This is a genomic window from Microcoleus sp. T2B6 (assembly GCF_036700475.1).
In the GTDB taxonomy this organism is placed as follows: domain Bacteria; phylum Cyanobacteriota; class Cyanobacteriia; order Cyanobacteriales; family Microcoleaceae; genus Microcoleus.
This window is the reverse complement of sequence record NZ_JAUBOZ010000016.1, coordinates 28,880-86,550: the sequence shown is the minus strand read 5'-3', so window position 1 is coordinate 86,550 and position 57,671 is coordinate 28,880. Positions and strand designations below refer to the sequence as shown.

Below are 57,671 nucleotides of genomic sequence, written 5' to 3'. Positions count from 1 at the left end.
TTAGGCCCTATCAATTTCTTAACTGCCTTTGGGCCCCTAGAAATTGTAGTTTCTGCCAGTCTGCACCGGCTAAAATTGTAATCTAAGTTACTAAACTCTGACTTGGAGTACGATGGAAGCCTCAACCTGGTACCACGGCGCGAAAAATCGCTCTGAGGGGCTGCAAGTCGCAAACCCTTGCATAGTCAGTTGTTGGCAATTCTTAAATCTTAAATTTCCAATCTAAGATCTAAATAGTATCACCTATTCTTTTTATGATCTTGACTCCTACGCTCCTTTGGCTGATAGCTGGGTCTTTGCTCTGTTTGGCAGAGATATTTCTCCCCACTGCTTTTGTCGCTTTTATGATGGGACTGAGCGCCTTCGCCGTAGCTGGATGCTCTCTAGTTCTACCTTACGTTAATTTACAAATATTCCTCTGGATGGTATTTTCGACAGTTTTTGTGCTGCTGTCTCGGCGGTTGATACCAAAAGGCACGGCAAGGGCGATCGCAGATTCTCAGGAAGCAAAAACTTTAACAGAAATTCCCCCCGGAGAAGCCGGCCGAGTCATTTATGAGGGGAATTCTTGGCAAGCTCGCTGCGAAGACACGAAGGCCACTATCCCCCCCAACCAAAACGTAATTGTCGTCGGGCGTAAAGGCACTACTCTGATAGTTTTGCCAGAAAATCTCTTGCATTCTTAAACAAAATGTGGAATTGGGAATTGGAAATTGGTAGTTGGGCATTGGGCATTGGGCATTGGGCATTGGGCATTGGCAATAACCAATAACCAATAACCAATAACCAACAGTTAACAATCAACAATTATTAGGAGTCAGTTGTGGAACAAATTTTTTTACTTGTATTTTTAGCACTCGGCGGCTCAGCCCTCGCAGGTTCCGTCAAGATTATCAATCAGGGAAATGAAGCGCTGGTGGAAACTTTAGGTAAATACAGCGGCAAGAAACTGGAACCCGGTTTAAATTTTGTCACGCCGTTTCTCGATCGCGTCGTGTACGAGCAAACAATTCGGGAAAAAGTCTTAGATATTCCTCCGCAAGCTTGTATTACCCGCGATAACGTTTCCTTCACCGTTGATGCTGTGGTTTACTGGCGCATTGTAGACTTGGAAAAAGCCTGTTACAAAGTAGAAAATCTCCAGTCAGCAATGGTAAATATGGTGCTGACTCAAATTCGCGCCGAAATGGGTCAACTGGATCTCGAACAAACCTTTACTGCTCGTTCTCAAATTAATGAAATCTTGCTCAGAGACTTAGATATTGTTACAGATCCTTGGGGAGTGAAAGTAACGCGGGTAGAATTGCGCGATATTATCCCTTCTAAAACTGTACAGGAATCGATGGAATTGCAGATGGCAGCCGATCGACGGAAGCGGGCGGCAATTCTGACATCCGAGGGCGAACGCGAGTCAGCAGTTAACAGCGCCAAAGGTAAAGCAGAAGCGCAAGTTCTGGATGCAGAAGCGCGCCAAAAAGCGACTATTTTGGAGGCGGAAGCTCAACAAAAGGCGATCGTCCTGAAAGCTCAAGCAGAACGCCAAAGTCAGGTTTTGAAAGCTCAAGCTACTTCTGAGGCCTTGCAAATTATCGGCAAAACTCTGCAAAATGACCCCAATGCTCGCGAAGCTTTACAATTTTTGTTAGCTCAAAACTATCTGGATATGGGTCTAAAAATTGGCACCAGCGACAGCAGCAAGGTGATGTTTATGGACCCGCGCAGCATTCCCGCTACGCTCGAAGGAATGCGATCGATCGTTGGGGAAGGTAATAATAATGAGGTGAAAAAATAGGGGAGCATCTCATATTTGTAAAAACAGTTCTTCTGGCTCATTTCTTCTTCGTCTTTCCTCGCAGCAAGAGAGCCTCCTGCCTCAAAACTCAAATTTCTAGCTTGGCTGCTTTCATTGAGATGCTCCCAAAAGTAGGGGAGCATCTCATATTTGTAAAAACACTTCTTCTGGCCAATACGGTTCAGTTAAGCTCGATCCCCCCTAGCCTAGGGCGGGCACGGGGGCACCGCCCCTACAAAGGGGGGGACAAGAAATTACTCTTGCGTCTCCCAACAATCAGGGGGAGTAGGGGGTATGCGAGGGGGATCTCGCCCGGAATAAATAGTTTTAACCCAAGCGTATTGTTCTTCTGGCTCCTTCCTTCTGACTCTTTCCTCCTGCCTCGCAGCAAGAGAGCCTCCTGCCTCAAAACTCCAATTTCTAGCTTGGCTGCTTTCATTGAGATGCTCCCCTTGGTATCTATTTAAACATCGATATTCAGGCAACTTCTCTTCGCCCTCAACCTAATAACTCGACACAGTTAAAACGATCGCCTCCCTATCTCCCAACACCAAACCATACTCCAAACCCTCAACAACCGCTTGATAAGAAGCATCCAAAATATTACCAGAAACCCCCACAGTCGTCCAGCGGTCTTGACCGTTGCTAAACTCAACCAACACGCGAGTTTTAGCAGAAGTTCCCGCACCGGAGTCGAGAATCCGCACCTTATAATCGGTTAAGTTAAAATCAGTAATTGCCGGATAAAAATTCCGCAAAGCCTTCCGCAAAGCCGCATCAAGTGCCGAAACAGGCCCGTTTCCTTCCGCGCATTCCAGAATATCTTGACCGTTAACAGTCACTTTCACTGTTGCTAAAGAATTAACTGTTTCCTCCTTACCTTTATCGCAGTGAACTTGAAAACCTTTGATTTCAAATAAACGCTTGCGCTTTCCCAATGCCTCCCGCATTAACAATTCAAAAGAAGCCTCAGCACCCTCAAATTGATATCCCTGGCTTTCCAAATCTTTCAATTTTTCCAAAATTTGGCGGCAAGCAGGATTTTTGCGATCGAGATCCATTCCAAAAGTGCGGGCCTTCGCCAAAACATTGCTTAAACCCGCTTGATCGGAAATCACAATTCGCCGCCTATTGCCAATTTTTTCCGGTTCTAAATGTTCGTAAGTTAACGGATTTTTCTCAACAGCCGATACGTGAATTCCGCCTTTGTGAGCAAAAGCCGAAAGGCCTACAAAAGGAGCACGATCGTCGGGAGCAAGATTGACAATTTCACTAATCGAGCGGCTTACTTGAGTTAATCTAACTAATTGCTCGTCTTCAATGCAATTCTGACCCAACTTTAGCTGAAAATTAGGAATTAAGGAACATAAATCGGCATTGCCGCAGCGTTCGCCGTAACCGTTTATAGTTCCCTGTACCATCCTCACTCCTTCCCGCACAGCAGCCAAAGCATTAGCAACCGCAACTCCAGAGTCGTTGTGAGTGTGAATTCCTAATTGTAAAGATTTTTCGCGATTAGTTCCTAAAGCTTCTAAAACATCGCGAACAACCTGACTGACTTCGTGAGGCAAAGTACCGCCGTTAGTATCGCAAAGCACCAGCCATTCTGCACCGGCATCGGCGGCTACTTCTAAAGTTTTAATAGCATAATCTCGATTGTGTTTGTAGCCGTCAAACCAGTGTTCGGCATCGTAAATAACGCGCCTTCCCTGACTCCGCAAATATTCAATTGTATCTCGAATCATCGCCAGATTTTCTTCGAGCGAGGTCTTCAAACTTTCAATAACGTGCAAATCCCACGACTTGCCAAACAGCGTCACCCAGCGAGTACCTGCGGACAAAATAGCCTGCAACATTTCATCATTAGCTGCCGTAGTTCCCGGCCGCCTAGTCGAACAAAAAGCTACAACTTCTGCTTGAGTTAGGGGCTGTTCTTTGAGACGCCAAAAAAATTGTACGTCTTTAGGATTCGCCCCCGGCCAGCCGCCTTCAATAAAGGGAATTCCTAAACTGTCTAACTGTCGAGCAATTCGCAGTTTGTCTTCGAGAGATAAGGAGAGTCCCTCGCACTGAGCACCGTCTCGCAGCGTGGTATCGTAGATCCAGAGCCGATTTGTCATGGGAAATTGCGATCGAGAAATTGGTAATATATCACTTACCATATTAGATGAATTTATTTGAATTTAATGCGATAATATATAGGAAAATTAACATAAATCTAACTGGGGTAAATTGCTGTGGTCAAGGTACAAGCGCAAGGAAAAACATTTGAGTGCGATCGCGGAGCCAATCTCCGTGAAGTTTTGCTCAAAAACGGCATTGATGTCTACAACGGCAACGCCAAAGTCATCAACTGCCACGGCCTCGGCACTTGCGGCACCTGCGCCGTCACCGTCGAGGGCGAAGTTTCCGAGCCCCAGTGGCGCGAAAAAGCCCGACTTTCGGTTCCTCCCCATTCTCCCGCCTCCAATCGCCGTTTGTCCTGCCAAACCAAGGTTTTAGGCGATATTAAGGTGACAAAATATGACGGTTTCTGGGGCCAAGGTTCTGAAACTGTCTGGAAACCCCAACCATAGATTTTTTGTTAAGGAAGGTAGATAGGACGATCGCCTTGCCAGATAATCTGTAAGACTTGTGCAAAAATTCTAACTGTAAGGTGCACGCGGGGCACCTTACCATAAAGAAACCCGAGAGGTCAATCGATTTTAGATTTTAGATTTTAGATTTTAGATTGAAGCATTGACCCCACGGATAAATTCGGGGGGCAAGTTTCTCGGATACACGTTTTTTTTTATTTCTGGACGGATGAATCCGGGGGCTTGTATCCTAGATGCTTTCGGTCAAAAAGCTCAGACAGTCCATATAAAAGTTAATGAATTCATCTAAAGATATTCTGATTATTGGCGGCGGAATAATTGGTCTTTCGCTAGCAGTAGAACTGAAATTGCGAGGGGCATCTGTCGCGGTTCTCACCGCCGATTCTAAACCACCGACGGCCCGGGCTGCCGCTGGAATGCTTGCCCCGCAAGCCGAACGAATTCCCCCTAGTCCGATGTTGGATTTGTGCTTGCAAAGCCGCGCACTGTATCCCGCCTGGGTGGAACAGCTAGAAGATATTACCGGATTGAAAACGGGATATTGGCGATCGGGAATTCTCGCACCAGTTTGTCAAAATGAGCCTCAAGAAAAGCCACTTTTGTCAAACCTTAATTATCAATGGTTGGACAGAGATACTGTTCGCCAGCACCAGTTTGGATTAGGTCAAGAAGTAATGGGCGGTTGGTGGTATCCTGACGACGCTCAAGTTGACAACCGCGCTTTATTTCGGACGCTTCAGGCCGCAACTAAAGAATTGCAGATTGAGATTATTCAAGGCAATGCAGGGGAAATTATTCGGCAGGGAAACCGAGTTGTTGGCATTGAAACAACAGCAGGAAAATTGCAAGCAGACCGTTATGTTTTGGCTGCCGGTGCTTGGTCTGAGCAGTTATTGAATGTTCCTGTTTTTCCAAGAAAGGGACAAATGCTGTCAGTATGTGTACCAGAAGATTGTGGAGTTATCCAGCCCCTGCAAACAGTTCTATTCGGGACGGGCATTTATATTGTGCCGCGTCAAGATGGCAGAATTATTATTGGTGCAACTAGCGAAAATGTGGATTTTACACCTGGCAATACGCCTGCAGGAATGCACACTTTGCTAGCAGGAGCGATTAAGTTATATCCCGAATTACAAAATTATCCGATTCTGGAGTTTTGGTGGGGATTTCGGCCAGCTACGACCGATGAGTTGCCGATTTTGGGTGCTAGTGCTTGGGAGAATTTGACATGGGCTACGGGGCATTACCGCAATGGCATTTTGTTGGCTCCGGTGACGGCTAAATTGTTGGCGGATTTGATTGGGAATCAGAACTCAGATCCGTTATTGGCTGCTTTTCATTATTCGAGGTTTCCTGAATCTTGGAAGGTTGAACATGGTAAATAGTGAGATTTTTTGCTTTTTTTAAGACGAGGAAGAGCCTGGAAACGAGAAACGAAAGTCAACCAAAAGGATATTTTTTGCTATAATCAAATCAGCACAATAGGGTTTTGTAAGTTATGACTTTCAGTGATGTGGTCGAGACGATCAAGAATCTTTCTACTGACGAAAAACAAGAGCTTCAACTGTTGTTGAAGCAATATCTCCGGGAAGAACGTCGCGAAGAGATGTATCAAAACTTTAAGTCAGCGCAGATTGAACAACAAAAAGGTGAACTGAAATTTTTCGCTAACATCAATGAACTCAGAGTAATGATAGAGGAATAATCGTGGAAGTCAGTTTCAGTTCTTCATTCAAGCGTGCTTTCAAAAAGCGAATCAAAGGCGATGCTGATTTGGAGGCTAGGTTTTGGCAAAAGCTGGAGCAGTTTATCAGAGATCCGTTTGAACCAAGCTTAAAAACTCATAAATTGTCCGGTAGGCTCAAGGAGTTTTGGAGCTTTAGCGTAGATTACGACGAAAGGGTACTTTTCTACTTTACAGAAGACGGAAAAGCCGTCTTTGTAGATTTGGGAAGTCATGATGAAGTATATTAATCGACAGAACAGTTGCTACAGTAATCTGTATCTGTAGGGTGCATAGTTTACACCTTACCGCTGTAAGTAGCGCGCCAAACCATTTTTTGGTAAGTCTTGAATTAGTTCGCATCCTGTTTTTTGGGTTGGTTTAATTCCCTGCATTTAGCGGCAGCCAAATCGTAAGCATTTTGGTAATCGCTACCGCCTAACATCAAATCCCCGTAATATTCATAAGGTTGATTGCCATAAATCGGCAGCGGGTCGTCTTCAGGATAATCTTCTTTTGATTCTTCGAGGATTGCTTTGAGTTTCTTGACGCTGAAGCGCTGGACTGGGAAGTAATGAATGTCTTGAGCGATGAAACCGAGATGGGGAAAGGTTGGGTCAACAATTCGCTCGTCGAGTTCAATCCAGCTATACTCGATGGGTTTATATGGCACTCCGGGCACAGCTAAAAAGCCTTGAACATAAATCGCGCCCTCGGTGGCTAATGCTGCTTTACAAGCGTTGTCAAAGCAGTTTTTACGGTTGCTTTTGATGCGAGTCGCCATTTCAATAGAAAGCGTCTCATCTAATAGTTCGGTCATAACCCATTTCTAGTCGCGTGTGCGATTAGATTGTAGCAAATCCGAGCTATCTCCGAGCACAAAAAACGCAGGCAATTGCGATCGTCCTTCAAATTATATTCTCAAGGAGTTGATCCAAAATCCTCTGCGCTTCTGGATGTTGTGCCAGCTTTGGTTTCCGGGGCGGGCGGTTTGTCGATCGCCCCTATAGCCCGCCAATAAAAAGTTTTCGCCAGTATCCCAACTTTTGAGCGTGCGATCGAGTTGAGGGTAGATCCCGGTACGGTAAAGTGTGGCACAGACGATGCAAGCAAAAATAGCGGCATACTACATCACCAAAGGTCGATCGTGCAACCAATCAATCATATTAATGCCTTCCGGTGCAGCAATTTGTTCGGCTGCTAACAGGCTTCACAGTTTTTTTTGTAAACAAACCAGAGTTGTGATAACCTCATAAATGTGCAAAAATCGGTTCCCACAAAAAAACCTTTGGAAGAAACGGGGAAAGTCCGGGGTAAATCCGCCACTGTCCCGCAACTGTGATGCTAAGCTAAGCACTTATCCACACACCATAGATATACTGAATGAAAAGCGCGATCAAAAAGTCGGATTTTGTGCTGGCTCCTTATATGAATAGCAACAATGTGAAAGCTACTTGCCAAATACTCAATACAGTTATTCCTTATATATTCTTATGGTTTTTAGCATTTAAAGCTGCTGCTATTTCTGTATTCTTGCTGCCGCCGATAATGGTGTTAATGACACTTTTTTCAGGACGTTGTTTCTCTTTGATGCACGATTGCGGACACTATTCTCTTTTTAGTTCCAAAAAAGTCAATCGCCTTATGGGTTTTCTGCTAGGTATCATCAATGCGATTCCTCAGTACCCCTGGTCGAGGGGGCACGCTTATCACCACAAACATAATGGTAATTGGGATATGTACCGAGGCCCTTCGGCGTTGATATCCACCGAAAAATTTGCGGCGCTAAGTCCATTTAGTCAAAAGATGTATCAGTTACTCAGACACCCATTGATGCTGTTTCCCGGTGGTTTTTTCTATCTAATTATTAAGCCAAGACTCGCGCTGATATTGGGAATTACGGGTTTTATCCGACATATTTTTGCTTGTCTCAAGCAAGATTTTGGCATGGGTTTATCTGCAATTATTGCTTCTTATAAATCCAAACATTGGTATACGACGGCTGAGTTTTGGGATTTACTGTTCAACAATATTTGTGTTCTTGGTAGCTGGATTTATCTGAGCAACTTACTGGGGTTTGGCTTTTTCTGGAGTGTTTACTCAATTGTCATGACCTGTTCTGCAGCGATATTTATCTGTATTTTCTTTGTTCAGCATAATTTTGACGGTTCCTACGCTCATAAAGCAGAAAATTGGGACTATCTTCTGGGCGCAATTGAAGGCAGTAGTTACCTCAAATTACCGAGTATTCTCAATTGGTTTTCTGCTGATATTGCTTACCACAATATTCATCATCTCTCTGAGCGAATACCTAACTATAATCTTCAGGCTTGTCACAATGCTAATATTCACCTGCTGGCTAATTCAAAATCACTGACAATTCGCGATATTCCTGACTGCTTCCAATTCATTCTTTGGGATGCTGCTTCAGATAGTCTGCAATCGATTAAATTGTTTCAACAACAACAAGAAATCCCCTTCAGTAATGTAGCTAATTAAAATCGGTGGGCAATAAATTTGGTTGCTTTTTTATCACCAAAATCCTATGATTAGGGATGCAGCTAGTGGCATAAATTTTAACAGTAACTTTCCTAGTTAAGTAGGTGGTTACAAATAAACATTAGATGGGTCTGGCGGGTTTAACCGGGAGCTATGCTAGCAGCCTGTTATTCTGACAAAACCCGCCCTCCTCGTGACCAGTTTATTTGCACCAACAGGACTTACGCAATGACGCTATATATAGCGCATTAAGGATCTGGCGATCGCCAACAGTCTGACTCAGGCGATCGCTAGATAAAAAGAGAATCAATGTGTGTTTGAATTGAGGAGTCAACTAAATAAATTTCAGCTTAAGAGAGGCATGTTTAAGCTCTTGGCTGAGGTAATCTGCTAACAAACTAGCTTTTAACTGATACCAATTTTCAAAAATCATGCAACAGTAGCTAGGGCTGACAAAATGTAATCCCATCCAGTTATAGATGCTATTGTCTCTGTATAAAATTCTTTAAGATAAGCGCAAACTTTTTCTTTAATACCATATCAATCATCATAAATGTCCCAACTCAGTTCTTGTTTAATGTGCTGCTATACTCTTTCGATTGGATTCAATTCAGGGCCTCCGGGTGGTTGGAATATCAAGATAACATGAGCGGGTATTTTTAGCTTACTACCATGATGAAATCTCCCATTATCTAATTGGATAAGATTTAAATTATCCGGATATGGTTCTGCTAATTTAGCTAAAAATATTTGAAAGCAGAGACCCAGAAAAATGTGAGAACTCTAACCAAAAACTTTCTCCAGTTTTCGGGGCAACTGGCCCATATAAATAGAAGGCTTTAAAATTCCATTGAACTTTACCTTTTGGCTTAACTCCCAAAGCTGTAATTGTTTTTCTCTCAATCGTTTTTAAGCCAATTCTAGTTTCATCTTGAGACCAATCCTTGACCCCATTTTTTGCTGGATTAGGAGTCTTAGACTCCAACCATAAAGGCATTTTCAGCAATTTATTGAGTGTATTTTTGAAAGCGATAGCTGCTTGCTCATTTTTTTTATACTCTTTGCGTCTTGGTACTTTTAGTTTAGCTTTCATTCGATAGTGTAAGTGTTTGTATAATGTGTGATAATTGAGTGATATTTTATAGTTGTTTTCCACCCATTTCGCAATTTGCTTATAACTCTTGAATTCACAGGACTCATCACTTAACTTTTTTGACAATCCAGCTATTACGCCCTGCAAGAATTACTCGCGGTCTACCCGTTGATTGCCGTATTCCTAACAATCCTGATAGACCGCCAATACTATATTTTTTCAACCATCTATAGCGGTTCTCAAGCGTGGTGAGGTATGCCCTATGCCCACGGAGGCCACGGAGGCCTATGCCCATGAGTACCTCATCTTTCTGAGAAAGGCTATATGTACAGTAACTCTATGTACCCCTAAACGTTCAGCTACATCTGTCAGACTTAGACTATAGCCAGCTTTTAAGCAATAAAGTGCGTGGATTTTTTGTCGATTAATTACAGTTCGTTGTTGTGACAAAATTATTTTCAACTCCTTGACTGTTGCATCACTTCTTTCTTGATATAGCAATCCTAAATCATTTGTAAAAATATGTAGGGGTAGTGCTACCCCTACTCCCCGTGCCTACCCCAGTCAAGGCGGGGCAACCGGGCGTGGGGAGAGCCCCTACAAGAATTACACGAATCATTTAGGATTGCTATAGTTGACCTTCATAAAAAATCCCTGAATTTTCTGACATTGTTGCACTTATTTGGTTAAATTGTATCAATTCACTTGTGTCATGTGAATAGGGTATTGAGCCGAGATATGTGTAAAAAAGTGCAACATTAATCGCAATGCCTTATCAGGTAAAGGTTTGAAGTGCTACTTTGCGGTTGATGACAGCTTCGCTATTTTTAGGCCTTCTTGGCTCGCATTTTCAATCACCCAATCTGTACGGTAAGGAATAGCTGCCTCCATGACTTGATGAATGAGCCGAGAATGAAACAGCCCAGTCTCCCCGCCGAGGCTACTTCTGCTTAAGTATCACTAAGGTAATATCATCAAACACTTTTTGTGCGCCGATGTAATAGCGCAAGTCATCAATCGCAGCTTGGCGGATTTCTTCAGCAGTGCGATCGCGATTTCGGCAGATGGATTTTATCAGTGGTTCCATACCGTATAACAAGCCTTGTTCATTTCTCGCTTCTGTAATTCCGTCCGTGTAAAGCACCACCACATCTCCCGGATTTAAGTGGACTTCAGTTGATAGAATGAAATCGGCAATCTCTGAGTCTAAAGCGATCGGGAAACCTAAATCTATCGTATCGATTCGTTCCACTTCGCCACTACACCGCACCACAATCACCTCTTCGTGCTGTCCGCTCAAGCGCAGAGTCCCCTCCTCATAGTCTAGCAAACAAAGGCTGAGATTTTTCTCGCAATTCATGCGGTTTACATTGTCATAAAGAGTGCGATTGATGGCATTTAAAAATCGCACGGGGTCAGTTTCATTGTTCACCATTAGCGTTCGCACGGCAGTTTGCGCCATAATCATTAAAACGCCGCTTTCTAGTCCGTGTCCCGTTACGTCGCCGATGCCAATTTTGATGCGATCGCCGTATTGTAGTACATCGTAGTAATCGCCACCTACTTCGTCGGCGGGTTCCATAAAACCAGCAATATCAAGTCCGGGAATATTACTGAGTTCGCTCTCTTTCGGCAAAATCATTTGTTGCAGTCGGCGCGTTACGTCTAGCTCAGCACTCATTCGGATATTGTCAGCTTTCAGACGCTCGTTAAGCACCGTAATTTCTTGGTTGGCTGATGCTAATTGGGCAGTGCGTTCATCGACTTTTTGTTCTAAAGTGCGATACAGAATGGCATTTTCAAGGGAGATAGCTGCTTGAGAAGAAATGATTTTCACAACTTCCAGGCGTTCTGGTGTAAAAGCACCGCTCGCGATGTTATTTTCTAAGTAAAGAATGGCGGTGAGTTTGCCTTGATTAACGATGGCGCTACACAAGATTGATTTGGGTTGGTGGGCTATAATGTAAGGATCTGTGGTAAAAATCCCTTCGCGCGTGGCTTCGCTTAAAACCACATTTTCTTGAGTGCGAGCGACGTAATTGATTATCGCCAAGGGGAGATTTTCGCTGCTAGAAACTGGAAGAGATTGCAGCACTTGGGCTTCGCGCTCAATTTCTCCTTGTGCTTGAATTTTTAAAATTCCGTTGTCGGAGAGAATGAGGAAGCCTTTTTGTGCCCCGGCATTTTCGAGGACGAGGTTCGTCAATTTGGCGAGCAATTTATCTAAGACAATTTCCCCGGCAATAGCTTGAGCAGCTTTCACGACTGTGGCTAAATCTAGCCCTTCGCCGGAACTGCTGCCTGTAGTGGAAATGGTTGTTTGGGTGACTTTCGTAGAGCTAGTTGTTGAGGTGAGAAACTGAGGATATCGCGCTTCTAAGTCTTTGACTTTGGCAAGGGCACCCCAAGTCTGGTAAGCGTAGCGAGCATCTTGGAGATAGTGAGCAGCAACGTGGCTTTGGTTGCGCCAGAGGTAAAATCGTCCCGCGAGTTCGTAGGCGAGAGCTTCTTCGTTGAGATATTCATTTTCGCGGGCGCAGGAGATAGCAGAGTCATAATATTCTCTGGCATCTTTATAGTTGCCCAGAACTCTGGCGCGTTCCCCTTCGACGAGGTAATATTTGTGCAGGTAATTCATAGGAGCGTAACTCGCCCACATTTTCATTTTTTCCTGGTTGGCAGCAACCTTTTCCAGAAAATCCTCTTTTTCGGACTCGGGAGTATCAGCAAATACTGCCAGCAGTGCTAGAGAATGATAGAAATGGAAAATAGCGACAGATGACGTAGCTAACATAGCATCTAAATAATTTTCTGCAATGGCCGCATTTTCTAGGGCTTCGCCGTAGTTTCCAAATAAATAACAGAGGATAAGTTTGTGTAAATGCAAGTCACCAATTCCGTATCTGTCTTGGTTTTCCTGCATCCTTGGCAACATCTTTACTTCGTCATAACTTTCGCCAATTAATCGACAGGTGTTTTCTGATTTTCCACTCAAATTTAAGACGACTTGCCAATATCTGTTGAGATAAGTCAGAATTAGATTCTGATTGATATTGGATATTGCCTGACTGTATTTGCCCATTTCCCGTTCGACCTCGACCAGTTCCTTGCCCATCCAGTATAAATGACAAGAATAGCCGTAAGCATTAAAGGCAGCAAATAGCAAGTCTCCAGTTTCTAAGCCACTTTGGTATCCTTCTAAAAAAGGTTTAAGTATTTCTCTGAAGTGTTCTTTCCAAATTACCGAAAAATAATAAACTAAGAATATCACCGCCGATTTGATTTTTTTGCTATTGAATTTCTCTACCAACTTCAATGCAAGTTTCGCAAATTGATAGCCAGACTCTATATCGAAGACGACACCACACAGAACTATTCCGTAAGATCCATAACCTTGAGCGGATAGAGGCGTATTGCCATATTTGACCGATAAATTGACCATTTGCAGGGCACACAGTGTGAAGAGTCCGGAGTTCCCGTCATAGGCTGGATGTATGACATCAAACAGGATATCCATTGCTGCCCGCTTTTCAGGAGCGGTCATCTCTGGCAGGTCAATGAGATCCTCAATTTGCTTGCCTAGCCAAGCCGCTTTTGTTTCTTCTATAGCTTGTCCGATGTCTGCTAAACTTGGGTTTTCCGGTAGCGCGATCCCCAACTGAGCTAAAATTTCGAGTCCGCTACGCATTGCTTCTGGTAGTTGATGCTGGTTTGCATAACCCAGTACGGTTACTCTGTAGATTCTTACTTTGTCGAGTACAGTTTTGGCGCGATTTTTCACTACAGAAGCTAATCGCTCCATCTGCTGGAAGTTGTCGCTGAGATAAGCTGCTTCTGCGGCTTCTACGTGCAGCGCTAGAATCAATTCATACTGGCATTCCCAGCTATTTTCTTCTAATAAGCTCAAGCCAACTTGCAAGTAATTGAAGGCGGGTTGATAGGCTGCTGATGCCTTGGCTTTTTTGCCGGCTGTCAGGTTAAGCTGAGCTAGCTCGTCTTGCTCGGCTTGACAGGAAATGCGATCGCCCCCTTGATTTAGTTGGTTGACGATATCAAATATTTTTTGCTCTCGCTTCTGGGGCGGTGTATTCCGTAGCAGCAGTTGCCCCACTTGCCAATGCACAACTTTTTTGTCTGCTTCGGGAATGAGGGAATAGGTGGCTTGCTGAATGCGATCGTGGGCAAATTTATACTCAACTTCTATCTCTTCTGCTAACCCCTGCACGTCAAGTTCTATCAACTTGTAGGCATCGCTGATGGGTAATATCAGACCTTCTGCGATCGCTTCCCACAAATCAATCGCTATTTCTCGCGGCGATTTTTCAGAGACAATTGCCAACGTTTGGAGATCGAACTGGTTGCCAATACAGGCAGCTAGCTTCAAAGCTTGCTGCGTTGAAAGCGGTAACTTCTGCACCTTGCCCGCCATCAACTCTACGACATTATCGGTGATGTTCTGCGCTTGAATCTGCTGCAAGTCCCACTGCCAGCCCCCAAGCTGAAAATCAAACTTCAGCAGTCCTTCGCTGTACAGAGATTTCAAAAACTCATTAATGAAGAAGGGATTGCCATTGGTTTTGGTCTGCACCAATTCTGCCAAAGGCATAGCCGTTGCTAAGTCATAGTTGAAAGAGTCGGCAATCAACTGACTGACATCAGATAACTCCAATGGTTTTAAGGTTATTTGACTAACAATTCCCTCAGCTTGACGAATCTCATCCAGTGTCAGCATTAGGGGATGAGCATCGCTCACTTCGTTATCTCGATACGCGCCAATAACAAACAAATATTGACTTTCTGAGCCTGTCATCAGCCACTGAATTAATTTTAAAGAAGCGCCATCACTCCATTGCAAATCGTCCAGAAACATCACCATTGGATGTTCTGGTCGAGCCAACACCCGAATGAAGTTTTGAAACACTAAATTAAAGCGATTTTGGGCTTCTGCTGGAGCCAGTTCGGGGACTGCTGGTTGAGTGCCAATAATCAATTCCAATTCGGGAATAACCGCAACGATTAACTGACCGTTCTCACCAATAGCTGCTAACATTTTTTCGCGCCACGCTACTATCTGAGATTCGCTTTCGGTCAGCAATTGCGCCACTAAAGAGCGAAAGGCTTGTACCAGCGAGGCATAGGGAATATCTTTCTGATATTGGTCGAATTTTCCAGAGATAAAATACCCGCTTTGCCGCGTAATTGGCTTGTAAACTTCCTGTACCAAAGCCGACTTGCCCATACCAGAATATCCCGCTACCAGCATCATTTCAATTGGGGATTTGCGATTGGGGATTTGCGATTGGGGATTTTCATTTTTTTGTATGCCTGCGACTCGATCGAAGGCGGCGAGTAGCATTTCCACTTCTCGCTCTCGTCCGTACAACCTTTGCGAAATTTGGAATTTGCTGGAAAAATCCTGCTGACCTAGAGGGAAAGGCTCGATGCGCTGCGATCGCTCCCATTGCCTATAACATTCCTCTAAATCTGCCTTAACGCCATAGGCCGATTGATAGCGGTCTTCGGCATTTTTAGCCATTAGCTTGATGACAATTTCTGACAGAGGCTGGGGAATATCTGCGTTGAGTTGGTGAGGTGGGGTAGGGTGTTTAGCAATGTGCGAATGCACCAACTCCATCGCATCGTCAATCTGGAAAGGCAATTGCCCTGTTAGCAACTCGTAGAAAGTTGCTCCGAGCGAATAAAAATCTGTACGATAATCGAGCGCTCGGTTCATTCGCCCTGTTTGTTCAGGCGAGATATAGGCGAGCGTTCCTTCTAAAACATTCGGGTTTCGCAGCGTGGGATTTTCTCGCGAGAGAACTGTAGAAATACCAAAATCAATAATTTTTAATTGTCCAGTTTTGGGATTAAAGACAATGTTAGAAGGGTTAATATCTTTGTGTATAACTTGCTGCTGATGCACTTGAGCAAGGATGTCTGCAATCTGAAGGGCAAGAGACAAAAACTCGCTCAGCGTGAAGGGCTGACTCTTTCTTAACTGCTGGAGGGATTCGCCGCCAAAATCTTCCAGTACGATTACCCAGCGATTTTGGTAGCTTTCCAGGTTTAAGGGATTTACGACTCCCGCCAAATTCAATTTTTGGAGGATTTCATATTCCCGCTTGAACCAGGCTATTTTTTCCGGCGGCGCATAGGCTTGTTTGAGCACTTTGAGGATAACGGGCTGGTTATCTGTTGGGCTGCATCCGCGATAGATTAGTGAGTTGGCACTTTCGTAAATTTCTTGGGTAATTTGGTAGCCGGAAATTGTGAGCGTCATTGATTTGTTCCTTACTTCATTATCCCTATAGAGACATCTGTTTCATTCTCAGGAAAATGAGGATTTTGTATGGTTGTACCCCCGTGCCGACTCCGCTTGACTAACGGAGGAAATAGGCGTTTTCGGCATTGGGGCAACTACGGGGGGTTTGGCCCTACAAATTTTCACCCTCAAGTCCGTAAAAGCGAAAGGGGTTGTCCCAGAGGATTTTTTTTACGGTTTTTTCGGATATGCGATCGCTCAACGCTACAACTTCCCCGATAACGTCTGGGTGGTGATCGATGTGAGGGAAATCAGAACCGAAGATCAGATTATCCGTGCCGATGTAGTCAATTGTCTCAGCTAAATAAGGCTCAGAAGGTTCAAAGGAGATGAAGCACTGACGGCGAAAATATTCTGAGGGCTTCATTTTAACATGATCTTTGACTTCCCAGCCTAAGTCGCAATACTCGCGATCGAGCCGCCACAACCAGTAGGGCAGCCACCCGCAACCAGACTCCAGAAAGCCCACCCTGAGTTTGGGGTGACGTTCCAACACTCCTCCTTCGATGAGGGTCAACAGCGCCATCATCTGTTCCATTGGATGCGAACAGGCGTGCATGGCAAATCGGGTGTTAAACCGATCCGATCCGGTGGTTGGGAGTTGGGAATGAGTGCCTTCGTGGAGGCTGACGGCAATCCCCAACTGCTCGCATTCGCTCCAAAATGGCTCGTAAGCGGGGTCAGAAAGCAGCCGTCCCTTGACTGGGTTGGGGCGCAAAAACACGGCTTTCCATCCAAATTCTGCAATGCGGCGCAGTTCTGGCACCATTTCTTCGGGAGCGTGGAGATTAATCGCACCGACTCCTCTAAGAATCTGGGGGTCATAGCTGCAAAAGTCTCGCAGCCAATTGTTGTAGGCGCGGGTAAATGCACCTGCCAGTTGTGCATCCATTGTATCGACGGCAAGCAGCCACAGTCCCATTGTGGGATACAAAAATGCGATATCAGCTCCCATTTTCGCGATCGCCTTTACCTGAGAATAGGGATCGTAGCGATCGATTCCGTAGCTGGTGAAATCCCGGATTGCCACTTTCAGCCCTTCCTCTTGGTGTTGGCGGGTTATCTTCTGATAAATCGGTTGACCATCAACTTTTAGATCGAGCGATGGTGCCCGGTTTTTAAAGGCTGGTTCGAGGTAATTTTTCCACAGATCGATCGGCTCTAAAACGTGGCAATCTGCATCGATAATTTGATAGGGCTTCAACATAGATTATTGAGATTTTTGAAATGTGAAAACATTTATAGGGGCAATCCCCCCGTGTATTGGTGTCAACTTAAGCTGAAAGCCCGCCAGGGGTTTTAACCCCTGGCTAATAGCTTAAGTCCTCTGAAGAGGACTAATAAATTTGAGAGTTTTCTTCAGTCCTCTTTAGAGGACTTTAGCTATGAGACAGGGGTTTTAACCCCTGTCGGACTGCGGGTTTAACCTTAATGTTGACACCTATGGGGCAAGGGGCGTCGCCCCTACAATTTTACACAAATGATTTAAAATTGCATTAACCATAAGCCTAAACCTCTCAGAAAAAAGCTGGGAGGGGATTCAAATTTTCCTCAGTCAAAGCTTTAGCTAGCCAACCCATTTTAACGGGTACATCGTACAGCCGACCTGCACCCAATCTAGGCCAAAAATGCCGCAGTCCGGGTACAATTACTTTAACAACAGATAAGCCTAAATCAGGGCGGCTTTGGTCTAAAACAATTGTTTCTAATCCGTTCGCTCTGGCAATTTCTACGCAGTTCATTACGTCTGTATAAAGATCGTCGCTCCACTGTTTGAGATAGTCTGCGGGTGTTTTTGAGGGGGCTGTTTTGTCTGGCAACAAATAGGGGTGTTGAGCGACTGTTGCACTCTTCCACCATTCGATCGCTTCTCGGTCGCGATCGCGATCGGCACTCTTTGGATCGAGTATACCAAAAAACGCAGCAGGCAGCGATTGATTCAGTTCGGTTAAGGCCCGTAGCAGGGCTATTTGCGGGTCAAAATGTGCCCCGAAACCCATAATAATATTCTCTTCCTCGCGGTCATTGCGGCGCGAAATAGCGGCAAATACGGGAATGTTTAAATCGCTGGTAAGGTCGAGTACCCAGAGGTCGCGCTGAAGCGTTTTGTAATGCGCCTCTATTTCCTGAAAATACGGCTCGTCAAAGCTGGAAAGCTCCGCTGCAGGTTTTTTCAATCGGTTATACCACCACAGGGCAATACTGTCTCGTTCTACTAATTCCATGAAGCCTTGCAGGATTGCTTCTTCTAAGTAGTTTCCGGCGGCGCATCCATTGGAGTTGGCAACCGCAAAGGGGGCATGATATTTTTGGGAATAACCGCTGTAACAGTAGGCAGTGGGGATGTATCGAGGCGCGTTGTGAGTTAACGACCAAGCTGGACTCCACTCGATTTCCACCTCTTCGTTGAATGGTTCTGGAATCCAGTTAAATCTGATGCGATCGCTATTCAATTGCTCGCGATTTGAAAACTGCTTTTCGCTAAAAAGCATACAAGTATTTGGGTGAATTGCGACACTCCCCAAGTCTTTTAACTTCCCTCTAATTCTGGCTTCATCTCCTTGAAATGCGATGGAGTAGCGCTCGATTGCTTCGCTCAAGGCGCTGACTTTTGCCTGAGTGTCGCTTTTTCCCTTACCGTAAGATTCGCTACGCAGGCTTTCTTGCAATTCATTTAAGTCTGCGATCGCGCCGACTAAACTGTAACCGGCACGGTAGGAAGTTGTCAGTCCGTTTTCTTCCTCCCAGGTAGAAATTCGCTGAAGAATGCTGATAATGCCAGTAATTGGGCTGACGTGATGCTCTAAGTTTTTCAAGGTTTGTTGTGGCGAGATGCAGCGGTGTCCGCCATCGCGAGTAAAAGATTTCTTACGACTAGAAAGAGCGATGGGTGCTGATTGTTTGGCTGCGAAATCTTGGGGGTTTCCGCAGCACGGACAATGGGGACGCTGCACGAGAAAGTGATGGCGTTTTTCTAGAGAAAGCGCGTTTAAGGTGATGATATTGCTTTCGAGAGATTCGCTGCGATCGCAGGCGATCCATTTAGCAAGTTCGGTGGCGGCGATGCCGTAGGCTGTAGCTAGGGTTGATGGCAATACAGACAAAGAAGTGGGGAAGGATGCGGTGTTTTTTTGGTTTTGCAGGTAATTTTCTACTTTGCGGTGCGATCGCAGTCGGTGCGCTAGGCATTCCCAGCAGCCAGTTTTGCCGGGGATAAAAATCGGGCCGATCCAAATTTCTGTTCCTAATGGTTTGACGAGCATCCAGGGGCGATCGTTCTGCAAGGCTTTTTGATTAATTTCTTCTAAATCTTCTTGCAGGTAATCGTCGGTTAGCACCACCGAGCGATCGCTATTTTCGCCGAGTTTAACTCCCACAGATGCGATCATTTCTTTGAATGGTTCGGTGTCGATTTCACCCAAGGAAATTACAGAAACAATCGCTTCCTTGAGGCGTTTTTCAGCTATTTCTGGATCGACTTTTAGCATTTCCCAAAAAGCAGCTTTTTCGGCGGACACGGAGGGAGCGGCATCTGTAATATAGCCTTGACTTTGCAGGCGATCGAGCAGATAGAATATTTCGACAAAAGAGAGTCTATCTTGCAGAGTCTCTATAATTTCTTCTAAGGTGTGTTTACCGTCTAGAAGCGGTGCAAGCTGAATGTAGGCATCTCCCCGTAACAAAAAATGGTCTTTTTCGGCAAGTAAAAATACGCCTTCAGAAGGGACTATTTCGCAGCGAAAACAGGGCTTAAACCTCGGCAGACGCATCATTGTTTAAATAACTATTGTTTAAATAACTCATGTCAGAGATTAGTGCAAATTTTTTATATTTTATTTCCGCCAAAAAACTATCTCTTCTTTCGTGCTTTAGGCTCTAGGGGCGCATAGCCATGCGCCCCTATGGAGAAGGCATATCTGGTAGGAGTAAGTCAGGGCTAATTTTACGCGCGATCGCTAATTCAAAAAATATGTCTTGAGAATTAGCGTTTTAAAATACCAAATCCGATCTTCAACATACTCTGAGAATTCCGTACAATCCGTCTTGCTTGGCATAGCCATATAGCTGTTCCTCGCTTAAATCCCCCGTTGTTAAACTTTCTGGCAGGGGAGGAAGGGCTAAAAAACCCTCTTCCGAGTCAGGGGCATCTACATATTTGAGGATAGTCTGGCAAGCTTCTGCTAGCTTTTCAGGTGAGCGAGAGTTGGCGATTTCACTAATTGTTTGTCTCGGATCTTTGTTCAGTTTTCGCAGAAAGTCTTTATTGTCGTGTTTCCAAGCATGAGCAAAAACCCGTGCCCAGGCATCTCGCAACTCTGGCGGACAAGGAGTGTTTATCATTATTTTTCTCTTTTCATGCGTAGGTCGTGCAAAATTTTTAGGCCTTTCAAGTATGTCTCATAATTCCGTACAACTCGCTTTGATTGGCATAAGCATAGAGTTGTTCTTCGCTCAATCCTTCTAATCCCTCTGGTAGAGTCGGCAGCGATATGAAACCATACTCGCAGTAGTCGTCATTTACATATTCGAGAATCGTCGCACATGACCCTAATATACTTTCAGGTTTACCAGAGTTTACAACATCACCAATTGTTTGCCTTGGATCTTTCCTCAGTTGGTGCAGAAATTCCTTATTATCCTTATGCCAAGCATGACCAAAAAGACGGTTCCATGCTTCAGCTAAGTCTGGAGGATACAGGGGTTTGTCCATAATTTACCTCTCAGCTAATGGTCAAATAGAGCACTTGTCGATAAAACCTATCGGCTGATGACAGCCTAGTACGGAAATATCTTTAAGTCAAGATACAATTTACATAAATTTACGCCAACTGCACGTTATGAATCCGGAAATAAATTTCCGGGCTGGCTATAGAGCGGAGCGAGAATGCTACAAGATATCCGATTTAAGTGAATCTCATAAGCCCAAATAATCCACCTTGATTGGCATATCCATAGAGTTGGTCATCGCTTAAAGTATCTAGCTCCTCCGGTAGATTGGGAAGCGGGAGAAAACCCTCTTCTGAGTCTGGCGAATTTATATGCTCGATGATAGTCGCACAAGCTCCGCTCAGTTTTTGAGGATTTCCAGAGTTTACTACATTATTGATTGTTTGTTTTGGATATTTTCTCAATTGCCGCAAAAACTCTCCATTTTTCCAAGCATAGGCTATGACCTTGGCCCACGCAGCCTGTAGGTCTGACGGGTACAGACTCTTAGTCATAATTTACCTCTCTTTAGGTGTTGGTGTTGCGAAATAGTTAGACAGACTATTTTGCGCTAAAAGCTTGTCGTCCTAAATTTATTAAGGAAAAATATTTGTGTCAAGAGGTTTTATTAAAAGTTTATACAAGTATTTTTTCTTTACAAATATTTTCCATAGACCGCAACGCGGGCTTCAATTCATAGAATTGTAAATACAAATAAAAGGTTTTAAAGATAAACGGGAAAATTGTTGTATTTTTTACAAAAGTTTATAGCTTGACAGGACACTTACAACCTGGTAATTTTGATAAATCAAAGCCAAGCTCCGCTAAGCAACAAAGCTGTTAACTATCTTACAGTTTGCAAAACTGAGAAACGGCTAAAGCCAAAACCTCAAAAATAGAGTGCTGCAAAAAAGCTGTGACCATAGACTTAAACCAAACCAATATCGATCCTAACAATCCACAGTATCAAAATATGTTAGAGGATTTGCAGGGAAATATCCTCAAAAGTCACGAACGAGACTATTCGACCCATATTTTGATTAAATTCAAGTCAGACCCGGACGCAGTTAAAAAATGGATCGGCTACTTTACCGAAAAGTTTGTTATGTCCGCTAAGAAACAGTTGGACGATAGTGCTAAGTTGAGAAGCAACTGTCAAGAAGTCGAAGGTTTGTTTGTTGCCAACTTTTTTCTATCTTATAACGGTTATAAAGTGCTCGGCTTCGAGTTAGATGCCGGGGGAAGCGGCGAATTTCCCAGTCCGGCTTTTAAGGTGGGACTTCGGCAATTTAGGACAATTTTGTTCGACCCTCCAGTTGAAGAATGGGAAAAAAGTTTCCAAAATGAAATTCATGCTTTCATTCTCCTGGCTGATAACGATCGCGACAACCTGGAAAAACAGGCAAAACAAGTCATAGAAGAAGTTGGGCGCGTCGCAGAGATTGTTCATACAGAAGTAGGCATTGTCCTCAAAAATAAAAAAGGGCAGACTATTGAACATTTTGGGTTCAGAGATGGTGTCAGCCAGCCTCTATTTTTAAAAGAAGATATTGAGCTAGCCAAAGAACAAGGTACTGATTTGTGGGATGCTTCTGCACCTTTAGAATTAGTGCTTGTAAAAGATCCTTTCGGTGAGGGAGAGCATAGCTTTGGCAGCTATTGCGTCTACCGAAAGCTCGAACAAGATGTGCGAGGATTCAGAGAAGCAGAGAGAGAACTGGCTAAAAAGCTGCGATTGTCAGATCGAGATGTAGAAAGGGCCGGCGCTTTAGTTGTAGGGCGGTTCAGAGACGGAACCCCAGTGACGCTTTCTCCATCGGAACAAAATTCCGATACGGTTCCTAATAATTTCAATTATGATAGCGATCGCGACGGAATGAAATGTCCCTTTCACGCACACATCCGCAAAGCAAATCCGCGCGGCGACAAAAACGACAAATACCAAACCTTAGAAGAACACCGCCAGCGTCGAATTGTTCGTCGAGCAGTTAGCTATGGCGAGATGCCGAATGCACGGGATAACTCCCTGTCAAAACTCTCGCGATTTGAAAATCAACTGGAACATTTAAAAGAGTTGAAGGTTCAGCCAGCGTCAGGCGAAAAAGTAGGATTGCTGTTTCTATGTTTTCAGCGCGACATTTTCAACCAGTTTATGTTTATGCAAAAAAACTGGGCGAATAATCAGCATTTTGTCAACTATACAACAGGCTTGGACGGCATTGCAGGTCAAGGAAAAAAACAAATTGAAGGGCAAGCGTGGCCGAAAGAGTGGGGGAAGGACGAGAAAGTACCGTTCGATTTTTATAATTTTGTCACGATGAAAGGAGGCGAATTCTTTTTTGCTCCTAGCATTAGTTTTCTGAAAAATATTTCAGCGCTCGCCGTGAAATAAAACACGCGATTATATAGCCTTTCGAGCTCTCATATGAGGTACTCATGGGCATAGGGCATAGGCCTCCGTGGGCATAGGGCATACCTCACTTTTTTGAGAACCGCTATACCAAATCCGGCTTAAATATCCCCTTTAGGGGTAAAGCCGGGATACGGACAAAATAGGACAGGATGTAAAGAAATGTAATGAAGCCGCCACTCCCAGGCAGATTTATTGAAGCAAGCAGAACAAGTAAAAAGCTTGCATAACATACAATAGAAGGTAAGCTTGACACTCAAGCGGGCTAAAGCCACTGAGATTCTGCTGACAGAATAACTTTAGTTATTACTAAAGTTTAATTCTCGCTACGGTGGTCAAATACCGTCTACTTAGTCACCCAAATCAAGTTTAGGTTTCTAGCTACTTTTGTCGTTTTAACGTTTTCTGAACCATCACGCTTGCCAAAATGCGGTACGCTCAACAACCTGCTATTGCTTGCCCTTTACTGTCATACTGTCATCAAGCTTGCACTTGACCGTTGTTTCCAGGGGCGGGAATTTCTCGCCTTCTAGGATGTCTCAACACGTAGATGCTCGTTCTTACTCACTTCTCGAACATAATACAATATTTCAACCAAAATAGAAACAAAGAAAAACACGGGGACTGAAGTCCCCGCGTCGCTTACCTCTCAGGGCTGAAGCCGCTGAGTTTCCCGCATCCGGTATGAATTTTTATGAATCACAGAGGACACAAAGAACACAACTGACAACTGACAACTGACAACTGCCAACTAACTTCTTAAAATCCCATCGCCCCAGCTACTGCATCCAAAGTCGGAGCAATGCCGCTTTTAAATTGATTGTTGCTGTGATTAATTGCGGTATCCGGGTCTTTCAAACCGTTACCAGTTAGCACGCAAACCACCGTCGCCCCAGTCGGAACTTGGTCTTTTACCTTCAGCAAACCGGCCACAGAAGCTGCACTCGCCGGTTCGCAGAAAATTCCTTCCTGTGATGCTAACAAACGGTAAGCGTCGAGAATTTCGGCGTCGGTGACTGCTGCAAAACTGCCGCGGCTGGCTTCGGAAGCTGCGATCGCCTGTTTCCAGCTAGCAGGGTTGCCGATCCGAATTGCTGTCGCCAGGGTTTCTGGGTGCGCCACAGCTTGGCCCGTTACCAACGGCGCAGCCCCCGCGGCTTGAAAGCCCATCATCTGTGGCAAGCGCGAACATTTTTTTGCTTGGTGGTATTGACAAAAACCCATCCAGTATGCTGTGATGTTTCCCGCATTTCCCACGGGAATGCACAGCCAGTCTGGGGCGTCGCCCAAAGCGTCCACCACTTCAAAAGCACCGGTTTTTTGGCCTTCCAAGCGGTAAGGATTGACGGAGTTGACCAATGTCACCGGATAATTGACAGCCATTTCGCGGACAATTTCTAAGGCGCGATCGAAATTTCCCCCAATCGAAATTACTTCCGCACCGTAAAGCAAAGCTTGCGCCAGCTTGCCCAAAGCCACGTAACCTTCGGGAATCAACACGAAAGCTCGCATTCCCCCGCGTCTGGCGTAGGCGGCGGCCGAGGCCGAAGTATTGCCGGTACTGGCGCAAATTACAGCTTCGGCACCAGCTTCCTTCGCCTTGGAAATCGCCATTGTCATCCCCCGGTCTTTGAAACTACCAGTGGGGTTGAGGCCGTCGTATTTCACCAAGACGCGCACGTCTCGACCGATGAGAGAGGCGATCGCAGGTGCTGGAATCAGGGGAGTATTGCCTTCTTGGAGCGTCACTACCGGCGTGGTTTCCGTCACCGGCAGGTAGGGGCGATAAGCTTCGATCAAGCCGGGCCAGCCGTAGCGTTTCGGCTCGGCGGCGCGGGCAGCAGAGTTAGCAGTAGAGTCAGTAGCAGGTAGAATCAGGGTCACGATGTCAATGGTTTTAGGCAATGGCCAAGGAATTTACACTAATTTTAGCTTGATCGGTTAATTTGATGTTTAATACGATCGGTTCAGGTTAAAGTAACTTAATGGTGTGAATGTGTAGATATGTCTACTCAATTACTGATGTCAAATAATTCATCCACTCTTTCCCGGCCTCAAGTCACCGCGAGCAACCCCGAAATGGCTAGTTCTTCTACGCTATCGACCAGTTTTGCCCGCAAAGTAGATTTGGTAAAGTGCCCTTACCAAGCCGATCAGCAAGTTAAGTTCCTGCACTTGCAAGCAGAAATCGAATCCTTGCTGCTGGAAGTGCAAAGCCTCAAACAGCAACGCTCGATCGCTGGCTTGCCGGCTCTCGACCCGATTTCTGGCAGCAAGAGCAATTAGCAGACAACAGCGCCTAATGCTAATTGTCCTGCCCCTGTGTTATAAAAACAAAGGTTTTGCTACCCGCAGTGTTTTTTGGCGAAAGTGCTAGAAATTCCTAACTGCGGATAGCGATCGCTAGCATTTGCTAAAACGCGCTTGCCTACTGCTCAACTCGTCTGCCGCAAGCTGGCAACGAGCTGAGATTTTACTGCGCTTTTTTATGCGCTAATTTTGTTAAGCCATCCTCATGGCATACGGAGAATCGAAATCAATTTATGACAGCATCGATCGAAAAACCACAAAATTTGACATCCGCAAGTGACACCTCCAACCTGCGCCTCAAAGATATTCTCAAAACCCTGCCGCGGGAAGTATTCGTCAAAAACCCCCGCAAAGCTTGGACAAAAGTCATCGTCAACGTTTTGCTAGTTGCTGTCGGTTACTTGGGCTTAGCAGTATCGCCTTGGTATCTACTGCCCCTAATGTGGATTTTCACAGGAACCGGATTAACCGGTTTTTTTGTGATCGGCCACGACTGCGGGCACCGGTCATTTGCTAACCGCCGCTGGGTTAACGATTTAGTCGGACATATTGCATTTCTGCCGTTAATTTATCCGTTTCACGCATGGCGGCATGGACACAATTACCACCACAAGCACACCAATAAACTTGGTGAGGATAATGCTTGGCAGCCGATGACAGCAGAAGACTACGCTGCCGCGCCCAAGGCTTTACAAATAGCTTATAGTTTAATATTCGGTCGGATGTGGTGGATTGGCTCGATCGCCCACTGGGCAAAAGTGCACTTCATGTGGTGGCGCTTCAAAGGCCAACAGAAACAAGAACAAGTTCGGTTTTCAGTTTTTGTCGTTTTAATCGGTGCTGCGATCGGATTCCCGCTTTTAATTGCAACCACAGGCATTTGGGGATTTGTCAAATTTTGGTTAGTGCCCTGGCTGGTTTACCATTTCTGGATGAGCACTTTTACGATCGTTCACCACACAGCACCAGATATTTCCTTTAAAGAACCCGAAGAATGGGACGAAGCCCAAGCGCAACTATCGGGAACAGTTCACTGCGATTATCCCCGCTGGGTAGAGTTTCTGTGCCACGACATTAACGTGCACGTTCCCCACCACCTTTCAACTGCTATTCCCTGGTACAATTTGCGCCTCGCCCACAGCAGCTTAAAGGAAAATTGGCAAGATCATCTCTACGAAACAGAATTTTCGTGGTCTTTAATGAAGCGGATTGCCGACAACTGTCACCTATACAATCCGGCTGGCGGCTATCAGACATTGCAAGAATTTAACGCTCAAAACAAGTAAGTTTGAAACGCGATTAATCCCCAAAAAACCCGGTTTGTCAAACACAACCGGGTTTTTAGATATTACAATCCGTAGCCTTTGTAAAGGACGGAATGCGCGCCCTAAGCTGTTGCGGCATTTAAATTGTCTGTCAAAAAAAATAAAGTCTTGTGGGGTGGGCGTCCCGCCCGCCCTGAATATACAACTTAAATGCGCGCCCTACTGTCAATATCACAATCCCTACCATTATTAAATCAGTCATTCCCAATCTAAAATCTAAAATCTAAAATCTAAAATCGAATGACTTTCAATCCCAATAACTGTCGCAACGAAAGCGAAGTAGAAAGCAAACTCATTGTCAGCTATCTGCTGCCAAAGTTAGGCTATACGCCCGACACTTGGCACCAAGAAATAGCATTTGGGAATATTCGTCTCGACTTCCTCTCATTTGCCACCCAAGTTATCCCCATAGTCATCGAGACAGACTCACCGATGAGTGTAGTCATGGAGGCTAAACATCCGAAGGAAAATTTAGACCGCCACCGGCGAAAACTAACTCGCTATTTAACAAGTTTGAGCATCCGCTACGGACTAATAACTAACGGTAAAGAAATTAGAATTTACGAAAGAATCGCCGATGATATTGAGCTAGTCTTTAAGTGTGCTGGACAAGACATTGAAAATAGAATTGATGAAATTATCGCTTTAATTGGCAGAGATAGTTTAAATTTTATAAAAAATCCCGATAATCTCAAACTGGAAGATAGTAAAATTAATTGGGTTAGTCCTGAGTTAATGAGCGAAGTCCCAGTACAGCCCAACAATCCCGCCCCCGCAGAACCTGAGCCAAGTCAAATCTCTGAACCACAACAAATACCTGAAAATTATCCAGTTAAGCCTCAAGTTAAATCCGATGTAACCGTTATCCCAACAACTCAAAATACGATGAAAATCATTGCAGTTTACCACAATAAAGGCGGCGTTGGCAAAACTACAACAGTAATCAATTTAGCCGCAGCGCTGAGCAAGAAAGGTAAGAGAGTCTTGGTGATAGACTTAGACAGTCAGGCTAATACAACCTTTGCGACAGGTTTAGTTAAATTTGAGGATGAAGAACAAGACGATTTGAAAGATAATAATATCCTTCAAGTTTTGCAATCAGAAGACTTTTTCTCGATTGCACAAGTAGCTCGCAAGTCTAATTTTTGCCATCCAGAAATAGATGTGGTTCCTTCCCACATTGATTTAATGCAATATGAAATGGAACTCAATCAACTAGATTACAGCCGAATGATTTTAATTCAGAAACTAGCAGAAGTACAGAATAAATATGATATTGTACTGATCGATACGCCGCCATCTTTGAATTTTTATGCTAGAGTTGCCCTAATTGCGGCGGATTATTTAATTATTCCTTCTGACTTAAAACCTTTTGCCAATCAAGGACTGATTAATGTCAAGGACTTTATCAAAAAAGTTAATGGATTCAAAAAACAAATTGGCAAGAAACCACTAGAAGTTTTAGGCGTACTCTCTTGCAAAATTTCAACTAATAGTAAATTTGTACAGTACAGTTTGCCCAAGCGGAGGGAGGCAATTCCCAAACGCTACGGCTTTGAAATCATGGACAGCGTAATTTACGAGAGAGACGATTTAGCAAAGTGTGCAGAACAATTTCAAATCGTGGGAAATATGGAAATCGCCGATCCCATTTCAGTGCTAGACTTTAAGCCAGATTCCATCGCATCTCAAGAATTTGAAATGCTAGCACTCGAAGTTTTGGAAAAAATAGGTAAAAACTAATGAAAAAATTATCTCCGTCACTGGTTGCAGTTAAAAAAATTACATCCGCAGTTCCCCGTTCCAATTTTGCCGAGGCTGATTTGGACAAATTAGCGCGACTGATTTTAGAGTCAGGAGGATTGATTAATCCGATAATTGTCCGCCGAAACGGTATGGATGCTTACGAAATAGTAGACGGAGACTTTGAATACTATGGGGCGGCGAGAGCAAAGGAAATAGAACCTCAAAAAGGCGAGACAATCGGAGCATTTATCCTGGAAGAAGAAAATGAAGAGCTTCTACTGGAACAACTTAAAATTCTCAGAAAAACCGCAATCAATGAGAATCAAAGTGTAAGTGTGGTTCCGCAACAGTCCTCCAGTTTTGAACAGCGACTGACAAATATTGAAACTCGATTGGAAAACAGAATCACGGAATTAAAAGCCGAGTATACGCGGGAAAAACAGGCGCTGATAGAGAGGGTTAAAGATGTTGAAAGCCGGATTCCCAAGCCAGTTCCGCTGTTGGAAGCACTCAACACTCAAGATAAATTCAAATTGGCTACAAATTTGAAAAATGCTGGCATAAAAGCTCAAACAATAGAACAAATCATCAAAGAGCGAGATTTGGAGCACTTTGCATCTTTTGAAAATGTGTTGGAACGCATGAAAGGTAAAGGGTTAGGCGAGAAAACAATGATTAAGCTTATTGACAAGTGGCAAAAATATTTATAAGCTTTCAGCCATCTCAATTGCATTTTTGGGGCGATCAAAGCCCGCCCGACAAAAGTTGAAAAACCCGATATGACTCGGCGGTTGAAACCGATCCTACACAAACTTTCGTCCCTCTCGGTTGAGACTAAAGAATAAGGGCGATATTAAAGGTGGCTTTCGTATAAATCGAAATTGCGATCGCAACTCGCAACGTCAGCCCGATCACCCGGACGGCCAAAAAAAGTAAAGATGAGTAAAGCAGTGTATCATTGGTGTCCCGCAGGCAGTTAAACTCATCACAGTTGCTTTTTTTAGGAATTGCAGTAACTTTTGCCGATCGCCCGGGCTGTCACCGCACAGCCAGCCGCACAGGTACAGCAGCAAAGCGATATCTCCCCCAGATAACCGAGTTCGATCGCAGAGTTGGAAGACTCAGCCCAAGAAACCCTTTAACTTACCACAGTCTGGGTAAGGTGTTTGTCTCGCACCCTACAATTAGAGTTCTTGGGTTAGTCCTGCAGCACTTAAAACGCAGGCTGTAAAGTGCAAATATACATAAACACCTACACACCCGAATTTAATGAGAAAAGAGGAATTGTAACAAGATGGAGCGATCATCCGATCAAAACCGAATAGTTGAATATTTGCGAATTAAGCCAATTAGTCACAGCCAGATTTACACTTCCCAAATTGCAGTACCAGAGCCTCAGATGGGAGAGATTCCCCGCGAACGCCGCGAAGCTATCAGGAGAAGTCTCATCGAGCAAGGCAGCAACTTGATTCCTTTAATTGTGCGCCCCACTGAAGCTTACAGCAATGAAGAAGAATATGAAGTTGTCTGCGGATCAGATTGGTGTATTCTTGCTAAAGAACTCGGCATCGAGCAAATGTGGGCGTGGGTATTTGAAATGACCGACGAGGAGGTAGCTGTTGCTCAAGCAGAAATGGAACATTTAGCTCCGCAACCGACTCAGAAAACAGCACAAATTGAGACTCTACTGCAACAATTTGAGCTATCATTTCAAAAAAAGGTAGATAGTCTAACTAAACAAATAGAACAATCTGTTAAAAAAAATGAAGACCTGCTAAAAAAACACGTAAACGCTCTCACTGAGCAGAACTTTGAGCGTAACCAAATAGAACAGATTAAGCATTTGCTCGAACAAGTGGAAAAAGCATTTCAGGAAAAGGTAGATAAAATGGCTAAAAAAATTGAACAATCGAGCAGCAACCGTCCGCCAACATCTGCTGTTACTTCTGAGGTAAATATTGAAGGTGCTTTGAGACAGTTGGATGAACTGGAAAAACTGCTGTCAACACAATTAGAACGCACAGTCCAAACAATTAATCAGTTTGTTTCCGACACCATTGAAGACGTAGAAAATGACCTGAAAAATCAAATTGAAACGCTCCGCCGCCAACTGGGAGCCACAGCGACTCACTCAGAAAGACAGCCAGAGGCACCGCCGAAGAAGCCGTCAAAAACGCAGCCAAAGAAGCAGTCGAAAGCACAGCAGAAACCTCAGTTACCGCAGTTGCAGTTGGAGTTGCCGTTTCCGTCCCCAGAGGAAGACTACGAAAGTCTTTCGCTGAGACGGTTGAAGGCGATCGGCAAAGACAGGAAAGTGCGGGGCTACGCGCGCATGAAACGACCGGAAATTCTGGCAGCTCTCAGACAAACTGACGGTCAATAAAACGATAATTGCTAATAGTTAAAGGCTAATTATTCGGTGTTCGATCGCATTTTTTGGCAAAAAGCGCGATCGGGCTTTCAGAATAGTCCTCGGCAGAGATATGAAAAGCTTGCTAAAATAGACACACAACCTCTTACTCCTCACCAAGCAGCCATGTCCGCAACCGCAGAATTAGCTACTACCCAAGAGATACCAGAACAAGAGATACCGGAAAACTTTATCTTTCCGCCCGACGATTTATATAGTGATGAACATTCCGTAGAAACAGAACTGCACCTGCGACAAATAATCCTACTCCTCCAATGCCTAGAATGGCTGTGGGGAGATAGAAACAATTTCTATGCTGCTGGCAATCTAACCATTTATTACTGTTCCAATCAACTTAAATCCAAGGACTTCCGAGGCTCAGACTTTTTTGTGGTACTCGGAACTGAACGCAAAACTCGGAAAAGCTGGGTAGTTTGGGATGAAGAAGGAAAGTACCCCAATATCATCGTTGAAATCCTGTCTCCCAAAACAGCGGATATAGATAAAAACTTTAAAAAACAACTGTATCAAGATACTTTTCGCACTCATGACTACTTTTGGTTTGATCCAGAAACTTTAGAATTAGCTGGGTTTCATTTAGTTGACGGGGAATATGAAGCAATCGCACCGAACGAATTCGGGCATCTTCGGAGTCAACAACTCGATTTGAGTCTCGGAATTTGTGGCGGAAAATTGCGTTTCTTTACAGCAGAAGGAGAGCTTGTCCCTACTCCTGAAGAGGTTGCAGAAAGGGAGACTCAACGAGCCGACGAAGAGACTCAACGAGCCGGACAAGAAGCTCAACGAGCCGATCGCCTGGCCGCGAAACTGCGAGAATTAAATATTGATCCCGATACAATTTAGCGATCGTCCTTTCATTCAATTTTCCTGTATTGTAAGCTGGTTTAGGCGATCGCATATCCCGTATGCTGCCGAACATGATAGGGATGAAACCCTAAAACTATCTTGTCTTTAGGCACTCCTAATTCTACAAGTTCTGGGGTAATTCCCGTTTCTATACCATCTTGTTGAATCCAAATTTGGCCGTCCCTAATTTCCACATGAACGATACACCCGTGAATTCTTTGAGGCCCTTGCCAACCTTCGTGGATCAGTAAAAAATTGTTTTGTTCGCGGTCAACAATAACGCTGCTTTTAATTTCTCCGTTGCCGTAAGAAATCTGGGCATAACTATCTAAAACATTGCGACAATTTGGCGATATTCATCTAGTCTATCCATCTGACAATTGTCTCGTTTAATGAATCAAAAACTATTAGTTTAAATCTCTTGTTCTCTAACAAAATCTGCCCGATAGGTTCAGAAAAGATTTCTGCATAAACTTCTGCACGAATTGCCAGATATATGATCCGTTCTGGTTCCGAAAGCTCTAGGATATCTTCGTAGACAATATACTGTCCAACAGCTTCTTCTAAGTCATGAACGGGTGAAAAACTCACGAAACTTTTTAATTTTACAGCAATTTTGCGACCTTGCTTTTCGGCAGCAAATAGTTTCTCTGCACCCAAATCGACGTTGAGAGTTCGTTTGCCAATTTTTAATGGTAGCGGATCGTTTGTTATCGTCCACCCGTCCTTTTCCAGGGCTGTTCTAACATTATTGTGGTAGATGTCTTTTGCTGGCATATTCTATTCTAAGCTGAACCATCAAATGTCACCCTAATTATAGAATAACACAAGACTTTTGAAAACTGATAAATCATCTATTCAAACTACTTATTGCCGCGTGTATCTGTGCTTCACCCCAATCGGAAAATACTCCGCATCGCCCGTCGCAGTTAATGTCACCACAGGTAACTGATATTCTGGCGGCACATAATTAGCAAATTCGCTGTTTAGCCGCCGCAATTGTGCGAGAATTGAAGATGCGATCGCCTGTTTCATCTCCTCGTCGCCCTCCACCCCCGCCGCTAATTCCACAACCACCGATAAAAACCGATTTTGATCCGAATCCTCCTTGACTTGCAGCACAAATTTTCCCGTCACCCATTCCCGGATGGTGGGAACTTCTAAACCTACGGTGACATTTTCCGGGTAAATGTTAGCACCGAAGTAGGAAACGGTAAAGTGCGTTAGCGAAGCCATCGAAGAGGATCGCCCAAATACATAGACAAAGGGCAAGCAGCGAATTCCTCTGGGGAAATCAGAAACTTTCATACCGGCTGCTTGCTGCAAACTTGCCACAGGGTTAAATCCCCATTCAGCCAAAAAATTGAGCATTGCTTCGTAAGAAATTAAACCGCCATTATCGGAGATGTGATAGCGTATTAGCGGGATGCCATTGTCGCCAGAAAATAATAGCGTGCCGTCATTATTCACTTCAAAAAAGCGGCTTTTCGGATCGTACTGTACCAGCGTGGGCAACCGCGATTCCCCGAATAAATTGCGTGCTGCTTCGGGATTTTTTGCTAAAAAGCGACGGATGCAAATACTCAGCGGTGTCTCGTTGCCCAAAACGCCGGCATCGGCAGTACCGTAAAGGCTCGCAGAGTTGTAATATAGATTGTCAGAATTAGTGCGATCGCTCACCAAACTCCGCCATTCTTCGCTAAACACTTCCCCCGCAAACACCATCTTAATTCGATATTTTTGCCACTCCACACCCCCAGCAATTCCGCTATCAATCACATCCTTGATAAACGGCGGATATCCCAACAAAACTACTTGCTCAAAATGCTCCCCCAGTTCCTGCACAACTCGAAATATTTCAGTCTTATTATTCCCAGGCGTCACAACTGTAACGGGATAGCCCTTACTCGCTAGATAGCGGCAGCAATTTGCCGTGTACATTCCGCCTACCCAAGTTCCCAACGCAAAGCAAATCACAGCTAAAGTTGAGCGAGTGTCGGCGTAAAAACTGTCGTGAAATATTTGTTCAAAACGAGCAGCAATTTGCAACTCGTCGCTGATAAAACGCGGCCAAAAGGTCGGGTTTCCTGTCGAACCAGATGAAACAGCAATGAAATCGCAAGTTTCTAATTGGCCCTGGTAGCACAACTGAGGTAGCGGGTGACAGCGTAAATAATTCTCTTTGGTAATTAGCGGCAATTTTTGGAAGTCTTCAAAGGTTTGAATTGAGGCGGGATTGATGTTAAGTTCAGCTAGGAAAGTCTGGTAAGCTGGTACTGTGGCAGCGACTTTTTGAAAAAGCGCGATCGCCCCGGATTCGGCAACTCGATTCTGCTGGTGTTGCAATCGTTCCTCAAGCGGCGCCCTCAAAAACTCTTCAAACGCCCCAATTGCTCGCTGACGCTGTTCTGGCTGCATGATTTGCTCCTTAAAATGGGTATTTTGCACCTCGATCGCTCAAAATTCAATTAGTAGCGCTAACACCCGATCGCACATTGGGCTGGACGCTAAAAATTTGAACACATTTTGAGGTCGATCGAATCGAAAATATGGCGCAGTCGATAAACTTCTATAGCACGAAACTGCTTTTTTAACAATAGCCACAGGGGATAGCCAAGCTGCCGATCGACTAATCAACACTGACAGAGTTTGACCGCGCCGCAAGCCCACCCCTGAAGGGGTCGGGATGCGTCTGCATTTGTCTTGCATATGAAGCTGTCGTTAAGTCGTTAATATCTACAATATACGATAAAATAACTTCAGGAGGTGAGCGAATTGATTTTGAGTTACAAGTATAAGTTGCGCCCCAATAATCAACAGCTTAAAAAACTATCGGGATGGCTCGATATGTTACGAGCTAATTACAACTGGTGTTGGCGCGACCGTGTTGATGGCTGGCATCAGCAATTTATTTGCGGTAGCTATTCCGATTTGAAAACACAAGCTGAAATCACACCTTTGACTTGCAGTTTAGTTAAGGGGACGCAATTAGCTAACCCCTGGAAAGGTGGTGGTGGCAAAGCCAAGAAAAAAGGGGAGAAAGATCGATCTCCTAAACGCACGGTAGTTTTGATGCAAGATGCAAACCTGCAAGAATTAAAAGATGCTAGACCCTGGTATCAAGAGATTGATATTGGGGTTTTACAGTTAATAACAGTTCGAGTTAACGAATCTTTTAATAAGTTTTTCAAGGGTGCTGGGTTTCCCAAATTTAAACGTCGTCACGATTTTAAATCCTTTAGTTACAAACCAGGAAGGATTAAAATCAAGGGTAATAAAATCTATTTCCCTAAAATCGGATGGATGCGTTTTTATAATTCGCGCTCTCTTCCAGATGGATTTGAAATCAAGACGGTTACAGTTAGACAGAAAGCTGATGGTTGGTACGTTTCAGTTAGAATTGAAAACAAGACAGTACCAGATTTTCCAATAATCCCAGACAGTGAAATTAAAACCATTACTGGCTGTGATATGGGATTAGGAAAATTGGTTTACTTGTCTGATGGAAGTAGTATTGACAACCCGCGTTTTGCTACTAATAAAAAAACTAAGCGTTTAATGAAAATTAGACAAAGGCGGGTTAGTCGCAAGCAAAAGGGAAGCAAGAATCGCAGTAAAGCTCAACTCAGGGTGAGTAAATTACATAACAGGATTCAACAGCGACGAGAATCTTATCAATGGGATGTGGCTAATCGAATTGTTAAAAAAGCTGATGCTGTTACGGTGGAAGATTTACCAGTCAAAAACATGATTAAACGGTGCAAACCAGTTAAGTCTGAGGCTGGTAGATTTTTATCTAATGGTCAATCAGCTAAACGAGGATTGAATCGTTCTATTGCTGATGCAAGTTGGTATGGTTTAACTCAAAAACTTGAATATTTGGCTGCGAAGCTAGGCAAGAAATTGTATAAAATTAACCCCAAATATACCAGTCAAACTTGTAGTAAATGTAGACAAGTTGATAAAAATAGTCGCAAGGGTGAAAAGTTTATTTGCACTAATTGCGGACATATTGATGATGCTAATTTACAAGCTGCTAAGAATGTGAAAACTAAGGCAATAGAAACCTACGGGTTAAATATTGTCAAGAAAAAGGTACGGCGGGACTCGCCGAAACCAGTACAAACGACACTTTTTAATGTCGGAATGTACGAACGCTCGTCAGATAATACGCTGCCCCAAAAAGGCAAACGGCGTGTGGGCGAGAACCCAGAGTACAAGCAATTGTCTCTCTGGGATATTTAGGGCGAAATTCCTAAAGAATCTCATCCCCTTCAGGGGTGGGAGTGTCAAACACTATGGCAAGATTAATTCAGCGATCGCCCAAAACTCCCAGTCTCAGTCAAGCGTGAAAATCCGACGCAGCAAGTTCCCATGAACAATCCCATCTACCCCGGCATAACTCTCAACAACCACTACCGAATCGTCCGCGAATTGGGACACGGAGGCTTCGGGCGCACCTACCTCGCTGAAGACGCCCACCGATTTAACGAACCCTGCGTTTTAAAAGAATTTGCGCCCCAAGTACACGGAAGTTACGCTTTACAAAAATCCGAGGAACTGTTCGAGCGGGAAGCGGGAGTGCTCTACAAGCTGCAACACAATCAAATCCCGCGCTTTCGCGAACTCTTCCGCGTCAGTATCAGCGATCGAGGCTACCTATTTCTCGTCCAAGACTACGTGCCCGGCCAAACCTACCGCTTTCTGCTCGACGCCCGCAAGCGTCAGGGTTTGCGGTTCATAGAAGCAGAAATCAATCAATTGCTGCAGCAGATTTTGCCCCTGCTCGAATACATTCACTCTCTAGGAGTGATTCACCGCGACATCTCCCCGGACAACCTGATTCTGCGGAGTTCTGACGGGATGCCCGTGCTCATCGACTTTGGCGGAGTAAAACAAGTCGCCGCCACCGTAGAGTCTCTTTTCGCTGAGGCTAACGGCACTCCCGCCCCCGCGACTCGCATCGGCAAGCTCGGCTACGCTCCCGTCGAACAGATGCAGATGGGTATCGTCTCTCCCCACAGCGATTTGTACGCTCTGGCGGCCACGGTTTTGGTGTTGCTGACGGGGAAGGAACCCCATCAGTTGCTCGACAGCCAGACGCTGAATTGGAACTGGCGGGCGGAATGTTCTCTGTCTCCGAATTTGTCCCTGGTGCTGGATAAAATGCTTGCTCAACAGCCGAGCCAGCGTTACTCCTCGGCTCGCGAGGTAATGCTCGCTCTCTCCGGCAATCCGCCTTTACAGCCTTTGCCGCCAGCCCCGCAGCCAGGGTATTTTGCGCCCACGCAGCCGCCGGATCTCTCGCCTATACCCGTACCCGCCCCCACGCCAAAACTGCCGGGAACTCCGGTGCGAGTTGCTGCTATTGGCCATCAGCAAAAGATGCCTGCTTGGAAAATGGTTTTGTTCGTGGTGGCGGTGCTCTCAAGTATGGGGGGAGTTGGCTGGTTTGCGGGCAATTCTTTGTTAAATCTGCAATCAAAAGTGCAGAAAGTTCCCCAGCCTTCAAGCCCGAAGCAGCAGCAAGAAGATGCTTTGCAAGATCGCTTTGTCAAGCTCAAAATTGACGATCGATTCTATAGCGGTTACGTCAACCTTGTGGACGAGACTTTCTATGCCAAATACCCGGAATTGGGGGGACGATTGTTAAAAGAAGGCGATGACGATCGCCAATGGCGCGAAAGGTGGCAGAAAATCGGCGACGAGTTGCTCGACAAGCTGGAAAATCTCAGCAGCGACGCTAGAGCGCGGTTGGGCACTTACGACACCACTGATATCGATCGCTGGAAAACTGAGGTTAACAAGCTGAATTTGAGCAGTCGGGCTTTGTACGATTTGGCTGATGCTAGGTTTTTTTATTGGTTTCCACAACAGCCGCGCGATCGCAATATCATCGGTTTGCCGATCGGACAAATTTGGCAAGCAATTACCGCCGACGAACTCGAAGCCTTACAAGCTGGAGCAACTGTCGAAAGCGTTGAATTTGACCGCCTATCGAACAGCAAAAGCCTCACAGGCAATCTCAAACCCGGAGAAGGGAAAGCTTACATTGCCAGGTTCGCTCAAAATCAAACTTTGCGCGTGAATTTGCAAGCCCCGCGCAAATCAACTCTGCTGTCAATTTATTCTCCAGGGCGGACAAAAGGCGCGCGAGCTTTGCTGGAAGATGCAGAGGGGCTGAGTTGGTCTGGATTGCTGGATGATACTGGCTTTTATGAATTCGTGGTAGTTTCTCAAGCATCTGAGCCGATCGCTTACCAGTTGAATCTGACGGCCGAATAACTGCTATTGACAATCAAGCATCCAGGATACAAGCCCCCGCATTCATCCGTCCAGAAATAAAAAACCTGTATCCGATAAAGGAGCCCCCGAATTTATCCGTGGGGTCGCCTCTAAAATCTAAAATCTCAAATCTCAAATCTAAAATCGATTGACGCTCTCTATCCACCCGCGTCATAATAAGGTAATACCGATCAGGTAAGTTTTCCTGTTCAAACAAAGAATATGCTGAGATTCGCGATCGTAGCTTTAGTGACTTTTGGATTAGTATTAGTGACTGCACTAGGTTTACATCCGGCCAATGCGACAGTCAGCACTCCAGAATTTTATGCTTGGAACTTTGCCTCTGTAGGCAATAGCGAGCTTGTTTGTAAAAAGACGGTGGTAGTTCCGCAAGACCAGATAATTCCGTCATCATCCATGCACCATGTCAGTATCACTTCTGCAATTGTAGATGAAAAATTTTGCGCGAATTCCACTAAGCCTGTGAATTAAGCTGTGTTGCATCTAGATTGCCTATGGTATTAGAGAGGGAGAGGGGGAGAAGAGGAGAGGGGGAGAGGATTTGACGATTTTTGATGGGGACTCGAAATATACAATTTAAATGCACAACAGCTTAAGGCTGTGGATAATAGGATTTCGGGTTAGAGAACCATAATTAAGTTCTCCGTTAGTCGATTTTAGATGTTAGATCTACTTCACAGATGAATCTGGCAGGTTGAACCTTAATCTAAAATTTTTCTTTCTCCACGACTGTTGTCGGAAAGCAAGTATCCTTTTTTGGATGAATCAGAACGCAGGGTCCTGATTCATCCATTGAGCGAAAACTATACTTGTCCGTACAAACACGGACTAATTATGAACAATTAACCGGACATTATATAAGTGATAGCCTGAGTAATTTCCGCCCTCGGCGCATTGAAACTCTTGGCTATTTTTTTTATGAGAAATATTGGGTGTTTTGTAATAAAAGTTTATCAAACGAGTCGGGCGCAGCAGTCTTCTGCTCTTGAAAGAGATCGAAATCTTCCCAATTTGGGCAGTTCTTTGATTGTGACTTAAGAACCGAGGGGAAGTATTCCGCCATTTGGCTAATGGTTTATTGGCTAATTAGCTGAATTATTAATTTGCTAGTTTGAGTATGCTAGAGTTAGTCAGGTTCAGATATAAAGTGGCATCTGTTATCTAAGTATCATGCTCAAAATTTTGGTAATTGAGGACGACGAATTAATCCGGGAAACTCTTCTGCAACTCCTGGAATCTCACAGCTACCGGGTCATTGCGGCCGAAAACGGTCGAGCTGGGGTGCAGATGGCACTTTCGGAGATACCGGATTTAATTTTGTGCGACGTGCAGATGCCGGAACTCGACGGTTATGACGTGTTGCGGACGCTGCGGCAAAACTCGCTAGCTGCAACAATTCCATTTATTTTCCTCACGGCTCAAAGTGACAAAACCGATTTTCGTCGGGGGATGGAATTGGGGGCCGACGATTACCTGACAAAGCCGTTTACCAAGGCTGAATTGCTGGGAGCCATTGCTTCTCGCGTCTTGAAGCGGCAAACTATTACTCAACCGCTGACAGTCGCGCTTCACCAAGCAGAAGCCAGACTCAAAGATTTAGTTAACGACTCCACCAAGGTGACAACCCTCTCTCCTGAAAAGTTTGCTCTCGAAGCTTTGCTGCGCCACGCTTTGGAACAAGGTGAGTTTCAGGTATACTATCAGCCGCAGGTGAATATTGCTACCGGCCAAGTTATCGGCGCGGAAGCTTTAGTGCGCTGGCAAAATCCCGATCGAGGTATAATTTCTCCCTGCGAATTTATTCCCTTAGCAGAAGAAACAGGTTTAATTATTCAGATTGGCGAGTGGGTACTGCTTTCAGCTTGCGCTCAAGCCGCTAGTTGGCTGGCGGCGGGGTTTTCGCCCTTTACAATATCAGTAAACTTGTCGGCCCGGCAGTTGTCCGACCCGGAACTCAAGGCGCGAATAGTGCAAATATTGGAAACTACAGGTTTAGAGCCTGCTAATTTAGAATTAGAAATGACCGAAAGCGCTTTGGTGGAAAATGCGACAGTAGCAGGCGCTACTTTAAACCAACTTAAAGCTCTAGGAATTCGGATTGCTATTGACGACTTCGGCACCGGTTACGCTACTTTAGGATATCTTAAGCAATTTGCTTTTGACAGTTTAAAGATCGATCGAATTTTCGTCCGTAATGCCAACGAAGATACTCAAAATGCTGCTATTACTACAGCAGTAATTTTACTGGGTCACAGTTTGAATATGACCGTAATTGCTGAGGGAGTGGAAACAGAAGCAGAACTAGATTTTTTGAAACAACATCAGTGCGATATCATGCAGGGGTATCTGTTCAGCCGCCCCGAACCAGCAGCGATAATTGAAAGTATGTTGGTTGCCGACCCGAGTTTGTTCGCGCCGCCCCCAGCAGCACCTAGTCGCGTTGTTCCTTTTGTACCTGTGTCCGAACCAGAAAAATCTAAAAACCTTTCAATGTCGCGTCTAGGAATAGTGTAAGTGTCACCAATATTTCTGTATAATAGAAAAAAATTCTTTCTTTTACGTTCTATTTTCTGCATAAAAGTTGACGCTACCTCCTAAAAAGTTGTAGCTTTTGATGATAGGCGAATCAAAGAAAGTATTGTTCCCCCTATTGCTCTACTGCTTCCCCTTTTATGCGCTAGGCGCCCCTAATTGGAATATTTGAGAAAGTGTGCCGTCTTGAAATTGCGAACCTTTATCAAGTGGCAGGAGGTAAACTCAATTAAGTTCCTACTTTGGGACTGGCAGTTTCAAGAACTGTCCAACTGGAATTGGTGCAAGCCTGTCATGGAAAGAATATTAGTGGTTGACGACGAAGCAGACTGTCAAACAGTCTTAGCAATGTACCTGGAAAGTCAAGGATATCGGGTGGAATGCGCTAATTCAGGGGTTGAGGCGCTCTCGATTTTTGAAAATGCCCCCCCAGATTTGGTAATTTCAGATGTCATGATGCCGGAAATGGACGGGTTTGAGTTTTGTCGCCGTTTGCGAACTACCCGTTTGGGACAGTTAGTCCCCTTTATATTTTTGTCGGGTCAAGGCGAGTTGGAGTCAAAAGTTGAAGGTCATTCGATCGGCGGTGACGATTATCTGGTAAAACCTTTTCAGTCTGAAGAAATCTTAGCTAAGGTAAAGGCGCAGTTAGAGCGCTCTCACCGCATTCACGCCGAAATTGTCCGACTGCTTCAAACTTCTAGCGGTAGGGCGGTGGAACCACCATTGGTGGCAGTATTGCCAGCACCTGCACCTTTGCCTTTAACACCAGCCGAGGAAAGAGTTTTTTGGGAAGTGATCCAGGGTTATACTAACAAACAAATTAGCGATCGGCTGTTTATTAGCCCCCGGACTGTGCAAGCTCATTTAGGCAGCATTTTCAGCAAATTACAGTTAGATAATCGGGCCCAGCTTGTGAGATTTGCCCTAGAAAGAGGATACAAACCACCTCAAACTTAGCTCGGATCTAAACTTAGGGTGCGCCAGCCAGGGGATTTTAGATTTTAGATTTTAGATTTTAGATTTACTCCACAGATGAATCTGGGAACTAGAGTCTAAAATTTTTCTTCCAAATTCAAAACACAATAAGGAAAATTAGTGCTCACGCAAACCCCCGGCCCCAAATTCGTACCTCGCAAGTTGGCACGTTCCAAATCAGCCTGCCGCACATTATTCGCCGCATCAATATTTGTCCCGGCCAATTGAGCGCGAGGAAGCCTAGTATTTGACAAAATAGCATTCTGCAAATTAGTATCCCGCACATCCGCGAAAGACATATCCGCTCCGCTTAAATTCGCACGATTCAAATTAACTCTAAACAGCAGCGAACGTCTCAAATCGGCATTCGACAAATTAGCTTGCAACAGATAAGCTTCCCCCAGATTCGCATTAAAAAGTTTAGCACCGCGCAAATCCGCACTCGTCAGATTCGCCCGGCCCAAAAAAGCATTAGACAAATCCGCATTTCGCAGATTAGCACCATTCAATTCAGCCCCGTACATTTCGGCATTAACTAAGTTAGCATTGGCCAAATTAGCATCACTTAAATCCGCTTCCAACAAATTAGCTTCATAGAGATTTGCTCCGCTTAAATCGGCTCCTCTTAAATTAGCTCTGTACAAGCTAGCCTTGAACAAATCAGCATTTCTCAAGTCACAGCCTTCGCACTCTTTAGTTTCCAGCAATTGCCTAACATGATCTGGATTTTGAGCCTTAACCGGAACTGCCAGCCCAAACAAAGCTAAACTTGCCGTTACAGTTGCCAAGAGTTTAAGTTTCACAAACAAACCTCACTGCTACTTCAAACAAATTATACTAGCAAACTATAGACTTTAAACCCATATCCTTCTCTCTTTCCTCTTGCTCTGCGTTCTCTGCGCCCTCTGCGGTAAATCTTCAAAAAAATGATTCGCAGCCAAGGATATAGACCTGCTTCCAGCAAGGCGGGCAAAGCCCGCCCTACTTAACTTAATTAAGCTTCATCTAAAGCAGCAACACCAGGCAATTCCTTACCTTCTAGCAACTCCAAACTAGCACCGCCACCAGTAGAAATGTGGCTCATTTGTTCACCTAAATTCAACTGTTCCACAGCCGCCACCGAGTCACCACCACCGATAATTGTGGTAGTACCAGTTTTAGTAAGTCCAGCCAAAGAATGAGCAATACCTTCAGTTCCTACAGCAAACTTCTCCATCTCAAACACGCCCATCGGCCCGTTCCAGATTACCGTTTTGCAATCGGCCAAAGCATCTTGGAAAGTTTTTACTGAATCCGGGCCGATATCCAAACCCATCCAACCGTCGGGGATGCTTTCTACAGGAACAGTTTGAGTGTTAGCCGCCGCATCAAACTTGTCAGCAACTACCACATCAGTAGGTAACAGAAAAGTAACTCCCCGTTCCTTCGCCTTAGCTTCCAAAGACTTAGCCAATTCCAGCTTGTCCTCTTCAACCAAAGACTTGCCCACGTTCAAGCCGCGAGCTTTGTAGAAGGTGAAAACCATGCCACCGCCCAACAGCAATTTGTCGCACTTTTCGAGCAGTTTTTCAATGACTCCAATCTTGCTGGAAACCTTAGAACCGCCGATTATAGCAGCTAAAGGACGCTGAGGATTGTCGATCGCACTGCCGAGATATTGCAGTTCCTTCTCCATCAAAAACCCAGCCACAGAAGGACTCAGATACTTAGTAACGCCCTCAGTAGAAGCGTGAGCCCGGTGAGCCGTACCAAAAGCATCATTGACATACAAATCGGCCACAGAAGCTAACTTCTTAGCAAATTCTGGGTCGTTGGCCTCCTCCTCTGGGTAGAAGCGGACATTTTCCAGCAACAGCACATCGCCATCTTGCATCGCCGCGACTGTAGCAGCGACTTCATCACCGATGCAGTCGTCAGTCTTTTTGACCTCTTTGCCCAACAATTCCGACAGGCGCACAGCAACCGGCGTCAAGCGCAACTTCTCCGTCACACCCTTGGGACGGCCGAAGTGGCTGCACAAAATCACCTTAGCGCCCTTGGACGCTAAATCTTGAATTGTCGGCAGAGCCGCCCGGATGCGAGTATCATCGGTGATATTGCCGTTGTCGAGCGGCACGTTAAAGTCCGCCCGCACCAATACCCGTTTGCCCGATAAGTCCGATGCCGATAAATTTGCTACAGTTTTTTTTGTCACAGGATTAACCTCCTAATATGTGTGTTTTTGTCGAATTCCGTTGAAATGGCGGCACTGGTAACTTGCACCCCGGCCTCGGACGCATTCAACCGCGCCCGTACAAAAAACGGAAGATGGAACAAACGGCACTGATTGGCTTAACCTAAACATTTTATCGGAGTCCGTGTCCCGGAGATGTGCAGTATGTTCAAGACAGTCTTATTTCCTGTCGATCAAAGCCGAGAAGCCCGCGAAGCTGCCGAAAAGGTGGTCAATATCGTAAAAACCTACGGTTCTCGCTTAGTTATTCTCTCGGTAGTCGAGCCCCCAGCCGAGGAGGCCGACGCCCCCGCGCGCGAGGTGATGACTTCCCCCGAAGCAGTCGCCAAACTTCTTTCTGAGGCCCAATCGATGTTTTCCCAGCAGGGAATTGAAGCTGAAATCATCGAACGGGAAGGCAAACCTGCTTTCACGATTTGCGATGTGGCGGACGAAATTGGGGCCGATTTGATTGTGATGGGCTGTCGGGGGATGGGTTTAACCGATGATGGGGCGTCTGACAGCGTTACCAGTCGGGTAATCAATCTGTCTCCTTGTGCAGTTTTGATTGTGCCTTAGTCAGTTGTCAGTTGACAGTTGACTGTTGGCAGTTGACGGTTGGCAGTTGACTGTTGACAGTTGACTGTTGACCGTTGACCGTTGGCAGTTGACCGTTGTCATTAAATCACTGACTATTAACAACTGACAACTGACCACTAACAACTAACAACTAACAACTGACCACTAACCCATAACAACTAACCAATAACAACTAACCAATAACAATAGTCAATAGTCAACAGTCAACAGTCAACAGTCAACAGTCAACAGTCAACAGTCAACTAACTAATGAAAATTCACTGGTATCCCGGTCACATTGCCAAAGCTGAACGGGCATTAAAAGAACAGCTAAAGCGGGTAGATGTGGTGCTCGAAGTCCGAGATGCCCGCATTCCATTGGCTACTTACCACCCCCAAATGCCGAGTTGGGTGGGCGGCAAGCCGCGAGTATTGGTCGTCAACCGCATGGATATGATTACGCCTCGATCGCGCGAGGCGTGGGAAACATGGTTTGAGGCCCAGGGGGAAACTGCGTATTTTACTAATGCCGAGCACGGTCACGGAGTAGACGCTGTGGCGGATGCGGTGCAGAATGCTGGGGTGCAGCTAAATAAAAGAAGGTTCGATCGAGGTATGCTGCCCCGTCCAGTCCGGGCAGTGGTAATGGGATTTCCCAATGTGGGAAAATCTGCTTTAATTAATCGGCTGTTAGGGCGGAGAGTGGTAGACAGTGCCCGCAGAGCTGGAGTAACTAAATCGCTGCGATGGATTCGCATTTCTGACGAAATTGAATTATTAGATGCCCCCGGAGTGATCCCAACCCGAATTAACAATCAAGAAAATGCCATAAAATTAGCTATTTGCGAAGATATTGGCGAAGCAGCTTACGACAATCAGGTAGTAGCAGCAGCTATGGTAGATTTGCTGCGAGGGCTGGAGGCGACTGATGAGACTTTGATATCAATATCTGGTTTCAAATCCAGGTATAAATTAGATGCAGCCTCTAGTAATGGTGAAGATTATCTGCACGAGGTAGCAAAAGACAGGTATAAAGGAGATGTCGAACGAACGGCGCGGCAGATGTTAAACGATTTTAGAACTGGTGTTTTAGGTCAACTTACTTTGGAGTTGCCGCCGGCTTGATCCGATTCGTACCATACAACTAATCAGAAAGGGTATTCAATAGAGAGTTGCTGACGCGGAGAATGGCAACTTCGTCTCCTATGTGTAATATTTTTTCTGGTGCTTGAGGTGCGAGTCGCGTGTTAACTATCAGCCGACTAAAGTGATTTAAATGCCCTTTTTTTACCAAGTCAGGCATAATTTCCTTCTGCTTGGCTGTTAGTATATTTTTAAAATTGAGATCGCCTGCTTTCGCCCCATAATTTCGCGTAGATAGGATAAATGGCTGAGCGGGATTAATAGCTTCAAATATTACAGTCCCTATTTTCAACCTAACAATTTCATCGGCTTGTGGTAAAAGTTGATCTTCCCAAAAAGCCGGGACATCTCCTATTTCAATATTAGCTCGCAAGCGATGGCGCATCTCGTTAACGCAAACTCTCGGAAACCAAGATGCAACTTCGGCAATTGTTTCGGTACTGATAATGCTTGGCCCTGGTGCAGCGGTATTGTCGGGAAAACCTGTCAGCAAGTTTTCAATTAACTTGACAGGGAAACCGAAGTAGTTGCTCAACCAAGATTCTATTGCCAAGCGTTCTCTATCTACATGAAAAAATATTTCTTGTTCGGTGCCTTGAATTTTCAGGCCGGCAATTCTCTTTTTGATGTCAAAGGATAACCGTAGAAAACGGACTCCGCTGTTGTGCTTAGTGCTAACCAATTCTCCTGCTGCATCGCAGATTGCAAAAGAGCGATCGCCTTCTAGAGCTCCGCTGGCTAGAATAGTTGCTTGACTGACTGCTATGCCGTCAAGGGACTTGACCGGATAGATATGAATGCTGGCGACGTAGGACATTTCGAGCCATTGATAAAAAATAGTCGTTTTAGATACATTCTAGCATCCCTGTCCGCAGAAGGATGACCGCCGTTGACTTTACTAAATAAAATAGGAATGAAATAAAAATGGGCCACTTTTTTGAAGTTTACATTGTGCGGGAGCAGCTTGCAAAGAAAAATCCCAGAAGTCTGACTGAGCTTGTGGTAGATATTATGGTATAAAATAGAAAAAATTGAACCGAGTTACAAACAATGAATGAAAGCGAAAGTAGAAGCATGATTTCGCGACGCAATTTAATGTTGAGGGCTGGTGCAGGGATGCTGGCGGCAAGCTTTGCACCTGCGTTTTTACAAGCCGAAGCAGCAAAGGCCGAGGCAATCTCTGACATTACTCCTACTGACATTACTCCTAACAGTGCTCTTAAGAAATTGATGGCGGGTAATCAACGCTACCTTCAGCAAAAACGGACATTTCCCGACCAAGCTCGATCGCGAGTTGTAGAAGTAGCCCAGGGTCAACATCCGTTTGCAACCATCCTGGCTTGTTCTGACTCGCGCGTTACTCCCGAAATTATTTTCGACCAAGGATTGGGGGATTTATTTGATATCCGAGTAGCTGGCAATTTTCTAGACGATGTGGTTCTCGGTAATATAGAATATGCCGCCTTAGAATTAGGCGTGCCACTATTAGTAATTCTGGGCCACGAACGCTGCGGTGCTGTCAAAGCAGCTTTAGATGGCAAAGCTGTTCCGGGTCACATTAGCACTTTGGTGGCGGCGATTAAACCTGCAGTTGATTCGACCAAAGGTCAAAAAGGCGATGCCTGGGATAACGCAGTCAGAGCTAATGTGAAAATGAATGTAAATAAGTTACAATCCTCCTCGCCTATTTTAGCTAAAGCAGTGAAAGCGGGCAAGCTTAAAGTTGTTGGGGGCCGCTACGATTTGGATAGCGGCAAAGTAGAGATAATTGCTTGATTTTGCTGGGAATTTTTACAGTTTGTAGGGGTAATGCCCCCGTGCTTACCCCGTCCGGTTCGAGGGGCAACCACGGGGGGATTGCCCCTACAAATTATTTGGTAACAAGTTTAAAGTAAACCCATTTCTTGCAGTCCCCGGCGCAGGCGTTCTGCTTCAAAGGGGCGGCGCTGTTCGTGAAGGGCGATCGCTCTTTTGAATTCTGCTAAACTCTCTGGCATTTTGCCAATTTTCAGCAAGGCTACTGCCAAGTTTTGATGAGCTTCCGCGTGTTCGGGATCGATTTTTATCGCTTGTCGGTAATAGGCGATCGCATCTGCTAAATTTCCGGCTGCCTTCAGCGTCAGTCCCAAATTGTAGTGACCTGTTCCAAAATTAGGGTCAATTTTTAAAGCTGCTTTGTAAGCTTTTTCAGCAGACTTCAAATCTCCTTCATCTTTGAGCAAATTGCCCAAATTATTGTAAGCGCCCAACTTTAGCGGCGGGAACACATCTGTATTAATTGCCGCTTGATAGTGTTCTTTTGCTTTAACAAATTGCTGCTGCTGGCGATAAGCAATTCCCAAATGATAGTTGAGTTCGTAAAGAATAGAATCATTAATGGTCTCCGCAGTCAAGCCTTTGGTTAATAAATTAATTCCCCGCCCAATTTGCCCGGTTTCTACATACAAAGCGCCTAATTTGCTACAAGCATAAGCATCGTTGGGATAATAAGCGAGATAGCGTTCCATTGCTGCTTGAGCTTTTTGGAATTTACCTTTTGCTGCGATCGCATCTTTTTGATAACCAGAGTGCCAAATCGCCACATCGGGGAGAGAAGCTATTGTCCATTTTGGTTCCCTCTGCAAAATCTCAGCCACGCTGTCGTCTACCATTGCGTGGTAAGGGCGAGAAAAGCGGATGTCGAGGCGATTGCGAAATAAGCGCGACACTAGGGAATAGGGAGATTGAGAGGCACCGATTTCTTGACGGATGAGATTGATTAGCAGCAGCCGATCGCTCGCAATGGCCTGCTTTATTTGAGGTAGAATCTCCGGTACCAAAACCTCATCGGCATCTAATACCAAAATCCAGTCGCCCTGGGCGTGCTTCAGACACTCATTGCGCGCCACTGCGAAGTCGTCGCACCATTCAAAGTCATAAACCCTCGCCCCGGATTCTCTGGCAATTTCACGGGTGCGATCGCCCGATCCCGTATCCACCACCACCATTTCGTCAACAACACCCTTAACGCTGTCCAAAGTCCGCGACAGTGTTGCCTCTTCATTCTTCACAATCATGCACAGAGTCAGATTCATCGGGCGCAAACTTTCCTCATTTCACAGAAATATTGTAATTTTTTTAACTACCAAAACACAAAAAATCCCAGAAAAGATTCTCCTATTTCCCTTTTGCTTTGAGCATAAGTACCTTTCTTGCCTCGAAAAAGTGGGTTAACTCTTTTGAGATATTAAACAGCCTCAAACTCCGACGATTCATGAGAAATCCTACCACTTTCGGTTCCTCCCTGCGGTAGAGGTAAGTCCCCGATAGCGGTTGTTATTCTAAGAACATAAGACAAGGGACGAGAAAAGTTTAAGTATTCAGGAGAAAGAGAAATGGGAATTATTGCTTGGATCGTTTTAGGACTGATTGCCGGTGCGATCGCCAAAGCCATTTATCCGGGAACTCAAGGCGGCGGTTTTCTGGCAACAACAGGTTTAGGAATTTTGGGCGCGCTAGTGGGAGGTTATCTAGGTCAAGTCCTATTGGGGACGAGCGGGGGAGCATCCTTCGGAGTAATTAGCCTACCCAGCATAGCTTTTGCAGTCGTCGGTGCGATCGTTCTACTTTTCATCTGGGGATTGTTAACTCAGCGTGCAGCATAATAAATATTGCCAATTCCCAGTTGATCGACTTTTAGGGTATTCATAAACCCGGTTTCTTCGAGAAACCGGGTTTTTCAGTTGTGTGTAGGATGCGTCAATCGATTTTAGATTTTAGATTTTAGATTTTAGATTTTAGAGGCGAGCCCACGGATAAATGCGGGGGCTCTTCTGATTTTCGATTTTGGATTTTGGATTGATTCCACGGATAAATCCGGGGGCTGTACCATCAAGAAATTCTTGGTCAGCCTACTTTTACCAAGCCCGGGTTAAAAACCCCTATCAGACTCAGCGCTTGCAACGGTTCAAGAGCAAAACTTTCGTCTCAACAGAGGGGGACTAAGAATAAAGGGGTAAAAAGCCCGGACTTGGTATCATAAAACTTCATTAAGATTGTAAGCATCAATAAACAATGGTAGTATCAGATAGTCAAGAAAGTCCAATCCAAAATTGTTGCGCTAGTTAAAAAATGGAGAGTCGGGATGCAACTAGCAGAGAGGCACATCATTAAATCTACGGAACACCGTTTCGCCCAGATTGATGAATTAGCTTTTAAATCCAAGAATCTCTACAATGCCGCTAACTACGTCATTCGTCAGAGTTTTGTCTATGGATGGGGTTACATTAATTACAACGAGATGAACCGTTTAATGAAGTCTCATCAAGCCTACAAGGTTTTGCCAGCCAAGGTAAGTCAACAAATCTTGATGATATTGGACAAGAACTGGAAATCGTTTTTTGAAGCAGTCAAAGCTTACAAAGTTGATTCCTCTAAATTTACTGGTCGCCCGAAACTACCGAAGTACAAAGATAAAGTCAAGGGTCGAAATATTCTTGTCTATACGATTCAGGCGATTAGTAGCAAGGAATTGAAGAAAGGAGTTATTAAGCTTTCGGGTACAGAAATCTCCATAAAAACCAAAATAAAACCCGATCGAATTTGCCAAGTTAGGCTGGTTCCCAAATGTGATTCCTATGTAATTGAGGTAATTTATAATGAACCGGAGTCCACCGTCGAACAGATTAAAAAAGAAGCTGTAGCTAGTATCGATTTGGGACTAAATAATTTAGTGGCGTTAACTTCAAATCAGTCGGGTTTTACCCCTCTCCTGATTAACGGGCGACCATTGAAATCGCTCAATCAGTTCTACAACAAGCGTAAGGCACAACTACAATCTCAATTGAAAGGAAGTAGCAAGACATCATCCCGTATTCAACGCCTAACTCGTTGTCGCAATCAAAAAGTAGATAATTACTTGCACTCCTCCAGCCGGCTTATAATTAATCTTCTCATCGCACGAAAAATTGGGACGCTAGTAATTGGAAAAAACCTACAATGGAAGAGCGAGATTAGCTTAGGTAAGCAAACCAATCAGAAGTTCGTAAGTGTTCCTCATTCCCGATTAATTGAAATGTTAGAATACAAAGCTGAATTGGTTGGGATAACGGTGATTGTTCAAGAAGAATCCTATACTTCTAAATCGAACTTTCTAGCTTTAGACCCAATCCCTGTTTATGGGAAGACTGGCGCTAATGATGTCGAATTTAGTGGCAAGCGAATTAAGAGAGGATTGTACAAAACATCGGTCGGTCAATTAATCAATGCGGATATTAACGGATCTTACAATATTTTGAGAAAAGCAATCCCAAATGCGTTTAGCAATGGGATAGGGAGCTGCGTAGTTCAGCCGAGGCGGGTTAATCCGCTCAAAGTAAAAGTGAAAGGGGAGGGATTCAACGCCTCCCATGTCATGCAATAAATGACTATACTTTTACCAGCTATCAATTAATCAATCCGCAAAGTGAAAGGCAAGCGAACATAAACCCCCTGCGGGTCGTTCATCGACTTAATCACAGCCAATTCATCTTGCATTTTCTTAAATTCGGCCGTTAGCGGGTCGAGTTTGGCGGCTGGTTTCAAAACGTGAACGCCGGAAATTTTTTCCAAAATTCGCTCCTCCAAAGTGCGGCGTTTGGGATATTCTTCCACCTTCCAATCGTCGCCGAGTTTAGCTTGCTTCGCCGCCTCTCTGACAGCATCTTCAAGCCCGCCAATTTCATCGACTAAACCCAACTGTTTCGCGGCCGTACCAGACCACACCCTGCCTTGAGCAATTTCTTGTACCTTGTTTTTCGGCAGTTTGCGGGAGTTGGCGACTTTAGTAATAAATCGATCGTAAATGCGATCGACTATCCTCTGAATATTCGCCAATTCTTGAGGATTTTTCGGACGGGAAACCGTGGTAGTATCCGCAAAGCGGCCGGTTTTCACCACGTCCCAAGTTAGGCCGTTGTTAGCGGCCAACTTTTCGGCGTTGAAAAGCATTCCAAAAACGCCAATAGAACCGGTAATCGTATTGGGTTCGGCAAAAATGCGGTTGGAACCCATCGAAATCCAATAGCCGCCGGATGCTGCCAAATTGCCCATTGAAACAATAACTGGTTTCTTTTTCCCCGTCAGCATCACTTCGCGTGCAATGACTTCGGCCGCCGTCGCGCTGCCTCCGGGACTGTTGACGCGCAAAACCACTGCTTTTACGTCGTTATCTTCTCTAATTTTCCGCATTTCTTGAGCAATGCGATCGCCTCCTACTTGAGTCGGGCCCCCTTCGCCGTCTACAATCTCTCCTTCAGCGTAAAGTATAGCAACTTGGTTTTTCTTGTTAGCATCAGTTGAGTTTTTATCCTCAGCAATTTTCGCGTAGTTTTTCAAACTAATTTGCTTGAAAGATTTGTTTTCGCCATCTGTTCCTGTGAGTTTTTTGAGTTCGGTCGATATTTCGTCAAAGTATACAACTTTATCAACTAACTTGCTTTTGAGAGCTTCGTCAGCCATCAAAGTTCCGCCATTATCTGCAAGCGCTTGCAGTTGCGGAACAGTCACTTTGCGACTCGGGGCGACAGTTTGCAGGTATTCTCCCCACATATCTCCGAGCAACTTTTGAGTTTGCTGGCGATTTTCGGGACTCATTTTTGTAAGCAAAAACGGCTCAACGGCTGACTTGTATTTGCCGACGCGAGTCACTTGCACTCCCAGGCCGTATTTTTCCAAAGCACCGGTGAAAAACATTGCCTGACTACTAAAACCGTTGAGTTCCAAAGCGCCGTAAGGATTGACTGCAATTGTATTAGCAACGGAACCGAGGTAATAATCTCGTTCATTCCAGTCCATTTGGTAAGCAAAAATGGGTTTTTTGGCATCTCGGAAACGCTGCAATGCCCCTCGAACTTCTTTGAGATTGGCAAACCCGCTGCTGCTCGACTCCGAGCTGCCTTCAAGATAAAGGCCAACGATTTTCGGGTCTTTTTTCGCATATTCGATCGTGTCTAAAACAGTCCGCAGCGTCACTGTATCGCCGGAATCTTCCGAAAGCACTTCTTCAATCGCCGCGCCAGTGCTACGGCTCGGTTTGCTGTCGGTAATATTTAAAGAAAGGTCTAATACCAATACCGACTTATCTTTAACTTGCGGGCCCGAATCTTTGGACGACGATGCCGCCATAGCAATTAGCAGTACCAGTCCGCCCAATCCGATGCTGCCCAGCAGCAACATTCCTAGGAAGGTTCCCAGTAAACTTGCACAGGTATATTTTAGGAAATCTTTCATTAGATAATTGGTAATTAGTTATTAGTCAGTAGTCAGTAGTCAGTAGTCAGTAGTCAGTCAGGGCAAACGCATCTAAATTGCCGGGAGAATAGTAGTAGTGTTTTGAGGAATAGCCACCGCTATCGGCAGTCAAATCTCTTTTCAATAAACTACAGCTATCGATAATAGTCGCAACAAGCACGGTAAAATTCCCGCTTGTTGACATGATGCGTTTGCCCTGAGTAGTCAGTAGTCATTAGTCAGTAGTCATTAGTCATTAGTCATTAGTCAGTAGTCATTAGTTATATAACATCCGGTTAGAACGGAATGATACCGAGTGTGCAAGTGTCCCGCTCGCACTGCACTCGGCAAAATATTATTCCGATGCCACCGGAAACGATTTTATTGGTCATTCCTGCAAGTAGGATGTAGTAATTATCCCCTGTCGTTAGTTATTAGCTAATGACTGTTGACTAATGACTGCTGACTAATGACTGCTGACTAATGACTTTTGACTGCTGACTCACTTTTATCTTAACCTTTCCAAAACCCCAGATTGTTTTAGCTCATCCAAATTACCGCAGCCCGTACAGAACATCACGGTAGCGATTTCTGCAATTAACACCTCAGCTAGAAGGGCTGCGGCTGATTCCGATTCCGCTGCAGCTTGTAGAAACGGCCGCGCCAGTCCCGCAATATCCGCGCCAAGCGCGAGAGCCTTCGCTGCATCCAACCCATTCTGCAAGCCCCCAGAGGCAATCAGAGGAACATCCGGCGCTACGGCGCGGGTGCTGACAATGCACTCGGCTGTCGGTATTCCCCAGTCGGCAAAGGTTGCGCCTAACCTGCGCTGCTTGCTATCTTTAGCTCGCTCTCCTTCTATTTTCGCCCAAGAAGTGCCTCCGGCCCCGGCAATGTCGATCGCACCTACCCCGGCGGCGAGCAATTTCTTTGCCATTTTTCCTGAAATACCGTTGCCGACTTCTTTAGCAATAACTGGTACTGGTAATTTATCGCACAATTTTGCAATTTTATCTAGCAGTCCTTTAAAGTTAGTATCGCCTTCGGTTTGAACGCACTCTTGCAGCGGATTGAGGTGCAAAATTAGGGCGTCTGCTTCTAAAATATCAACAATTTTTTGGCACTCTTCCAAACCGTAATTGTAGTTTAGTTGAACGGCTCCGATATTGGCAAACAGCAGAATATCTGGAGCGCGCCGCCGGACGGCAAATGTAGGAGCTAGTTGAGGATTTTCTACAACAATTCGCTGGGAACCGACTCCCATTGCTAGTTTGTATTCTTGCGCGACATCGGCGAGGCGATAATTGATTGTCTGGGCTAATTCTGTGCCGCCGGTCATTGAGGAAATTAGCAGGGGAACGGCTAGTTTTTTGCCGAGAAATGTGGAGGTTAAATCGATTTCGGTGCGATCGAGTTCTGGCAAACAGCAGTGTTCAAAACGGTAGCGTTCGAGGCCGCTGGTAGTTTGGCGAAATTGTACGTCTTCTTCGAGGCAAATCCGCAGGTGGTCTGCTTTGCGGGTTTCGGTTTGCGAGGGGGAGGTTAGCGGCAAGTTCACAGTTGCTATTTGGGGAAAGAGTTGTGATATCATTTCCGGTTACACCGGAATGATGTTGACTGTTGACTGTTGACTGTTGACTGTTGACTGTTGACTGTTGACTGTTGACAGTGAACTCGAATTTACTATTCCGATGCTAACGGATTTGATATGATTTGGGAATATAGCAATTTTATTTCATTTTTGAGATTTTTTTATGAACCGCAGAGAGCGCAGAGGGCGCAGAGGAGAAGAAAGGAGAGATGTTCGCAAATGCTGTAAGGGTTGGTGTATTATCCAGGAACAGTCAGCGGCATTCCGTTATCTGAAGCTTTCAACTTGAGTAAAAAAGGAACTGCTTTTTGTACCCAGGCTTTGACTGACGGGTAATTTGGTGCATCTTCTCCGAAACAAATGTCCAGCATATCTGTGTGAATTATCCCCGGATTCACAGGAACTGCTGCCATACCTGCGGGCAATTCTTGAGCGAGCGATCGGGTAAGTCCTTCTATTGCCCACTTGGAAGCGCAATAGGGCGCGACTTCCGGCGAAGTTGACCTTCCCCAACCAGAACTAAAGTTGACAATTATGCCGTTTTTTCGAGCAATCATTGCCGGGACAAAGTGGCGAATTACATTAGCCGTACCTTTAATGTTAACATCAATTACCTGCGAAAATTCTTCGTGGCTGATATTCCAAAGAGGCGCGAGATGATTAGCTACGCCTGCATTATTAATTAACAAATCTGGCGGATCATTTTTTGCCAGCATTTCTGTTGCCCAAGCTTTTACTCGATCGTCGTTGGTGACATCCAAACAAGTAAAATGGTGGGGCGCACTATATTTTTGGTTGAGTTTTTCCACCGCTTCGGAAGAACGGGCGCATCCCAAAACTGTATGTCCCAATTCCATAAACTTTTCGGTCATGGCAAGACCAAGACCGCGACTGACTCCGGTAATTACAATTAATTTTGTCATAGATTTGCTCCAAGTTTGACATTAAGTAATACAATACATATTGACTGGTCAATTGACAAATCGATCGCAGGGAGAAAGGATGAAAGTAAAAGCAGCAGTTGCTCGCAGTGCCGGCCAACCTTTGAGCATTGAAACGGTTGATCTAGATGGGCCGCGGGCTGGAGAGGTGCTGGTGGAAATTAAAGCCACGGGTGTTTGTCACACTGACGCTTACACTCTTTCCGGTGCCGATCCTGAAGGTTTGTTTCCGGCTATTTTAGGCCACGAGGGAGCCGGGATTGTCGCAGAAGTGGGGGCGGGAGTCACGAGTGTCAAAGTGGGCGATCGGGTAATTCCTCTCTACATTCCCGAATGCCGCAACTGCGAATATTGTTTGAGCCGCAAAACTAATCTCTGTCAAGCAATTCGCGTGACTCAAGGCCAGGGAGTGATGCCCGACGGCACGAGCAGGTTTTCCATAGACGGGCAGAAACTTTACCATTACATGGGAACTTCTACCTTCGCTAATTATACAGTATTGCCGGAAATTGCAGTAGCCAAAATTCGCGAAGATGCTCCTTTTGATAAAGTTTGTTTGATCGGCTGCGGCGTAACAACTGGCATCGGTGCTGTCATTAATACTGCGAAAGTAGAGCCTGGTTCTAATGTGGTAGTTTTCGGTTTGGGCGGCGTGGGTTTGAATGTAATTCAAGCGGCTCGCATGGTGGGAGCTAACATGATTGTCGGCGTAGACTTGAATCCCGACAAGCGAGAGATGGCGGAAAAATTCGGCATGACTCACTTTGTCAATCCCCGCGAAGTGGAAGGCGATTTAGTGCCTTATTTGGTAGATTTAACCAAAGGCGGAGCTGATTACAGTTTTGAATGTATCGGCAACATTAATGTGATGCGCCAAGCATTAGAATGCTGCCACAAAGGTTGGGGCGTGAGCGTAATTGTCGGGGTAGCGGGAGCCGGTCAAGAAATTAGCACCCGCCCGTTTCAGCTAGTAACTGGTAGGGTTTGGAAAGGGACGGCTTTTGGCGGGGCGAAAGGCAGAACTGATGTTCCTAAGATTGTTGATTGGTACATGGACGGTAAAATTGATATTGATAGTCTGGTAACTCAGGTAATGCCGATCGACAAAATCAATGAAGCCTTTGAATTGATGCACAAAGGCGAAGTAATTCGCACAGTTTTGACATTTTGAACAAAAATCTTTCTCTCTTCTCTCTTCCTCTGCGCCCTCTGCGCCCTCTGCGGTTAAAAAAAATATAATTAAAAAATGAAATAGAATTAACATGATATCAGACTCCCTAAAACTGCACAAAGAACAGAAAAGTTTCCTTGGCAAACTCGGCTTTTACAGCCATCAATCCTCAACCTGCAACAGCGAGATGAAATTCGCAGTTTATCAGCCGCCGCAAGCTTTATCTCAACCCGTACCAGTTTTGTATTTTCTATCAGGTTTAACCTGCACAGAAGAGAACTTTATGGCAAAAGCGGGGGCGCAACAATTTGCGGCAAAATATGGGTTAATGCTGGTTGCGCCCGACACTAGCCCGCGCAATACTGGTATCCCCGGCGAAGATGACGATTGGGATTTAGGAAGTGGTGCGGGTTTTTATGTTGATGCGACAGCCGCACCTTGGAATTCTCACTATCGGATGTACAGTTATGTGGTTGATGAATTGCCGAATTTAATCGCCGAAAATTTTCCAGCGATACCAGAAAAACAGGGAATTTTCGGTCATTCAATGGGCGGACACGGGGCGTTAATTTGCGCCTTGAAAAAGGGATCTCGCTATCTTTCTGTTTCCGCTTTTGCGCCTATTTCCGCGCCAATGAGCTGCCCTTGGGGACAAAAAGCTTTTGCAAACTACCTCGGCAGCGACAAAGAGATTTGGAGGGCTTGGGATGCCAGCGAATTGGTAGTTGCAGCGCAATACAACCGTCCGATTCTGATTGACTGCGGCACGGCTGATTCGTTTCTTGCTGATGGGCAGTTGTTGCCGGAAGTGTTCGCGGAAGCTTGTGCGAAAGCGGGACAGCCGCTGAATTTAAGAATGCAGGAAGGTTACGATCATAGCTATTATTTTATAGCTACTTTTATGGAGGATCATATGCGCCATCACGCGGCTGTTTTGTGCGGGTAGTTCCTAGCAGGAAGCAGGCAAGATGCCTGCTCCACAACAACTGGCTCTTAGGCTCTGCCTGGGAACCGATATCCAGAGGCTCTGCCTCGCATGGCTGCCATGAAATGTGGAGGCAGAGCCTCCTGATCTGCTTTACCAGGCAGAGCCTGGTAACGAGTACAAGATGCCTGCTCGACAACAACTGGTTCTTAGCCTCTGCCTGGGAACCGATATCCAGAGGCTC

48 protein-coding genes are annotated in these 57,671 nt (G+C 45.1%); 26 read left to right on the top strand and 22 right to left on the bottom strand.

The window, feature by feature from the left end; all coding sequences use genetic code 11:
* Nucleotides 1-254: 254 nt before the first annotated feature.
* The gene (locus tag QUA00_RS09960; RefSeq protein ID WP_333144335.1) at nucleotides 255-686 is read left to right on the top strand and encodes an NfeD family protein; all 432 of its coding nucleotides are present in this window, start codon (nucleotides 255-257) and stop codon (nucleotides 684-686) included.
* A gap of 137 nt (nucleotides 687-823) precedes the next feature.
* The gene (locus tag QUA00_RS09955) at nucleotides 824-1,792 is read left to right on the top strand and encodes an SPFH domain-containing protein (RefSeq protein ID WP_333144334.1); all 969 of its coding nucleotides are present in this window, start codon (nucleotides 824-826) and stop codon (nucleotides 1,790-1,792) included.
* Nucleotides 1,793-2,295: 503 nt separating this feature from the next.
* Here the strand turns inward: QUA00_RS09955 and cimA are convergent.
* Nucleotides 2,296-3,954 carry a citramalate synthase gene (cimA, locus tag QUA00_RS09950; protein ID WP_445305730.1) on the bottom strand — a complete coding sequence of 553 codons (1,659 nt, stop codon included), beginning with the start codon at nucleotides 3,952-3,954 and terminating at the stop codon, nucleotides 2,296-2,298.
* A gap of 75 nt (nucleotides 3,955-4,029) precedes the next feature.
* Here cimA and QUA00_RS09945 point away from each other — a divergent pair, with 75 nt between their 5' ends.
* The 4 genes from QUA00_RS09945 (at nucleotide 4,030) to QUA00_RS09930 (ending at nucleotide 6,363) form a co-directional block, all read left to right on the top strand.
* Nucleotides 4,030-4,368 carry a 2Fe-2S iron-sulfur cluster-binding protein gene (locus QUA00_RS09945; RefSeq protein ID WP_333409500.1) on the top strand — a complete coding sequence of 113 codons (339 nt, stop codon included), beginning with the start codon at nucleotides 4,030-4,032 and terminating at the stop codon, nucleotides 4,366-4,368.
* Between the two features lie 296 nt (nucleotides 4,369-4,664).
* Nucleotides 4,665-5,774 carry a glycine oxidase ThiO gene (gene thiO / locus QUA00_RS09940; protein WP_333309401.1) on the top strand — a complete coding sequence of 370 codons (1,110 nt, stop codon included), beginning with the start codon at nucleotides 4,665-4,667 and terminating at the stop codon, nucleotides 5,772-5,774.
* Nucleotides 5,775-5,887: 113 nt separating this feature from the next.
* Complete coding sequence (locus QUA00_RS09935; protein ID WP_015177124.1) at nucleotides 5,888-6,094, top strand: hypothetical protein; 207 nt, start codon at nucleotides 5,888-5,890, stop codon at nucleotides 6,092-6,094.
* 2 nt (nucleotides 6,095-6,096) lie between these two features.
* Nucleotides 6,097-6,363 carry a type II toxin-antitoxin system YafQ family toxin gene (locus tag QUA00_RS09930; RefSeq protein ID WP_190734190.1) on the top strand — a complete coding sequence of 89 codons (267 nt, stop codon included), beginning with the start codon at nucleotides 6,097-6,099 and terminating at the stop codon, nucleotides 6,361-6,363.
* A 101-nt stretch (nucleotides 6,364-6,464) separates the two neighbouring features.
* Here QUA00_RS09930 and QUA00_RS09925 read toward each other — a convergent pair whose 3' ends face one another.
* Together QUA00_RS09925 and QUA00_RS09920 are read right to left on the bottom strand one after the other, a co-directional pair.
* Nucleotides 6,465-6,932: a hypothetical protein gene (locus QUA00_RS09925; RefSeq protein ID WP_333162310.1), complete on the bottom strand. Its 468-nt coding sequence runs from the start codon at nucleotides 6,930-6,932 to the stop codon at nucleotides 6,465-6,467.
* A gap of 101 nt (nucleotides 6,933-7,033) precedes the next feature.
* A complete protein-coding gene (locus QUA00_RS09920; RefSeq protein WP_333144330.1) occupies nucleotides 7,034-7,237 on the bottom strand; it encodes a hypothetical protein in 204 nt (67 codons plus the stop codon).
* Nucleotides 7,238-7,495: 258 nt separating this feature from the next.
* Between QUA00_RS09920 and QUA00_RS09915 the strand changes: the two genes are divergently transcribed.
* Nucleotides 7,496-8,611 carry a fatty acid desaturase gene (locus tag QUA00_RS09915; RefSeq protein ID WP_333409499.1) on the top strand — a complete coding sequence of 372 codons (1,116 nt, stop codon included), beginning with the start codon at nucleotides 7,496-7,498 and terminating at the stop codon, nucleotides 8,609-8,611.
* 736 nt (nucleotides 8,612-9,347) lie between these two features.
* On the opposite strand, the gene QUA00_RS09910 is transcribed toward QUA00_RS09915, so the two are convergent.
* The 7 genes from QUA00_RS09910 to QUA00_RS09880 all read right to left on the bottom strand — a co-directional run bounded on the left by QUA00_RS09910 (nucleotide 9,348) and on the right by QUA00_RS09880 (nucleotide 21,248).
* Nucleotides 9,348-9,704 (bottom strand): hypothetical protein, encoded by a 357-nt coding sequence (locus QUA00_RS09910; RefSeq protein WP_333144328.1) that lies wholly within the window; start codon nucleotides 9,702-9,704, stop codon nucleotides 9,348-9,350.
* A gap of 940 nt (nucleotides 9,705-10,644) precedes the next feature.
* A complete protein-coding gene (locus tag QUA00_RS09905; RefSeq protein ID WP_333409498.1) occupies nucleotides 10,645-15,984 on the bottom strand; it encodes an AAA family ATPase in 5,340 nt (1,779 codons plus the stop codon).
* 154 nt (nucleotides 15,985-16,138) lie between these two features.
* Nucleotides 16,139-17,233, bottom strand: coding sequence for an amidohydrolase family protein (locus QUA00_RS09900; RefSeq protein WP_333409497.1), 1,095 nt, complete (start codon nucleotides 17,231-17,233; stop codon nucleotides 16,139-16,141).
* A gap of 310 nt (nucleotides 17,234-17,543) precedes the next feature.
* The gene (locus QUA00_RS09895; protein ID WP_333409496.1) at nucleotides 17,544-19,799 is read right to left on the bottom strand and encodes a TOMM precursor leader peptide-binding protein; all 2,256 of its coding nucleotides are present in this window, start codon (nucleotides 19,797-19,799) and stop codon (nucleotides 17,544-17,546) included.
* Nucleotides 19,800-20,037: 238 nt separating this feature from the next.
* The gene (locus QUA00_RS09890) at nucleotides 20,038-20,367 is read right to left on the bottom strand and encodes a hypothetical protein (protein WP_333144324.1); all 330 of its coding nucleotides are present in this window, start codon (nucleotides 20,365-20,367) and stop codon (nucleotides 20,038-20,040) included.
* A 46-nt stretch (nucleotides 20,368-20,413) separates the two neighbouring features.
* On the bottom strand, nucleotides 20,414-20,737 hold the full coding sequence (locus tag QUA00_RS09885; protein WP_333144323.1) for a hypothetical protein: 324 nt from the start codon (nucleotides 20,735-20,737) through the stop codon (nucleotides 20,414-20,416).
* Nucleotides 20,738-20,930: 193 nt separating this feature from the next.
* Nucleotides 20,931-21,248 (bottom strand): hypothetical protein, encoded by a 318-nt coding sequence (locus QUA00_RS09880; RefSeq protein ID WP_333409495.1) that lies wholly within the window; start codon nucleotides 21,246-21,248, stop codon nucleotides 20,931-20,933.
* A gap of 401 nt (nucleotides 21,249-21,649) precedes the next feature.
* On the opposite strand from QUA00_RS09880, the gene QUA00_RS09875 reads away from it, so the two are divergent.
* Nucleotides 21,650-23,125 (top strand): Dyp-type peroxidase, encoded by a 1,476-nt coding sequence (locus tag QUA00_RS09875; RefSeq protein WP_333409494.1) that lies wholly within the window; start codon nucleotides 21,650-21,652, stop codon nucleotides 23,123-23,125.
* A 777-nt stretch (nucleotides 23,126-23,902) separates the two neighbouring features.
* Here the strand turns inward: QUA00_RS09875 and thrC are convergent.
* Nucleotides 23,903-25,027: a threonine synthase gene (gene thrC / locus QUA00_RS09870; protein ID WP_333409493.1), complete on the bottom strand. Its 1,125-nt coding sequence runs from the start codon at nucleotides 25,025-25,027 to the stop codon at nucleotides 23,903-23,905.
* 120 nt (nucleotides 25,028-25,147) lie between these two features.
* Between thrC and QUA00_RS09865 the strand changes: the two genes are divergently transcribed.
* The 6 genes from QUA00_RS09865 (at nucleotide 25,148) to QUA00_RS09840 (ending at nucleotide 31,798) form a co-directional block, all read left to right on the top strand.
* Complete coding sequence (locus QUA00_RS09865) at nucleotides 25,148-25,429, top strand: hypothetical protein (RefSeq protein ID WP_333409492.1); 282 nt, start codon at nucleotides 25,148-25,150, stop codon at nucleotides 25,427-25,429.
* 257 nt (nucleotides 25,430-25,686) lie between these two features.
* Nucleotides 25,687-26,739, top strand: a complete 1,053-nt coding sequence (locus tag QUA00_RS09860) for a fatty acid desaturase (protein WP_333409491.1) — start codon at nucleotides 25,687-25,689, stop codon at nucleotides 26,737-26,739.
* 279 nt (nucleotides 26,740-27,018) lie between these two features.
* Nucleotides 27,019-28,521, top strand: coding sequence for an AAA family ATPase (locus tag QUA00_RS09855; RefSeq protein WP_333144687.1), 1,503 nt, complete (start codon nucleotides 27,019-27,021; stop codon nucleotides 28,519-28,521).
* Nucleotides 28,521-29,234: a ParB N-terminal domain-containing protein gene (locus tag QUA00_RS09850; RefSeq protein ID WP_333144686.1), complete on the top strand. Its 714-nt coding sequence runs from the start codon at nucleotides 28,521-28,523 to the stop codon at nucleotides 29,232-29,234. Before QUA00_RS09855 ends, QUA00_RS09850 begins: the two co-directional genes overlap by 1 nt.
* A 584-nt stretch (nucleotides 29,235-29,818) precedes the next feature.
* Nucleotides 29,819-30,907 (top strand): Rho termination factor (modular protein), encoded by a 1,089-nt coding sequence (locus QUA00_RS09845; protein WP_333409490.1) that lies wholly within the window; start codon nucleotides 29,819-29,821, stop codon nucleotides 30,905-30,907.
* Between the two features lie 153 nt (nucleotides 30,908-31,060).
* Complete coding sequence (locus QUA00_RS09840) at nucleotides 31,061-31,798, top strand: Uma2 family endonuclease (protein ID WP_333409508.1); 738 nt, start codon at nucleotides 31,061-31,063, stop codon at nucleotides 31,796-31,798.
* A 41-nt stretch (nucleotides 31,799-31,839) separates the two neighbouring features.
* Here the strand turns inward: QUA00_RS09840 and QUA00_RS09835 are convergent, their stop codons facing one another.
* From QUA00_RS09835 to QUA00_RS09825, 3 genes are all read right to left on the bottom strand, one after another.
* The gene (locus QUA00_RS09835; RefSeq protein ID WP_445252035.1) at nucleotides 31,840-32,094 is read right to left on the bottom strand and encodes a XisI protein; all 255 of its coding nucleotides are present in this window, start codon (nucleotides 32,092-32,094) and stop codon (nucleotides 31,840-31,842) included.
* A gap of 67 nt (nucleotides 32,095-32,161) precedes the next feature.
* The gene (locus QUA00_RS09830) at nucleotides 32,162-32,578 is read right to left on the bottom strand and encodes an element excision factor XisH family protein (protein WP_333306811.1); all 417 of its coding nucleotides are present in this window, start codon (nucleotides 32,576-32,578) and stop codon (nucleotides 32,162-32,164) included.
* 90 nt (nucleotides 32,579-32,668) lie between these two features.
* On the bottom strand, nucleotides 32,669-34,219 hold the full coding sequence (locus QUA00_RS09825) for a phenylacetate--CoA ligase family protein (RefSeq protein ID WP_333409489.1): 1,551 nt from the start codon (nucleotides 34,217-34,219) through the stop codon (nucleotides 32,669-32,671).
* 348 nt (nucleotides 34,220-34,567) lie between these two features.
* Between QUA00_RS09825 and QUA00_RS09820 the strand changes: the two genes are divergently transcribed.
* From QUA00_RS09820 to QUA00_RS09800, 5 genes are all read left to right on the top strand, one after another.
* Nucleotides 34,568-36,046 carry a transposase gene (locus tag QUA00_RS09820; RefSeq protein WP_333409488.1) on the top strand — a complete coding sequence of 493 codons (1,479 nt, stop codon included), beginning with the start codon at nucleotides 34,568-34,570 and terminating at the stop codon, nucleotides 36,044-36,046.
* Between the two features lie 129 nt (nucleotides 36,047-36,175).
* Nucleotides 36,176-38,086: a serine/threonine-protein kinase gene (locus QUA00_RS09815; protein WP_333409487.1), complete on the top strand. Its 1,911-nt coding sequence runs from the start codon at nucleotides 36,176-36,178 to the stop codon at nucleotides 38,084-38,086.
* 222 nt (nucleotides 38,087-38,308) lie between these two features.
* Entirely contained in the window at nucleotides 38,309-38,578 is a 270-nt protein-coding gene (locus QUA00_RS09810) for a hypothetical protein (RefSeq protein ID WP_333409486.1), read from the top strand.
* A 699-nt stretch (nucleotides 38,579-39,277) separates the two neighbouring features.
* A complete protein-coding gene (locus QUA00_RS09805; RefSeq protein ID WP_333409485.1) occupies nucleotides 39,278-40,621 on the top strand; it encodes an EAL domain-containing response regulator in 1,344 nt (447 codons plus the stop codon).
* Nucleotides 40,622-40,825: 204 nt separating this feature from the next.
* The gene (locus QUA00_RS09800; RefSeq protein WP_445305729.1) at nucleotides 40,826-41,599 is read left to right on the top strand and encodes a response regulator; all 774 of its coding nucleotides are present in this window, start codon (nucleotides 40,826-40,828) and stop codon (nucleotides 41,597-41,599) included.
* A 95-nt stretch (nucleotides 41,600-41,694) separates the two neighbouring features.
* On the opposite strand, the gene QUA00_RS09795 is transcribed toward QUA00_RS09800, so the two are convergent.
* Complete coding sequence (locus QUA00_RS09795; protein ID WP_333107284.1) at nucleotides 41,695-42,420, bottom strand: pentapeptide repeat-containing protein; 726 nt, start codon at nucleotides 42,418-42,420, stop codon at nucleotides 41,695-41,697.
* A gap of 191 nt (nucleotides 42,421-42,611) precedes the next feature.
* A complete protein-coding gene (locus QUA00_RS09790) occupies nucleotides 42,612-43,811 on the bottom strand; it encodes a phosphoglycerate kinase (RefSeq protein ID WP_333144677.1) in 1,200 nt (399 codons plus the stop codon).
* A gap of 183 nt (nucleotides 43,812-43,994) precedes the next feature.
* Between QUA00_RS09790 and QUA00_RS09785 the strand changes: the two genes are divergently transcribed.
* Together QUA00_RS09785 and ylqF are read left to right on the top strand one after the other, a co-directional pair.
* Nucleotides 43,995-44,408: a universal stress protein gene (locus tag QUA00_RS09785; protein WP_333144676.1), complete on the top strand. Its 414-nt coding sequence runs from the start codon at nucleotides 43,995-43,997 to the stop codon at nucleotides 44,406-44,408.
* A gap of 270 nt (nucleotides 44,409-44,678) precedes the next feature.
* Nucleotides 44,679-45,533: a ribosome biogenesis GTPase YlqF gene (ylqF, locus tag QUA00_RS09780; RefSeq protein ID WP_333144675.1), complete on the top strand. Its 855-nt coding sequence runs from the start codon at nucleotides 44,679-44,681 to the stop codon at nucleotides 45,531-45,533.
* Between the two features lie 19 nt (nucleotides 45,534-45,552).
* Here ylqF and QUA00_RS09775 read toward each other — a convergent pair whose 3' ends face one another.
* The gene (locus QUA00_RS09775) at nucleotides 45,553-46,368 is read right to left on the bottom strand and encodes an MOSC N-terminal beta barrel domain-containing protein (RefSeq protein WP_333409484.1); all 816 of its coding nucleotides are present in this window, start codon (nucleotides 46,366-46,368) and stop codon (nucleotides 45,553-45,555) included.
* A 233-nt stretch (nucleotides 46,369-46,601) separates the two neighbouring features.
* Between QUA00_RS09775 and QUA00_RS09770 the strand changes: the two genes are divergently transcribed.
* Nucleotides 46,602-47,327 carry a carbonic anhydrase gene (locus QUA00_RS09770; protein ID WP_333409483.1) on the top strand — a complete coding sequence of 242 codons (726 nt, stop codon included), beginning with the start codon at nucleotides 46,602-46,604 and terminating at the stop codon, nucleotides 47,325-47,327.
* Between the two features lie 110 nt (nucleotides 47,328-47,437).
* On the opposite strand, the gene QUA00_RS09765 is transcribed toward QUA00_RS09770, so the two are convergent.
* The gene (locus QUA00_RS09765; protein ID WP_333279856.1) at nucleotides 47,438-48,625 is read right to left on the bottom strand and encodes a tetratricopeptide repeat protein; all 1,188 of its coding nucleotides are present in this window, start codon (nucleotides 48,623-48,625) and stop codon (nucleotides 47,438-47,440) included.
* A 300-nt stretch (nucleotides 48,626-48,925) separates the two neighbouring features.
* Here QUA00_RS09765 and QUA00_RS09760 point away from each other — a divergent pair, with 300 nt between their 5' ends.
* A complete protein-coding gene (locus QUA00_RS09760; RefSeq protein WP_333144671.1) occupies nucleotides 48,926-49,195 on the top strand; it encodes a GlsB/YeaQ/YmgE family stress response membrane protein in 270 nt (89 codons plus the stop codon).
* Between the two features lie 479 nt (nucleotides 49,196-49,674).
* Nucleotides 49,675-50,952 (top strand): transposase, encoded by a 1,278-nt coding sequence (locus tag QUA00_RS09755; protein ID WP_333409482.1) that lies wholly within the window; start codon nucleotides 49,675-49,677, stop codon nucleotides 50,950-50,952.
* 26 nt (nucleotides 50,953-50,978) lie between these two features.
* Here the strand turns inward: QUA00_RS09755 and sppA are convergent, their stop codons facing one another.
* The 4 genes from sppA to QUA00_RS09735 all read right to left on the bottom strand — a co-directional run bounded on the left by sppA (nucleotide 50,979) and on the right by QUA00_RS09735 (nucleotide 55,313).
* Complete coding sequence (gene sppA, locus QUA00_RS09750; RefSeq protein WP_333409481.1) at nucleotides 50,979-52,799, bottom strand: signal peptide peptidase SppA; 1,821 nt, start codon at nucleotides 52,797-52,799, stop codon at nucleotides 50,979-50,981.
* Nucleotides 52,800-52,845: 46 nt separating this feature from the next.
* A complete protein-coding gene (locus QUA00_RS09745) occupies nucleotides 52,846-53,004 on the bottom strand; it encodes a hypothetical protein (RefSeq protein ID WP_333107298.1) in 159 nt (52 codons plus the stop codon).
* A 303-nt stretch (nucleotides 53,005-53,307) separates the two neighbouring features.
* A complete protein-coding gene (gene fni, locus QUA00_RS09740; protein WP_333409480.1) occupies nucleotides 53,308-54,390 on the bottom strand; it encodes a type 2 isopentenyl-diphosphate Delta-isomerase in 1,083 nt (360 codons plus the stop codon).
* A gap of 239 nt (nucleotides 54,391-54,629) precedes the next feature.
* Entirely contained in the window at nucleotides 54,630-55,313 is a 684-nt protein-coding gene (locus QUA00_RS09735) for an SDR family NAD(P)-dependent oxidoreductase (protein ID WP_333409479.1), read from the bottom strand.
* 79 nt (nucleotides 55,314-55,392) lie between these two features.
* Here QUA00_RS09735 and QUA00_RS09730 point away from each other — a divergent pair, with 79 nt between their 5' ends.
* Nucleotides 55,393-56,502: an S-(hydroxymethyl)glutathione dehydrogenase/class III alcohol dehydrogenase gene (locus QUA00_RS09730; RefSeq protein ID WP_333409507.1), complete on the top strand. Its 1,110-nt coding sequence runs from the start codon at nucleotides 55,393-55,395 to the stop codon at nucleotides 56,500-56,502.
* A gap of 91 nt (nucleotides 56,503-56,593) precedes the next feature.
* Entirely contained in the window at nucleotides 56,594-57,448 is an 855-nt protein-coding gene (gene fghA / locus QUA00_RS09725) for an S-formylglutathione hydrolase (protein ID WP_333409478.1), read from the top strand.
* Nucleotides 57,449-57,671: the final 223 nt, after the last annotated feature.

What these genes read in the sequence shown, in the direction of transcription:
- QUA00_RS09960 (WP_333144335.1), top strand. Translation starts at nt 255, where the DNA reads ATGATCTTGACTCCTACGCTCCTTTGGCTGATAGCTGGGTCTTTGCTC.
- cimA (WP_445305730.1), bottom strand. Translation starts at nt 3,954, where the DNA reads ATGGTAAGTGATATATTACCAATTTCTCGATCGCAATTTCCCATGACA.
- thiO (WP_333309401.1), top strand. Translation starts at nt 4,665, where the DNA reads ATGAATTCATCTAAAGATATTCTGATTATTGGCGGCGGAATAATTGGT.
- QUA00_RS09935 (WP_015177124.1), top strand. Translation starts at nt 5,888, where the DNA reads ATGACTTTCAGTGATGTGGTCGAGACGATCAAGAATCTTTCTACTGAC.
- QUA00_RS09925 (WP_333162310.1), bottom strand. Translation starts at nt 6,932, where the DNA reads ATGACCGAACTATTAGATGAGACGCTTTCTATTGAAATGGCGACTCGC.
- QUA00_RS09920 (WP_333144330.1), bottom strand. Translation starts at nt 7,237, where the DNA reads ATGCCGCTATTTTTGCTTGCATCGTCTGTGCCACACTTTACCGTACCG.
- QUA00_RS09915 (WP_333409499.1), top strand. Translation starts at nt 7,496, where the DNA reads ATGAAAAGCGCGATCAAAAAGTCGGATTTTGTGCTGGCTCCTTATATG.
- QUA00_RS09910 (WP_333144328.1), bottom strand. Translation starts at nt 9,704, where the DNA reads ATGAAAGCTAAACTAAAAGTACCAAGACGCAAAGAGTATAAAAAAAAT.
- QUA00_RS09905 (WP_333409498.1), bottom strand. Translation starts at nt 15,984, where the DNA reads ATGACGCTCACAATTTCCGGCTACCAAATTACCCAAGAAATTTACGAA.
- QUA00_RS09900 (WP_333409497.1), bottom strand. Translation starts at nt 17,233, where the DNA reads ATGTTGAAGCCCTATCAAATTATCGATGCAGATTGCCACGTTTTAGAG.
- QUA00_RS09895 (WP_333409496.1), bottom strand. Translation starts at nt 19,799, where the DNA reads ATGATGCGTCTGCCGAGGTTTAAGCCCTGTTTTCGCTGCGAAATAGTC.
- QUA00_RS09890 (WP_333144324.1), bottom strand. Translation starts at nt 20,367, where the DNA reads ATGATAAACACTCCTTGTCCGCCAGAGTTGCGAGATGCCTGGGCACGG.
- QUA00_RS09885 (WP_333144323.1), bottom strand. Translation starts at nt 20,737, where the DNA reads ATGGACAAACCCCTGTATCCTCCAGACTTAGCTGAAGCATGGAACCGT.
- QUA00_RS09880 (WP_333409495.1), bottom strand. Translation starts at nt 21,248, where the DNA reads ATGACTAAGAGTCTGTACCCGTCAGACCTACAGGCTGCGTGGGCCAAG.
- QUA00_RS09865 (WP_333409492.1), top strand. Translation starts at nt 25,148, where the DNA reads ATGTCTACTCAATTACTGATGTCAAATAATTCATCCACTCTTTCCCGG.
- QUA00_RS09860 (WP_333409491.1), top strand. Translation starts at nt 25,687, where the DNA reads ATGACAGCATCGATCGAAAAACCACAAAATTTGACATCCGCAAGTGAC.
- QUA00_RS09855 (WP_333144687.1), top strand. Translation starts at nt 27,019, where the DNA reads ATGACTTTCAATCCCAATAACTGTCGCAACGAAAGCGAAGTAGAAAGC.
- QUA00_RS09850 (WP_333144686.1), top strand. Translation starts at nt 28,521, where the DNA reads ATGAAAAAATTATCTCCGTCACTGGTTGCAGTTAAAAAAATTACATCC.
- QUA00_RS09845 (WP_333409490.1), top strand. Translation starts at nt 29,819, where the DNA reads ATGGAGCGATCATCCGATCAAAACCGAATAGTTGAATATTTGCGAATT.
- QUA00_RS09840 (WP_333409508.1), top strand. Translation starts at nt 31,061, where the DNA reads ATGTCCGCAACCGCAGAATTAGCTACTACCCAAGAGATACCAGAACAA.
- QUA00_RS09830 (WP_333306811.1), bottom strand. Translation starts at nt 32,578, where the DNA reads ATGCCAGCAAAAGACATCTACCACAATAATGTTAGAACAGCCCTGGAA.
- QUA00_RS09825 (WP_333409489.1), bottom strand. Translation starts at nt 34,219, where the DNA reads ATGCAGCCAGAACAGCGTCAGCGAGCAATTGGGGCGTTTGAAGAGTTT.
- QUA00_RS09815 (WP_333409487.1), top strand. Translation starts at nt 36,176, where the DNA reads ATGAACAATCCCATCTACCCCGGCATAACTCTCAACAACCACTACCGA.
- QUA00_RS09810 (WP_333409486.1), top strand. Translation starts at nt 38,309, where the DNA reads ATGCTGAGATTCGCGATCGTAGCTTTAGTGACTTTTGGATTAGTATTA.
- QUA00_RS09805 (WP_333409485.1), top strand. Translation starts at nt 39,278, where the DNA reads ATGCTCAAAATTTTGGTAATTGAGGACGACGAATTAATCCGGGAAACT.
- QUA00_RS09785 (WP_333144676.1), top strand. Translation starts at nt 43,995, where the DNA reads ATGTTCAAGACAGTCTTATTTCCTGTCGATCAAAGCCGAGAAGCCCGC.
- ylqF (WP_333144675.1), top strand. Translation starts at nt 44,679, where the DNA reads ATGAAAATTCACTGGTATCCCGGTCACATTGCCAAAGCTGAACGGGCA.
- QUA00_RS09775 (WP_333409484.1), bottom strand. Translation starts at nt 46,368, where the DNA reads ATGTCCTACGTCGCCAGCATTCATATCTATCCGGTCAAGTCCCTTGAC.
- QUA00_RS09770 (WP_333409483.1), top strand. Translation starts at nt 46,602, where the DNA reads ATGAATGAAAGCGAAAGTAGAAGCATGATTTCGCGACGCAATTTAATG.
- QUA00_RS09765 (WP_333279856.1), bottom strand. Translation starts at nt 48,625, where the DNA reads ATGAATCTGACTCTGTGCATGATTGTGAAGAATGAAGAGGCAACACTG.
- QUA00_RS09760 (WP_333144671.1), top strand. Translation starts at nt 48,926, where the DNA reads ATGGGAATTATTGCTTGGATCGTTTTAGGACTGATTGCCGGTGCGATC.
- QUA00_RS09755 (WP_333409482.1), top strand. Translation starts at nt 49,675, where the DNA reads ATGCAACTAGCAGAGAGGCACATCATTAAATCTACGGAACACCGTTTC.
- sppA (WP_333409481.1), bottom strand. Translation starts at nt 52,799, where the DNA reads ATGAAAGATTTCCTAAAATATACCTGTGCAAGTTTACTGGGAACCTTC.
- QUA00_RS09745 (WP_333107298.1), bottom strand. Translation starts at nt 53,004, where the DNA reads ATGTCAACAAGCGGGAATTTTACCGTGCTTGTTGCGACTATTATCGAT.
- fni (WP_333409480.1), bottom strand. Translation starts at nt 54,390, where the DNA reads ATGATATCACAACTCTTTCCCCAAATAGCAACTGTGAACTTGCCGCTA.
- QUA00_RS09735 (WP_333409479.1), bottom strand. Translation starts at nt 55,313, where the DNA reads ATGACAAAATTAATTGTAATTACCGGAGTCAGTCGCGGTCTTGGTCTT.
- QUA00_RS09730 (WP_333409507.1), top strand. Translation starts at nt 55,393, where the DNA reads ATGAAAGTAAAAGCAGCAGTTGCTCGCAGTGCCGGCCAACCTTTGAGC.
- fghA (WP_333409478.1), top strand. Translation starts at nt 56,594, where the DNA reads ATGATATCAGACTCCCTAAAACTGCACAAAGAACAGAAAAGTTTCCTT.